The 41,312-nt window shown below is 41.0% G+C and carries 46 protein-coding genes, 1 tRNA gene, 2 pseudogenes and 1 other annotated feature; of the genes and pseudogenes, 13 read left to right on the forward strand and 36 right to left on the reverse strand.

The features are described 5' to 3' along the window. The first annotated feature begins 294 nt into the window (after window positions 1-294). A complete protein-coding gene (locus FJU10_RS17020) occupies window positions 295-1,347 on the forward strand; it encodes a helix-turn-helix domain-containing protein (RefSeq protein ID WP_140966486.1) in 1,053 nt (350 codons plus the stop codon). Between the two features lie 38 nt (window positions 1,348-1,385). Here the strand turns inward: FJU10_RS17020 and FJU10_RS17025 are convergent, their stop codons facing one another. The 6 genes from FJU10_RS17025 to FJU10_RS17050 all read right to left on the reverse strand — a co-directional run bounded on the left by FJU10_RS17025 (window position 1,386) and on the right by FJU10_RS17050 (window position 6,288). Next, entirely contained in the window at window positions 1,386-2,240 is an 855-nt protein-coding gene (locus FJU10_RS17025; protein ID WP_077452288.1) for a MetQ/NlpA family ABC transporter substrate-binding protein, read from the reverse strand. 44 nt (window positions 2,241-2,284) lie between these two features. Next, complete coding sequence (locus tag FJU10_RS17030; RefSeq protein ID WP_140966487.1) at window positions 2,285-2,971, reverse strand: methionine ABC transporter permease; 687 nt, start codon at window positions 2,969-2,971, stop codon at window positions 2,285-2,287. After that, window positions 2,964-3,998, reverse strand: a complete 1,035-nt coding sequence (locus FJU10_RS17035; RefSeq protein ID WP_077452289.1) for a methionine ABC transporter ATP-binding protein — start codon at window positions 3,996-3,998, stop codon at window positions 2,964-2,966. Before FJU10_RS17035 ends, FJU10_RS17030 begins: the two co-directional genes overlap by 8 nt. Before the next feature lie 71 nt (window positions 3,999-4,069). Further along, window positions 4,070-4,319: a binding site (T-box leader), on the reverse strand. A 77-nt stretch (window positions 4,320-4,396) separates the two neighbouring features. Beyond that, window positions 4,397-4,735 (reverse strand): glycine cleavage system protein H, encoded by a 339-nt coding sequence (locus tag FJU10_RS17040; RefSeq protein WP_140966488.1) that lies wholly within the window; start codon window positions 4,733-4,735, stop codon window positions 4,397-4,399. Then, a complete protein-coding gene (locus FJU10_RS17045) occupies window positions 4,717-5,094 on the reverse strand; it encodes an arsenate reductase family protein (RefSeq protein WP_005233612.1) in 378 nt (125 codons plus the stop codon). Before FJU10_RS17045 ends, FJU10_RS17040 begins: the two co-directional genes overlap by 19 nt. A 9-nt stretch (window positions 5,095-5,103) precedes the next feature. After that, window positions 5,104-6,288, reverse strand: coding sequence for an FtsW/RodA/SpoVE family cell cycle protein (locus tag FJU10_RS17050; protein ID WP_140966489.1), 1,185 nt, complete (start codon window positions 6,286-6,288; stop codon window positions 5,104-5,106). Between the two features lie 555 nt (window positions 6,289-6,843). Here FJU10_RS17050 and FJU10_RS17060 point away from each other — a divergent pair. From FJU10_RS17060 to FJU10_RS17100, 9 genes are all read left to right on the forward strand, one after another. Then, window positions 6,844-8,787 carry a BglG family transcription antiterminator gene (locus FJU10_RS17060; protein ID WP_061053342.1) on the forward strand — a complete coding sequence of 648 codons (1,944 nt, stop codon included), beginning with the start codon at window positions 6,844-6,846 and terminating at the stop codon, window positions 8,785-8,787. Window positions 8,788-8,789: 2 nt separating this feature from the next. Then, window positions 8,790-9,245: a PTS sugar transporter subunit IIA gene (locus tag FJU10_RS17065; RefSeq protein ID WP_005233600.1), complete on the forward strand. Its 456-nt coding sequence runs from the start codon at window positions 8,790-8,792 to the stop codon at window positions 9,243-9,245. 15 nt (window positions 9,246-9,260) lie between these two features. Beyond that, window positions 9,261-10,601: a PTS galactitol transporter subunit IIC gene (locus FJU10_RS17070; protein ID WP_140966491.1), complete on the forward strand. Its 1,341-nt coding sequence runs from the start codon at window positions 9,261-9,263 to the stop codon at window positions 10,599-10,601. A gap of 12 nt (window positions 10,602-10,613) precedes the next feature. Further along, window positions 10,614-10,898, forward strand: a complete 285-nt coding sequence (locus FJU10_RS17075; protein WP_010749080.1) for a PTS sugar transporter subunit IIB — start codon at window positions 10,614-10,616, stop codon at window positions 10,896-10,898. Window positions 10,899-10,910: 12 nt separating this feature from the next. Continuing rightward, a complete protein-coding gene (locus FJU10_RS17080) occupies window positions 10,911-11,759 on the forward strand; it encodes a class II fructose-bisphosphate aldolase (protein ID WP_016612943.1) in 849 nt (282 codons plus the stop codon). After that, entirely contained in the window at window positions 11,759-12,451 is a 693-nt protein-coding gene (locus tag FJU10_RS17085) for a triose-phosphate isomerase (RefSeq protein ID WP_008379366.1), read from the forward strand. The genes FJU10_RS17080 and FJU10_RS17085 overlap by 1 nt, the downstream gene beginning before the upstream one ends. Before the next feature lie 4 nt (window positions 12,452-12,455). Then, on the forward strand, window positions 12,456-12,971 hold the full coding sequence (locus FJU10_RS17090; RefSeq protein ID WP_016612944.1) for a YjbQ family protein: 516 nt from the start codon (window positions 12,456-12,458) through the stop codon (window positions 12,969-12,971). 344 nt (window positions 12,972-13,315) lie between these two features. Beyond that, window positions 13,316-13,696, forward strand: coding sequence for a VOC family protein (locus tag FJU10_RS19895; RefSeq protein ID WP_411268848.1), 381 nt, complete (start codon window positions 13,316-13,318; stop codon window positions 13,694-13,696). A 75-nt stretch (window positions 13,697-13,771) separates the two neighbouring features. Then, the gene (locus tag FJU10_RS17100; protein WP_140966493.1) at window positions 13,772-14,089 is read left to right on the forward strand and encodes a MazG nucleotide pyrophosphohydrolase domain-containing protein; all 318 of its coding nucleotides are present in this window, start codon (window positions 13,772-13,774) and stop codon (window positions 14,087-14,089) included. A 77-nt stretch (window positions 14,090-14,166) separates the two neighbouring features. On the opposite strand, the gene FJU10_RS17105 is transcribed toward FJU10_RS17100, so the two are convergent. Beyond that, window positions 14,167-14,240, reverse strand: a tRNA-Ile gene (locus FJU10_RS17105). Between the two features lie 482 nt (window positions 14,241-14,722). Between FJU10_RS17105 and FJU10_RS19520 the strand changes: the two are divergent. Beyond that, a pseudogene (locus FJU10_RS19520) lies at window positions 14,723-14,917 on the forward strand (hypothetical protein); the annotation flags it as partial. Then, the gene (locus tag FJU10_RS17110; protein WP_140966494.1) at window positions 14,895-15,296 is read left to right on the forward strand and encodes an HIT domain-containing protein; all 402 of its coding nucleotides are present in this window, start codon (window positions 14,895-14,897) and stop codon (window positions 15,294-15,296) included. The pseudogene FJU10_RS19520 and the gene FJU10_RS17110, both read left to right, overlap by 23 nt. 9 nt (window positions 15,297-15,305) lie before the next feature. Here FJU10_RS17110 and FJU10_RS17115 read toward each other — a convergent pair whose 3' ends face one another. The 29 genes and pseudogenes from FJU10_RS17115 to FJU10_RS17250 all read right to left on the reverse strand — a co-directional run bounded on the left by FJU10_RS17115 (window position 15,306) and on the right by FJU10_RS17250 (window position 40,365). After that, window positions 15,306-15,704 carry a hypothetical protein gene (locus FJU10_RS17115; RefSeq protein ID WP_140966495.1) on the reverse strand — a complete coding sequence of 133 codons (399 nt, stop codon included), beginning with the start codon at window positions 15,702-15,704 and terminating at the stop codon, window positions 15,306-15,308. Continuing rightward, a complete protein-coding gene (locus FJU10_RS17120) occupies window positions 15,665-16,345 on the reverse strand; it encodes a helix-turn-helix domain-containing protein (protein WP_185953367.1) in 681 nt (226 codons plus the stop codon). Before FJU10_RS17120 ends, FJU10_RS17115 begins: the two co-directional genes overlap by 40 nt. After that, window positions 16,342-16,701: a hypothetical protein gene (locus tag FJU10_RS19135; RefSeq protein WP_189372384.1), complete on the reverse strand. Its 360-nt coding sequence runs from the start codon at window positions 16,699-16,701 to the stop codon at window positions 16,342-16,344. The genes FJU10_RS17120 and FJU10_RS19135 overlap by 4 nt, the downstream gene beginning before the upstream one ends. Before the next feature lie 197 nt (window positions 16,702-16,898). Beyond that, complete coding sequence (locus FJU10_RS17125) at window positions 16,899-17,861, reverse strand: SH3 domain-containing protein (RefSeq protein ID WP_140966497.1); 963 nt, start codon at window positions 17,859-17,861, stop codon at window positions 16,899-16,901. Window positions 17,862-18,043: 182 nt separating this feature from the next. Next, entirely contained in the window at window positions 18,044-18,493 is a 450-nt protein-coding gene (locus FJU10_RS17130) for a phage holin family protein (protein WP_140966498.1), read from the reverse strand. An 11-nt stretch (window positions 18,494-18,504) separates the two neighbouring features. Further along, entirely contained in the window at window positions 18,505-19,851 is a 1,347-nt protein-coding gene (locus tag FJU10_RS17135) for a BppU family phage baseplate upper protein (protein WP_140966499.1), read from the reverse strand. After that, on the reverse strand, window positions 19,848-22,064 hold the full coding sequence (locus FJU10_RS17140; RefSeq protein WP_140966500.1) for a phage tail spike protein: 2,217 nt from the start codon (window positions 22,062-22,064) through the stop codon (window positions 19,848-19,850). The genes FJU10_RS17135 and FJU10_RS17140 overlap by 4 nt, the downstream gene beginning before the upstream one ends. Beyond that, window positions 22,061-22,816 carry a distal tail protein Dit gene (locus FJU10_RS17145; RefSeq protein WP_140966501.1) on the reverse strand — a complete coding sequence of 252 codons (756 nt, stop codon included), beginning with the start codon at window positions 22,814-22,816 and terminating at the stop codon, window positions 22,061-22,063. Before FJU10_RS17145 ends, FJU10_RS17140 begins: the two co-directional genes overlap by 4 nt. Continuing rightward, on the reverse strand, window positions 22,813-27,531 hold the full coding sequence (locus FJU10_RS17150) for a tape measure protein (protein WP_140966502.1): 4,719 nt from the start codon (window positions 27,529-27,531) through the stop codon (window positions 22,813-22,815). The genes FJU10_RS17145 and FJU10_RS17150 overlap by 4 nt, the downstream gene beginning before the upstream one ends. Then, on the reverse strand, window positions 27,518-28,096 hold the full coding sequence (locus tag FJU10_RS17155; protein WP_140966503.1) for a Gp15 family bacteriophage protein: 579 nt from the start codon (window positions 28,094-28,096) through the stop codon (window positions 27,518-27,520). The genes FJU10_RS17150 and FJU10_RS17155 overlap by 14 nt, the downstream gene beginning before the upstream one ends. 4 nt (window positions 28,097-28,100) lie before the next feature. Next, window positions 28,101-28,493: a hypothetical protein gene (locus tag FJU10_RS17160; RefSeq protein WP_189372386.1), complete on the reverse strand. Its 393-nt coding sequence runs from the start codon at window positions 28,491-28,493 to the stop codon at window positions 28,101-28,103. A 163-nt stretch (window positions 28,494-28,656) separates the two neighbouring features. After that, window positions 28,657-28,860, reverse strand: a complete 204-nt coding sequence (locus FJU10_RS17165) for a hypothetical protein (protein ID WP_140966504.1) — start codon at window positions 28,858-28,860, stop codon at window positions 28,657-28,659. A gap of 51 nt (window positions 28,861-28,911) precedes the next feature. Beyond that, on the reverse strand, window positions 28,912-29,394 hold the full coding sequence (locus tag FJU10_RS17170; RefSeq protein ID WP_140966505.1) for a phage tail tube protein: 483 nt from the start codon (window positions 29,392-29,394) through the stop codon (window positions 28,912-28,914). A gap of 14 nt (window positions 29,395-29,408) precedes the next feature. Then, a complete protein-coding gene (locus FJU10_RS17175; RefSeq protein WP_140966506.1) occupies window positions 29,409-29,789 on the reverse strand; it encodes a minor capsid protein in 381 nt (126 codons plus the stop codon). Beyond that, complete coding sequence (locus tag FJU10_RS17180; protein WP_140966507.1) at window positions 29,789-30,157, reverse strand: minor capsid protein; 369 nt, start codon at window positions 30,155-30,157, stop codon at window positions 29,789-29,791. The genes FJU10_RS17175 and FJU10_RS17180 overlap by 1 nt, the downstream gene beginning before the upstream one ends. Continuing rightward, window positions 30,157-30,498, reverse strand: coding sequence for a putative minor capsid protein (locus FJU10_RS17185; protein WP_140966508.1), 342 nt, complete (start codon window positions 30,496-30,498; stop codon window positions 30,157-30,159). The genes FJU10_RS17180 and FJU10_RS17185 overlap by 1 nt, the downstream gene beginning before the upstream one ends. Next, window positions 30,495-30,902 carry a hypothetical protein gene (locus FJU10_RS17190; RefSeq protein ID WP_223273123.1) on the reverse strand — a complete coding sequence of 136 codons (408 nt, stop codon included), beginning with the start codon at window positions 30,900-30,902 and terminating at the stop codon, window positions 30,495-30,497. Before FJU10_RS17190 ends, FJU10_RS17185 begins: the two co-directional genes overlap by 4 nt. A 31-nt stretch (window positions 30,903-30,933) precedes the next feature. After that, complete coding sequence (locus FJU10_RS17195; RefSeq protein ID WP_140966509.1) at window positions 30,934-31,038, reverse strand: HeH/LEM domain-containing protein; 105 nt, start codon at window positions 31,036-31,038, stop codon at window positions 30,934-30,936. Between the two features lie 56 nt (window positions 31,039-31,094). Continuing rightward, the gene (locus tag FJU10_RS17200; RefSeq protein ID WP_140966510.1) at window positions 31,095-31,982 is read right to left on the reverse strand and encodes a capsid protein; all 888 of its coding nucleotides are present in this window, start codon (window positions 31,980-31,982) and stop codon (window positions 31,095-31,097) included. A gap of 13 nt (window positions 31,983-31,995) precedes the next feature. Continuing rightward, window positions 31,996-32,586, reverse strand: coding sequence for a phage scaffolding protein (locus FJU10_RS17205; protein ID WP_140966511.1), 591 nt, complete (start codon window positions 32,584-32,586; stop codon window positions 31,996-31,998). Window positions 32,587-32,939: 353 nt separating this feature from the next. After that, a complete protein-coding gene (locus tag FJU10_RS17210) occupies window positions 32,940-33,206 on the reverse strand; it encodes a type II toxin-antitoxin system RelE family toxin (protein ID WP_140966512.1) in 267 nt (88 codons plus the stop codon). Between the two features lie 3 nt (window positions 33,207-33,209). Beyond that, window positions 33,210-33,431 carry a type II toxin-antitoxin system RelB family antitoxin gene (gene relB / locus FJU10_RS17215; RefSeq protein ID WP_140966513.1) on the reverse strand — a complete coding sequence of 74 codons (222 nt, stop codon included), beginning with the start codon at window positions 33,429-33,431 and terminating at the stop codon, window positions 33,210-33,212. Between the two features lie 109 nt (window positions 33,432-33,540). Then, window positions 33,541-34,689 (reverse strand): phage minor capsid protein, encoded by a 1,149-nt coding sequence (locus FJU10_RS17220; RefSeq protein WP_140966514.1) that lies wholly within the window; start codon window positions 34,687-34,689, stop codon window positions 33,541-33,543. 4 nt (window positions 34,690-34,693) lie between these two features. Further along, window positions 34,694-36,232 (reverse strand): phage portal protein, encoded by a 1,539-nt coding sequence (locus tag FJU10_RS17225; protein ID WP_140966515.1) that lies wholly within the window; start codon window positions 36,230-36,232, stop codon window positions 34,694-34,696. Window positions 36,233-36,247: 15 nt separating this feature from the next. Beyond that, window positions 36,248-37,542, reverse strand: a pseudogene (locus FJU10_RS17230) (PBSX family phage terminase large subunit). Continuing rightward, on the reverse strand, window positions 37,517-38,425 hold the full coding sequence (terS, locus tag FJU10_RS17235) for a phage terminase small subunit (RefSeq protein WP_140966516.1): 909 nt from the start codon (window positions 38,423-38,425) through the stop codon (window positions 37,517-37,519). The pseudogene FJU10_RS17230 and the gene terS overlap by 26 nt, the downstream one beginning before the upstream one ends. Window positions 38,426-38,471: 46 nt before the next feature. Beyond that, a complete protein-coding gene (locus tag FJU10_RS17240; protein ID WP_140966517.1) occupies window positions 38,472-38,678 on the reverse strand; it encodes a hypothetical protein in 207 nt (68 codons plus the stop codon). 193 nt (window positions 38,679-38,871) lie between these two features. Further along, window positions 38,872-40,143, reverse strand: a complete 1,272-nt coding sequence (locus tag FJU10_RS17245) for a site-specific DNA-methyltransferase (RefSeq protein WP_140966518.1) — start codon at window positions 40,141-40,143, stop codon at window positions 38,872-38,874. A gap of 42 nt (window positions 40,144-40,185) precedes the next feature. Beyond that, a complete protein-coding gene (locus FJU10_RS17250) occupies window positions 40,186-40,365 on the reverse strand; it encodes a hypothetical protein (RefSeq protein WP_140966519.1) in 180 nt (59 codons plus the stop codon). Window positions 40,366-41,037: 672 nt separating this feature from the next. Here FJU10_RS17250 and FJU10_RS17255 point away from each other — a divergent pair. Further along, on the forward strand, window positions 41,038-41,312 hold a 275-nt coding region (locus tag FJU10_RS17255), incomplete at its 3' end, for a hypothetical protein (protein WP_140966520.1).

A 41,312-nucleotide genomic window follows, 5' to 3' on the forward strand; every position in this document is an offset into this window, starting at 1 on the left:
TATATGACGATGGGCAACAGCAAACGATTTTATTGCCTAGTGAGACCCGTTAACGTCCATTCATATTGATTTTTTATAACGATACCTATATAAAAAACACCCTTTTTGTTTTAGAAGGTGGTTTTTTTTTGCATCCCTCCTCTCATTTAATTTTATCTAGCAGCAATTTCAAATAAATGCTCGACAAAAACCTCGTTTTTTATTAAGTTTTATTGACTATTTTTTGTGCATTAAAATAACGAGTGAATTTCCCTTATAATAAGGACAGTTGTAAAATTCAGCTGAAAGAGGTGCATGATGTTGAAAAATATTCTTGAAAAAGATATTATGCAAATGCTGCGACTGTCCACAACACTCTTAACCGAAAATCCCCTTCCCTTGAGTAAAGCTGCTGCCGCCCAAAATCTCTCTGTCAAAACGATCCGTCGACTGTTATCAAGCTATTTAAACGAGGATCTTTCCTTCCACTATGATGTAGAGCAAGGACATATTCGCGCAAACCATCGTTTGCAGCAGCCATCAACCAGCCACTCCCTGTCCCATACAGAAATGATTGCTGCACTGTTCAACAAAAGCGTGAATTATCAGCTGCTCTTGCTCTTGTTAAAAATGCCGACTATTTCCTTTGCAGATCTCTACAAACGCTATTATCTTAGCCCATCCAGTTTGCATCGGCGCTTTTCAGCCTTTTCCAGCTTTTTAGCACCTTATCAACTAGCTATCGATCGCCGCAGCTATCCTTTGATTACTGGCAATGAACGACAACTGCGCTATTTGCTTTTTCGCCTTACCCTCTTAGCAAACCCAACGCTTTCCCCCAAACAAGCGTTTCAAGAACTGAAGAAGATCCATCAGTTACGAGCAAAGGCTTTTTATCCTAGCACCCCCGCCCCGTTTACTCAGCAAATTTATCCAACATGTTTTGTGCCACGTTTTTATTTAGTTGGTGAACGCAGCTACTTATTTTTATGGAAACAGCTGCTAACACTGGAACCTTTCTATGTGCCAACAGAAGAAGCCTTCCTTTTGCGACGAATCATCACGCCGATTTTGTTGGAGCATCCGCTCCAACAGCCGTTAGAGGTTCTTTTGCCGAAAATTTTTCAAACCCATCTGCTGGGGGCATTGTTGGAAGGCAATTTATTTGTCTATCCGCCACTAAACCCTCGCTTATCTGAACGTTCCCGATGTTTGGTCCAGGCTTTATTGACACAGCTTCCCCATTACGAAAAACTTTTAAAGAAGCACCCTGAGCTTCCCTTGCTTTATGAATGCATTTGGCAAGAGCTCTCTTTTTTCCAACCGATCATTGCCTTTCCCCAACAAAAAGAGCGCCCGCTTGAATAGCGGTACGCTCTTTTTAAAATCATTTTACTATCAGTAAATTATTGTGCGTCAGCATCAACGATTTTCACGGAACCTTGCCATTGTTTTTCAACAAAGTCTTTGATTTCGTCTGAATGCAACACTTCGATCAATTTCTTGATTTTGTCGCTATCTTCATCACCACTGCGGACAGCGATCACGTTGACATAAGGAGAATTATCCGCTTCTAACAAAACAGAATCATCCGCTGGATTCAAATCGATTCCGAATGCGAAGTTCGCATTGATGGCAATTAGGTCTGCTTCGTCGTTTTGATAAGCAGTCGCCAAAAGAGATGGATCGACGTCATGTTTAAATTCTAAGTTTTTCGGATTTTCAGCAATATCATCAAAGGTTGCCGTTTCTGTATCAACGCCGTCTTTTAAGGTGATCAAGTCAGCATCTTGTAAAATCGTTAGGATACGACCCCAGTCAGATTCAGAAGTGGAGGTAAGAACCGTTGCACCATCTTCTAGTTCCGAAATATCAGAGATTCGTTTTGAGTAAAGACCCATTGGCTCGATATGGATCGCACCGGCATTGACAAAGTCATAGCCATTGTCTGCGATTTGTTTGTTTAGATAAGGAATGTGTTGGAAGTAATTGGCATCGATATCACCATTTTCCAATGCTTTGTTTGGCAACACATAATCATCGAAGGTTTTGATTTCAAGGTCAATGCCTTCTTCTGCTAGTAAAGGTTTGGCTTGTTCTAAAATTTCCGCATGAGGGGTAACTGATGCACCGATCACTAATTTTGTTGATTCTCCCTCAGCCGCAGATGAGTCAGAGCTTCCTGAATTTGAGCCCGTTCCGCAAGCAGCTAAAGCGGCAGTTAATAATAACGTTGTTGCAATACCAAAAATCTTTTTCATATCCATTTCCTCCCATATTTTCCACTTTTTGTTCTTCGTTTCATTTACCGTTTGTCGGTGGTCTTCGCAAGGAAATCGCCGACCCCTTGGATAATGAAAACGATAATTAAAATAATCACTGTTGCGACAAGGGTAACAGTGTAATTTCCACGTTGAAATCCTTCTTGCCAAGCCAAAGCGCCTAGCCCACCGGCACCAATCGCGCCTGCCATGGCGGTATAACCAATCATTGAGATCGTTGTGACTGTCAGTCCTGAAATCAATGCCGGAACACTTTCTGGGATCACGATCTTATAAATGATCTCCCAGTAACTAGCGCCCATCGCTTCTGCAGCTTCAATCACACCAGGATTGACTTCACGAAAAGCAATTTCCACCATCCGAGCATAAAACGGCGCAGCTGATAAAACTAATGCTGGGATCGCTGCTTTTGCCCCTAGGAACGAACCGACTAATAACGTTGTAAAGGGAATGATCAAGACCATTAAAATCATGAATGGTGTTGAGCGAAAGGCGTTGCTGATGATGGAAACCACATTATAGAAAATGTTGGCTCCCGCCGTTTGTTTACGCCCTAGTGAATAAAGCGCCAATCCTAGAAGCAAACCGATCACCACCACTAAAACCATGGAGAAGAAAGTCATAAACAAGGTATCTAGGGTTGCTTGCTGCATGTTGGCCCAATCGACTTTTTCAAAATTAAAATAGGTTTCTACAAATGACTTATCCACGTTCAATCACCTCCACGCCTACTTGCTGCTCTTTGAAAAAGGTGATCGCTTTTTCGATCTCATTTGCTTCACCTGTCAATAAGACCGTCAAGCCGCCAAAGGATCCTTCATTGGTTTGTTGGATCTTTCCATAAACGACATTGACATCGATCTGAAAGCGGCGAATCGCTTGTGAAATGACTGGTTCATTGGCGTTGTCTTGTGTGAATGTCAAGGTCACTAAATGCCCTTGCGGATTTTCTCGTAAGAAGGCTTGTCGTAGTTCTTCGACGTCTTCTTCTGGTTCCAAATCTTGCTGAACAAAACGTTTGGTCACTTCCTGCTGCGGGTTACGGAAAACCGATTGTACTGATCCTTCTTCCACGATCTGCCCGTGCTCCATCACCGCGACCTTGTTGCAGATTTTGCGAATGACGTTCATTTCATGGGTAATCAGCACGATCGTCAAATGTAATTTTTTATTGATGGAAAGCAAGAGATCCAACACTTCTTCTGTTGTTTGTGGATCTAACGCACTCGTTGCTTCATCACACAGCAAAATTTCTGGTTCATTCGCTAATGCACGAGCAATCCCGACTCTTTGCTTTTGTCCGCCAGACAATTGTGCCGGATAGGCAGTTTCCCGTCCTTCCAACCCAACTAACTTGATCAGCTCTTGCGCTCGTTGCCGTCGTTTTGCTTTTTCAACGCCTGCCAACTCCAATGGCAATTCGATGTTCTCCGCCACCGTTCGAGACCATAATAGATTAAAGTGCTGAAAAATCATGCCGATTTTTTTGCGGAAGTTTCTCAATTCTTTGTTTTTCAATGCCAAAATATTTTGACCGTTAATGACTACATCTCCTGCTGTCGGCAATTCTAAGCCGTTCAACAAACGAACTAATGTACTTTTCCCAGCACCAGAGTAGCCAACGATTCCATAGATATCGCCTTTTTCCACTTGCAGTGAAACATCATTGACGGCGTGGACAGCCGTTTGCTTTTTGCCGAATGACTTTTTTACATGCGACAATTCGATTAATGCCATGTTATTCCCATCTTTCCTCTTTGGTTGGTTAAACACAAAAAAAGCTTTCATCCTCTGTACATTATACTGTTACAAAGGACGAAAGCACAACTTCCGCGTTACCACCTTGATTTACTGTCGATTCACATCAACAGCCTCGCTCAGTACTTGAATTGCTTCGCATACTGCTGCACTGTAACGGGTGCCTCCCGTGATAGGCTTGTTTCCACTCACCTCTCATGCTCAAAGACCATCTTCCATCCTCTCTCCGTCGCCCATTTGCACCAAACAGGGCTCTCTGTGTACGTTAAGAACATGTACTCTTCTTTTCAAAGCATTCATTTATTGAGCAAATTATAGCAACGTCTTATCCGACTGTCAATTCTTTTTGAAAAAATAGTCGTTTTTACAGATTTGACTTACAAAGCTTCAAATTGACTTGGGTCAACCTCTTTGAAGCTGACCAGCCAAGCATTCATTTCGTCTTCATCATTTAAGGTATCAATGGATTGATCGATTTTTTCATTTACGGAAGAAATCACGCCCGTCAATGGACTTGGAAATTCACTGACTGCTTTTTCCGCTTCTAGCTCAACAAGGATCTCTCCTTGTTTTAAAGCAGTTCCTGCTTTTTGAATCGAAGCAAACGTGACCGCACCAAGTTCTTCTTGCGCTTCTTTTGTTAAACCGACACAATATTCTTTCCCGTTAAACAAAACCCACAAATTATCTTTTTTTCTTAAGCATTTCTTTTCCATGATTCTAGTAAGACTCCTTCATATTCATTTTCTTTAAATCCATTAATCAAAAAGCGGTCGCCGCTAACTAGTAGTGGGCGCTTGATCAACATACCATCGGTTGCCAGCACATCGGCTGCGTCTTGGGCAGTCATGGTCGGCACTTTTTCTTTTAATTGCAATTCACGGTATTTCATGCCGCTTGTGTTAAAGAAACGGGTTAACGGTGCTTCGCTTGATTGGATCCAAGCCAGCAATTGTTCCGGTTGAGGCGGTGTGGTCACCATATCGATCGCTTCAAAGGGAATCTCGTGCTCTTCTAACCAACGCTTCGCATTTCGGCATGTACTGCATTTTGGGTACCAATAAAATGTAATCATGTGAACTCCTTAAAGTGTTTTTGGTGCGGTCTCAGCTTGATAGCGCATCGATAAAATCAAACCGATCCCAATCATATTGCTTAATAGGGCAGATCCTCCTTGGCTAATAAACGGCAGTGGAATTCCCGTCAACGGTAAGAGACCGATGTTTGCGCCAATGTTTTCAAACACATGGAAGAGAATCATCATAATGATCCCAGTTGCCAAGTAAGCATAAAATTCATTGTTGGTATCGAAACATACGCGGATCATCCGATAGATCAAAATAAAATACAATAAAATGACAAACGCGCTGCCAATAAACCCAAAATTCTCACCGATCACCGAAAAAATCATATCGGATTCTCGGACTGGTACATACACATCGCTGACATTAAATCCTTTCCCGAACATCCCGCCAGAGGCGATCGCCATCAGAGCGTACGCCAATTGGAAGGATTGCCCTTGGGTATCATGAAAAGGATCTAGCCACGAATCGATACGGGCGAACTGGTACTCTTTAAAGATCCCTGTATTGTACAGCAACTCACGACCAACATCGGTAGTCACTAAGAAAATCGTTCCGCCGCCGAGAATCACGAATGCCGCAATCACTGGCACAACGATTCGCCAAGAGATCCCCGACATCAAGAAGACCCCACCGAAAATCGCCAGAAAGACCAACATCGTACCAAAGTCGTTTTGCAAGGTGATCAGGATCAGTACTGGAATCGTGACGGCCAACATTTTCGCAATCAGCAACCCATCTGTTTTCAGATCTCGTTCCCGATGCTTGACATTGTGCTGTGTGACGACTAAGGCCAACATCATAATATAGGCGATCTTCATCAACTCTGACGGCTGGAGAGTAAAGGCCCCAAAACGGAACCAGTTTTTTGACCCTGTCGAGGCAGCCATTGTCCGGTCGTAAAATTTCAAAAGCGCCAACATGACGGCTAATCCGGCTCCATAAATATAGGGAGTCAATTTCCAAAGCCATTTTGATTTGATCTGCATGATAATAATCACCGCAATAATACCTAGCACATACCATAAAGCTTGAAATCCTAACGTTCGCAAAATATTCGGGTTATTTGGATCGTGGGTCAACGCCACATACAAGGACGCCACACCAATCAGACATAATAAAAATACGGGTAGAATCACACCGTAGTCAATTCGATTATCGTTCGTTTTTATTCGTGAATTTTCCATGTCCACACTCTCTTCTGTAGAATCTTTATCCATTATAGTGATATTTGAGGAGAAAAGAAAGGATTGTCCACGAGCATTCACAAAAAATTTAGAAACTTTAATGATTTTCGGGAAAAGAGGGTTAAAAACAATCCGAAATTGTTTAGAATTACAATGAAAGAAGGGCTATATTCTGATTCATATCTGATTAATCAGAGTAAAATGATCGTATATGTACTAGATAGGAAGTTCACCGACATACTTTTCAATGAAAACTCGCTGAATTCGTCTATTCTCCTTACTTAATAAAATATCTTATTATAAGTATTCTTCTTTATTTTAATTATTCTTTACTCAATGTAACCGAACAAAGCAACTTTAAATCAGTCAAAAATTGCCACCTTATTTTCGTTTCAAAGAAATAGCAACCTGTGACTACTTCCCTTAAGTTGCTCAGAATATAAATTGATGCACGACGAGCCTATTTACCACATTAATGTGGTAATGAAATGTTATTTACGCCACCACATAATTTCACTAGAATACAATTAAGGAAGCGCTTCCGGAGGTGAACCAATGATTTTAAATAATCGAGAACAACTACTGTTGCAACTACTATTAGAACAAACGGAGTTTCGCCCTGCCTCTTTTTTTCAAAAGCAGTTAAATGTATCCCAAAAAACGGTTTATAACAATTTAACGACTTTAGAAAAGAAACTAAAAGATTCGGGACTAGCTATCAAAAAAGTACCAAGAAAAGGAATCTTTTTATCTGGTTCTGAATCAGCAAAACAGAATGGTTATCGATTGTTAGCAAAAAAAGAGACTAAACTCGAACTATTTTCACCTAATTATCGTAAAATCTTTATTTTCGCTAACTATCTGTTTTCAGTAAAACCAATGCATTATCAGGAATTCTCTGAATATTTTTATATTAGCAACCAGTCAATAAAGAAAGATGTTGATGAAATCGTTGCTTTCTGTCGATTCCATCAAGTATCAACAAAAATGACTACTAGCGGACTCAAGCTAACCTCAGTTGAATCTGCTGCTCAAAACGTATTCAAATCTTTTTTAGAGAAGTATACCGACGCCAAAGCCAGTGAAAATCTTTTGGTCAACAATCTCTTTGACTCTAAGGTTCTCGATTTAACGAAGAAATTTGTCTCAGACATGACTCAAACAATCGGCCATCCAGTCAATAATTATTCTATTGAATCCTTGAAGCTTTCATTGCGAATTTTTCTTTCAAGACTTCTTATAGATAAACACATTGAAAAACAAGAGCATCTAGTATTTGACGAACTTAGACGAATGAAATTCTATATGATCGCGGTTGATTTTTCTGAAATGACCCAACAGCAACTACCTGTTCAATTTAGTGATACAGATATTCAATATGTATGTTCCTTGTTATTAGCACACGGCATCGAACCTTTTGGTCAAATGGATGAGCCTCACGAATCTACTATCACAAATTGTACGAAACAAATCATTCAAAAAATGTCACATATGTTAAACGCAGATCTGACACAAGATAAATTATTGCTGCAAACATTGTTGGCTCATATCGTTCCCATGATCCATCGATCAAAGACAGGGATTTTATTGAAAAACCCACTGATAAAAAGTATCAAAAAACAATACTCAACAATGTATACATTGACCAAATATGCAATTGGAGATTTAGAGGAGCGATTTCAAATCTTATTAACAGAAGACGAAGTTTCTTTTCTGACGATCCATTTTCAGTTAGCCTTTGAAAAGATAAAAATTACTAACCATATACTAATTGTTTGCCAATCAGGTTTTGCTACATCGGAGTTGATTTTTAACCGTATCAAACAGACGATCGCTGCTGATACCGTATTGGAGATCATTCCTTTGAGTAAACTGGCCAGTACATCTCTTGAAGCTGTTGATCTGATCATATCAACTATTCCATTGGACATTACAGCACCGCCAGTTATTTATATTTCGCCGCTTCCTACTACCGAAGAAATAGGAAGAATCTCAGCAAAGATATCTAATCTTAATGAGAATGAGAAAAATTTTTACTCAAAAAAATACCAGAAAACGACTTTATTACAAAAATATTTAGATCCTACTTTCCTTTTTGTCAAAAAAAAGTTTCGAACAAAAAAAGATGTACTGGATTTTTTAGCAGATGATTATCTGAAAAAAAAGCTTGTTACAACAAAATTTAAGCATTCTCTATTTGAACGAGAGGAACTAGGAAGCACTGGCTTAAAGACGGGAGTAGCCATTCCACATGCTGATCCACATACAGTGAAAGAAACAAAACTTGCTTTTCTCACCCTCGATGCGCCAATTACTTGGGGAGACACAAAAATCCAACTAATTGTTTTGCTTGCGATTGCTGAAGAAAACATGATCGAGGCAAAAGAGTTGATCGCTTCGATCTACGGATTGTTTAACTCAGCCGAAGAAATTCAATGGATCGTTAATAGTCAAACGCAAGAAGAACTGTATCAAAGATTGTTAAGAGGAGGAAATTGATCATGTTTTTTGATCACCAAATCGTGTTACTTGAAAAAGATTCTAAAACAAAAGAGGAAGCTTTTCGACTATTAGCAGACGAACTCATCAAAACTCATTGTGTAAATGATCAGTTCTATCAAAATATCGTACAGCGAGAAGAAACCTTTCCTACAGGTTTAAAAATTAACGGCATTGGGGTAGCGATCCCACATACGGACAGCAAATTTGTTTTACGATCCCAAGTCGCTTTTATGTCACTTGCCTCTCCCCTTTCATTTATTGAAATGGGTTCGCAAGAAAAGAAAATCGATGTATCTCTGTTGTTCATGCTTGCATTGAAGGAACCACATGAGCAATTGGGTATGCTACAAAATCTTATCTCTATGTTTCAAACACCAGGGGTTTTGGAAGCCCTATCCTCAGTAACGACTAAAGAAGCGTATCTTTCGATTATTGAAAAAAATGGACTGCAATAAAAAGGAGGAACAATTATGTTAAATGCATTACAGTGGTTCGTTGATCTAGGTTCAATCGTTGTTTTGCCTATTTTAATTTTTATTTTTGGAATAATTTTGGGAACCAAGCCTGGCAAAGCCTTTACTTCAGCCTTAACTGTTGGTGTCGGGTTTGTTGGATTGAATTTGGTGATTGACCTTCTAAGCAGCAGCTTGGGTCCTGCCGCCCAGCATATGGTTGAACGTCTAGGATTAAATTTGACAACGATTGATGTCGGATGGCCTGCCGCAGCGGCAATTTCTTACGGGACGATTTTAGGAAGCCTTGCGATTCCGATTGGTGTGGTCCTAAATGTTTTACTCATCATTTTAGGGCTGACTAAAGTATTGAATGTAGATATTTGGAATATTTGGCACGCAGCCTTCATCTCTTCTCTGATTTATGCCCTCACTGGAGACTTTGCAATGGGGATCGCGGCCACCGTCATCTATTTGATGATGATTCTTTTAATGGGAGATATTTTAGGTCCGATCATTAATAAGTTCTACGGATTTCCTAATATCACTTTTCCTCATGGTACCGCCGCACCAGGATTCATCTTTGCACTTCCGATGAATTGGCTCTTTGATCGTATTCCGGGACTAAAAGATTGGAAAGCAGATCCAGAAACCATTCAGAAAAAATTTGGTGTCTTTGGTGACTCTACTGTTATGGGCTTTTTGATTGGTCTCATCATGGGAATACTTGCCGGATATGACACAGCAGGTGTCGGCCAATTAGCCGTCCAAACAGGCGCTGTGATGGTTTTGATGCCTAAAATGGTTGCTTTACTGATGGAAGGTCTAACGCCTATTTCTGAATCTGCAAATGAATTCGTCAAAAAACGGTTTCCTGGAAGAGAGCTTTACATCGGTATGGATGCAGCATTATCGGTTGGTCATCCAGCTGTCCTTTCTTCCTCATTGCTGCTAGTTCCGATCACTATTTTGTTAGCCGTAGTTCTACCTGGCAATACGACCTTGCCTTTTGGTGATTTAGCAACCATTCCCTTTCTGATTTGCTTGATGGCTGCTGTTTTTGGAGGAAACATCATTCGAACAGTAATTGCTGGAACGATTTATATGGTAAGCATTCTCTATATTACTTCGTGGGCAGCACCGCTTGTCACTACTGCTGCTCGATCCGCAAACTTTGATCTACAAGGAAACTCTATGATCACTGCTATGGCTGAAGGTGGTTTATGGACCACATTCCTTTATGTCGGCTTAACCAAAATATTAAGCTGGGGCGGTTTAGCCACAATTGGCGTCTCTGTTTTGTTTGGATTGATTTATGTAAATAAAATTCGTCCCAAGAAACAAACATCGAAATTATAGGAGGAAATGATAATGAAAAAACTATTGATTATGTGCGGTACAGGTGTTGCAACTTCAACAATTGTAACAAATAAGGTAAAAGAATGGCTGAAAGAAAAAGGGATGACTGATCAAGTGAAACTGTATCAATCCAAAGTGGCAGATGAGATGAATAAAATTGATAACTATGACATCGTGGTGAGTACAACGGTTGTTCCAGACTCAATCAAAGATCGCGTAATTATGGGGCTGCCACTCTTAACAGGGATTGGTACAGAAGAAATGTACGCGGAAATCGAAAAGAAAATCAAAGAATAAGGAGAATGCCCTATGTTGGTCACAACAAAAGAACTATTCGCACATGCAGAAAAACACAATTATGCATTACCTGCAGCAAATTTTTTCGACTTAACTAGTGCAAGGTCATACGCGGAGACTGCTGAACGTTTAAACAAGCCTTTGATATTGGCCTTCGCTCAGTCCCATATGAACATGTTGACTTTAGAAGAGGCTGCCATGATTGGAAAATTTTTGGCAAAGAAAAGCACTGTACCTATCGCTTTGCACTTAGATCATGGTACCGATGAAGAGGTCATCAAAAGAGCCATTCATTTAGGTTTTACTTCCGTAATGATCGATGCTTCTGAGGAGCCATTTGAAGAAAATGTCCGTCGGTCAAAGGAGATCGCCGATTACGCTCATAAAAATGGTGTCGTTGTTGAAGCCGAAATCGGGCACGTTGGGTCGGAAAACAGTCTGGAATCAGCCGTAAATAGTCAATCTATTTACACAGAACCTTCTGAGGCTGTTACATTTGCCAAATTAACCGGGGTTGATTCGTTGGCAGTTTCTATTGGCACCTCTCACGGACATTATCAAGGGATACCCAAAATAAATTTTGACGTTTTAAAGGAAATACACCATGCCGTCAATGTTCCTCTTGTTCTGCATGGCGGATCCTCTTCTGGCGATGAAAACCTTGAAAAATGTGCCTTAGAAGGTATCCGGAAAATAAATATTTTTACTGACTTTGTCACTGCTGCTATGAATGAAATTCACAAAAATCAACCAAATGACTATTTCGATTTACTTCATTCAGCAAGCAATGGAATGTCCAAGACACTCGAGCACTATTTTACAGTCTTTCATACCAAATCTTATCGTGAAGGAGAAAGCTAATGAAAAAAAGAACTTTAAGAACGCCATTCTTTGTCATCAATCCCAAAGCCTATCTTTATGGAAAACAAGCATTGGCATTGGCAAAAGCTGCTGATGAGTTGTCATCTTTGTATGACATCGACATTCTATTTACTGTTCAGCATGCAGACGTTTCTTTAATTAAACAGGCAACAACACATTTATTCGTCACTGTCCAACATTTAGACGGAATCGAAATTGGTCGTGGAATGGGCTATGTTTTACCCGAAGCAGTGGCAGAAGCCGGAGCTGAAGCTACCTTTTTAAACCATGCTGAACACCCCATGACATTGCAAGAACTGACTAAAGCGATTCAGCGCTCAAATGAATTGGGTCTCTTAACAATTGTCTGTGCGAATTCATTGAGTGAAGCGAGAGCCGCGGCTTCCCTAAAACCCGATGTGATGGTTTGCGAGCCAACCGAACTAATTGGGACAGGACAAACCAGTGATCTTCAATACATGACGGAAACAAATCGTGTTGTTCGGGAAATTGATCCAGAAATCCTGATTTTGCAGGCTGCTGGTATATCTAGCGCTGCCGATGTTGAAAAAGCTTTGTCGTCAGGTGCTGATGGGACTGGCGGGACAAGCGGCATTGTGCAAGCAGATGATCCAGTTCAAACCCTTACAGAAATGATCAAACAAGCGGTGAAGCATAAAAAGGAGGATTAACACTGTGAAATTTTTAAAAGAGCAACTGACGTTAACTTCTAACGGGAATCGAGTGTCTTACCACAACATCACAGAAGAAGTGAAAGCAATGGTTGAAAAAAGCGGAATTTCAAATGGAATCTGTCTCGTACAGTCTCCCCATACGACTTGTTCTGTTATCTTTGAAGAATACATGCATGATACAGACTTTAACGGAGATGAATTTCTTCAAGTTGATTTAAACCGAATTCTCGATAAAATTATTCCTCGTGAACTATCAGAAAATACCGATTATCGTTATCCTGGACCAAAGCATTTAGAATTTTTGATGAGTCTGGACGATCCAAACTACCCAACAGATCCAGCAACGATTTTAAACGGCGATGCACATATTCGCTCGAGTTTTTTCGGTGCAAGCGAAAGTTTTATTTTAAGTAACGGCAAGCTAGAGATCGGCTCTGTAGGCTATATCTATTTTGTTGATTTCGATCAAAATCGTGTGCGAAATAGGTCATGCCATGTAATGCTAATGGGCGAATAAGAACAGTTATCGGGTAAATCAGGAAAAATTGAGATTACTTATCGCCTGCAAAAGAAAAACCATGAATCCTCTAAAAGAAGATTCATGGTTTTTCATTTCTTATGCCAGCTGCAGGCAAATAAGTACTTTTTTACGTTTTAATACGTAAATAAACATTCAAAACACACAGGTTAAATAATAACCCATCAGCACTGGTTGCACTATGTTAGAAATTTTTTTGGCACATATTTTGGCACTTGTACCTTAGTATTAAAATCGAAGTTTTTTCAGAGTATCAATGTTGCCGCATAAATTTTTTGGTACAATAATATATAAAAAAAGGAGGAGATTGTATCTTAAACCACATAGAAATTAATGTTAGTAGCTTATCTAAATCTAAAAAATTTTATGACTTTCTTTTACCTAGATTAGGATACACTATTTATCAGGTTTGGGATGAAGGATTCAGTTATGCGTATAATGATTATTATATTGTGTTTGTTCAAACTCGAAAAAAACACCTGAACAATGCGTATAATAGAACGCATGTTGGATTGAACCACTTGGCCTTCTCGCTGCCCACTGTTAATCAAGTTAATTCCCTACGAGAAGAACTAAAGATGAACGGTATAGTCGAGTTATACCATGAGCTTTATCCTTATGCCGGAGGAAAAAATCACTATGCTTTATTCTTTGAAGATCCAGATCGTATGAAATTAGAAATTGTTGCTAAATCTGATGAATAAGTCAGCAGAAAATAACTTTAGGAAAATCAATTTCTGTAAATTAATAAAAACATTAGGTTATCAAGGAGGGTTTTTATGGCAAATTTACCAATAGAAGCTATTCAAGAGTATCTGTTCAATAAATATAAGGATAAAGCATCACCTGAAAGTTTATTCATGAAGCTGGTCGAGGAGATTGGCGAAGTAGCTGAAGCTCTTAATCAGTCAAATGGAAGAAAGAGTGGAGCTGATACATCTCTTGAGAAAGAGCTAGCTGATGTCATTCACTACACTATTGCTATTGCAAGTGTTAGCAACATTGAACTATCACCCGTAATCCTAGAAAAAGACAAAGAAGCAGCTATAAAATATGGCAACACAATCAACCTTGAAAATTTTATTTCAAACAAATAAAACAACCACTCCGAGAAGGAGTCGCACAATTAAATGATGCGATTTTTGTAAGGGACCTTAATGATACTAAAAAGCAATGTACCTTGTAGGACTCGAACCTACGACCGGACGGTTATGAGCCATCTTCTCTAGCCAACTGAGCTAAAGGTACAAAACAGCCCACCCTTGAAAAGAGTGGGCTTGAAACAGGGTTAAAAATGTTTGGATGTTAGCCCCGGTTAAGGCTACTCCCATTCTACAATTTACTTTATTCAATTTCAAGAAAAAAGCCACCCTACTTTCATAGGGTGGAACATAAAAAGAAGAGTAAACAAATGAAAAACTGGATTAGTTGGTATGAAACTACACTACACCTTTTATTAATTAAATTCAAGAAATTTATGACAGTTTTTTAATCAATAATATCTATTAAATAGTAATCATGATAAAATATAAAAACGAAGAGTATTAGGCCCACTTCCCCAAGTCTCCACCGCCTAACTACTCTTCATAAAGTATTGCACGCACTTACCAATGTATAGCATAAACTAAATTACTGCAAGTAAAACGAATATGATCTGTGCATAAACCCGCAGAAGCGGGCTATTTTTATACTACTGCTGAATACCTACGATTACCAGAAGCGCCGATCCAGATGTGGAGGAGGGAATGCAAATTGTGGTTGTTGGAGAGTTTAATGAACGGAAGCAGTTTGTTGTGAGGAAGTATTCGGTGATTGGTAAGACGAAGAGTATGATTGAATTTGAAAATATCAAAAAGTTGCGATACCATATCTATAATTGCAAAAATGAATGGAGATACTACAATGGAAAATTGCACTTTTTGTAACATTATCGATAAGAAGAGTGATTCTCATATAATTTATGAAGATGATAAAACGCTTGTAATATTGGATAAAGCAAAAGACGTTGACTATCATATGTTAGCTATTCCAAAAAAGCATGTTAAAAACATTTTGGACTGTGATGATGAAACATTAGCCAATCTATTACTTACAGTAAAAAAATTTTCAAACTATTGTGTTGATTCTTTAGGATTTGAAGGGGTAAATATATTAAGCGCCGCCAACGAGGCTGCTGGTCAATCTGTTTCTCATTTCCATATTCATATTATTCCTAGAAAAAATAAAGATGGATTAAATGCCTGGCCATCATTTCCGGGATCTCAAATTGATTTATTAGAAGCATCTGAATTTCTCAAGCAATGAAAAAAGACCTTAGTTTGAGCTAGGGTCTTTTCTACTTTCTAAAATTTCTTCTATTGGAAGAATAATAGGCAATCTTGACGCTTTTTGACTTAGGATAGATATAAAAAGACTTATCTCTGACAAAAGCGGTCTTATAAAATAATTTTGATCTTCTGAGTCAAAATCAGAAAATTTCATATCCTCAGTATCGATACTTTTATTTAATTTGAAAACTGCTTGCATAGTTATTGATCCCTTTACTTTACCATCAATAATAAACTCAGCTTTACCTTTAATAGAAATATCTTTTTTCTCATTTACCTTAGGAGAGACTCCAAATCTTACATCAATATTATTTTTCAATAAACTTTTTTTAAAATCAACTTTTACTAGAGTTGTGCCATAATACGTGTAATCGGTACTTTCCATTTGATTTCTCCATTCCTTGTATCTGAATTCATTTCTTCACTGAAATGACTAACATCATATTCTAATAAATTTACTCTGGCAAGCATATCATTCGTTTGATCTCTCAATTCAGAAAGCTCGTTTCGAATTTCTTCTCTCAGCTCAGACAAACTCTCTTCTTCTCTAACACACAAGATATCTATCTGCTTTAGAAACCCATCGAAATTTTCACTTAAAAAGGCAGCTCTTTCTTTGAATACATTCCTAGCAGCAAAAGGATCTTTAAAAGATAAAAACACATTATTCAATAATTTACTTTGAATACTACCGTTCTCAATCTCACTTAATGTGCTATAGCTTATTCCAATTAAGTCAGCCATTTGTCTCAAAGATAAAGAGTAGAACAACCGTATCTTTTTGATTTCTTTTGAAGACAACAGTCCGTTTAGTTTTTTGTACTTTTCAAAGTCAAGTTTTGCGTTGTAATCAGGATCATCAAAAGGTTCAAATAATTCTTTACATTGATTACACTGATAGTATATATGTTCATTTTCAATCATAGAATTTTTAACTTTAACTTTTTCTATAAGTCTAACTTCTTCAAATCTTGCTAAATGCTCACACTCGGAGCAATACTTATTTTCTATCGTCTTTTTAGTCATTCCGTGCACCCCCTTAAAGGATAATTCATCGGTCTTTCTGAAGGATGTAGGGACATGCATCCACAGTAATTTCCATCAATTGAAATTTTCACGTATAGTTCAACATTGTTTAACTGCATCCCAAAAACAGTGACCGTTGTGCCTTCCTTGAAATGATGCTCACTTGGTCCCTCACAATAATCAGATATACGGAGTTTTTCCCTTACATATCTAGCAGCATGTGTATTTGTCCATCCCATTTCTCTAAAGTACAAAGATGATTTTCGATTAAATTCATATTTAATTGCGTTTTGGTCAAACAATTCCCTAAAGCTAAGTAAAAACAACCTAACTCTAGTTTCTGTATCTATCTCCACATGATTATCATCCGAAATAATATATATTTTTATTATTTCGTTAAAATCATCTTCTTGTCAACATTTATTTTGTTACCTCTTAGTAACATTATACACACAATCAAAAATGAAATGCAATAACCTGACCTCCTCTTTTTAAGTAATTAATATTATTTTTAATATCTTTTTATGTACAAGCCCGCAAAAGCGGGCTATTTTTATACTACTGCTGAATACCTACGATTACCAGAAGCGCCGATCCAGCTGAGCCATACCCGACCATCACGAATCACTTTTGAATCATAATTGACCGTTTGACCCGCAGTCCACATGCCGACTTTTGCAGAATTAGTTGATGCCGCTGCGCGAATGTTGGTATTTACAGGGAATCGATAACTTCCTCGATCAGGTAAATTAGATCCTGGCATGGTTGGTTGCGGTGTTGCTGCAGTCGTATTTGACACCTCAGTAACTAAAGCACCTGATACCCAACCAGCACCATCGACTTCAAACCAAGTAGTGAACCCATTGACACGTTCACCATTCCTTGTGATGCGAGTAGCGTTGAACGTTTGTCCACGTCGTAAAGTTTTAATGATAGCAGAGTTCGTATTTTGAGCAGCACGAACATTTAGCACGTCGGTGCTGACGACCTGACGTCTATTCCAAGCTTCTACGTTGTAAGTAGGATTTGGCGCTGGTGTTGGTGTTGAGCTACCAGATGCTCCTAGTCGACTGCGAACTGCCGCCATATTAGTTCCAGGACAACTATTTGATGCATGACCTGAAAACTCATTATGTCCCAGCACATCAGTTGGTTTCAGATTAAAACGCTGCATAGCTGCACGTGCACGTTCGTCAAATACTTTTTCTTGATCAGCGGTAAATGAACCACTACCAACTAGGCAAATATGATACGTATTCGCATTGTGCCCACCTACGCCGTTCGTGGTGACGTTATCACGATAGATCAATTGAACTGATCCATCACGCAAGATAACTTCATGGTAACCACCAGTGCCCCATCCTTGATTGCGCCAGTGATTTTGGAACGCCCACACATCCCCGGTCGCTGTTGCACTATGGTGACGAGCAATTTTAGTGATGCCTGCCACAGACCTGTTGGGATTTGTTGGTCCCATGATTCTTGTATCGCCTCGTAAATCTACAATTTTTGTCATAATGTTTTCCTCCAATTATTCTCTCTATTTTCTGCTGCTTTCCGTGTTAAATATTTAAGTTCATCGTCTGATAGGTCTTCTGCCAAAAACCATCTGATAAAATTAAAGATTTGGATTGGTATAATAACCGGCAAAAATAAAATCAGTAGCCACATACACATCAACCTTTCAGTAAAAAAAGATCAGCCCTTAGACTGATCTTGATCTTTATAAATTGTATTTTCTGTTTCTGACTGACCATCGCCATAGTTAGATCGACTAACAACGCGTTCTCGCTCTTTCAATTTTTCAAGATGATCTCGAATATATTTTGGCATTGGCCAACCTAATTGTCCCCAATTTTCGGCAATGGAAATTACATACGTCACAATAAATGAAGTGACAAAAGCCACCGCAACCATTTCGTAGCCTAGGATTGTCATGTACGGATAGGCAATCAATACTAGACAAACAACCAATATATGTTTAACAACACCAAGCAGCCCTTTCGTGCTGTTACTCGTCTTTCCATACCAGCTTTTAGTAATTCCCGTTAAAATATCAAACAATACGACCCACGCAAAGATGTGGATATAAGCATTGCTTAACAACTTTCTAAACTCCTCAATCAAAACCATGTTATCAATTAACATTTTCTTCCTCCTTATGCATTAAGCCGTTGATACAAATCTGGTAAAGAAACCGCAAGTTCGACCTGCAAGCTCGTTTTCCCAACCCCGATTTGATGGTTGTTTACTGTAGTATCTCCTAGTAAAGCAAATGCCGCTGTTCCATCTATGCGGATTCCTGTCTCTGGAGAAGGAGATGTGGTTAAAGAGCCCTCTTTGGTTAATGTAAGTACTTGTTCGTTTGACGCAATAAATGGGTCTGCTACCCACTGTGCCCCCGACCAATGGGCAAGTCTTAGCCGAGGCGTTCCGTAACACTCTATTTCTAAGGTAACTTTTTGAAACATCCCACGTAAAATAGCAACGTCTTCTCTCTCAATTCCTGTAAACCAATAAGGATAGCGACGCCGTATCTCCTCTAAAATATTCCATTGAAAGGAAACAAACGCCTCATTTGATCTATGACCAACAACTGTAACGAATTCGTCATCAGATCCATTCAACTTCCTGTAGTCAGTTTGACTAAATTCCTCTGATCGAGCATTTTGTCCTGGATTCGGAAGCACGCTTAAAGAGCTATTCCCAAACACGACACGATGTGGATTCTCAACCACACTCGCTGGTACTTTTCCTACAAAGGTCATCTCTTGATTATGAACAATTGGTTTTCCTAAAATTAAAGAACCTAATTCTTGGTTCACCTCTGTAAGTGTCACTGGGTCAATGTCATTGATTTTTTCTTCAATGTCTCGTAATCGTCGATCAACCATCTGATCAATTTCTTTCATCTTGTCGGTCACGATTTGATCAAAATCAAGGGCTTCGACCTGGCGTTCGATATCTTCCAATTGTGTCTGGATCTCTCTCAATCGATCCCACGCAGGTTCCTGCACAAGGTCATTGACTTGTCTGGTTAAGTCTTGCGTCGCACGATCAAACTCTTCTTGAAGTTTTCGTACCAGCTCGTTGTATTCCGTTAAAATGGATTCCGCTTCTGGCGCGGTCATGTCAACCGTTCCCAGTACTTGAAGAGAGAAATCGTTGGTACTTCTTCTTACAGTTCCTCGAACGATTGAAAAGTGTGCTAATCGAAAAGGCCCCGTCGAAGAAAAGCTTCGTTCAGAAAACGAATAACGAAACGTACCTTCACGCAATTGTGCGGCAGTTGCGCTAATTCCTCCAGAATCAATTATCCGAGCACCGCTTGCAGTCATCCCCTCAAATTGCAAAGTATGCCCCGTCAAATCAATCACCGTGCCGTTTTGCGTCAGGTGAATCTCCACCTCGGGTGACTGTTTGTCTCCTATCCGTCCGTATAGTATCGGATTCGGGGGCAGTAATTCGGCATCTTGTTTGGATAAATCAAATTTTAATGTGATCATGTGACATCCTCCATTCCTAGTTTTTCCTCTAATCGTCGTAGCCGTAGTTCTTGTGCTTCGATAATAGAAATAAGCTCTTGATTTGTTTTAGTATTCAAGTTCACTTGCTTGTTCATATCAATTTTTAAATAGTGATCCCCAGGCGCTTGTTTTGCAAGAAACGATGAATATTGGGCCACTAAGCCAAATTGTTCCCCTTCAGGTAATAAGTGGTCCTCATTCTTCAAGTAATCACGTTTGTATTCAAAATCGACAAAGTTGAGTTGCTTTGTTTCTTCGATTCCCTTTACTTCTGTTTGGCGAATATGTTCTTTCAACCGAATATCAGACACATTCAAAATACTGAATCCATTCATGTTTAAAGGAGAGTAGAAATTTAGTCCCACATTGTTATTCACTTGAAAATTATCGCTATTTGGCACAATGGCTCGTGAGAGCTGCGCCCGTCGAATCGTCCCATAACTCGTACTATTTAACCCCGTCCCCATTTCCAGATTTGAGACGTGAACTGCATCGCTTCCTGGGGCAACCATCAAACGCCTCGTATAATTCCCTTGACCATCGCCGACAGAAAGACCTAGCATCGTACCAGGTTCCGCACTAAGCGTGATCCCTTGTCGATTCGTCTGTGTATCTTGTGTACGGTGAAATTGCCCGAGAACAGTTTGACCATTCGTGTGGAAGAACCGCAACCTCGACCCATCCAGATCCATAAACCGCAGATTGTTCATAAACGAAGACAACATTCCCGCCTGTAATAAGACCCGGGAATTCGACCCAGTAGTCTCAAAACTACTTCCGGTAATGGCCACCCCAATAATCTGAATGGCACGCAGTGTACCAGTGGTAATTCGATCTGCCACAATGGCGCCATTATTGGTCATTGCCAACTCATAGGTGCCATTGAATCCTGTTCGACTAAACCCAAGACCACCAATGTTCCACCGCCACACATTTCGGGCGGTATTGATGTCAGTGGTATCTAAGATCAAGAGTTCTTGTGGATCCTTAATGGACGGATAAATCACCACATGCCCTTTTCCTGGATTGGTTAAAATATCCGTGGCTTCTCGCTGGGCCTGTCTGACCCAATCGATTTCTTGCTGGATTTGGTCGCGATCTTTTTGTTGGTCACGAATTGGCGTGCTTAAATTGCTTCTGGCATCTCCAAGCTCAATCGTTCGGTATTCTTCTTTGCGGACGTCCCATACCGTTTTGATCACTTTGGCGGTGGCTTGGATGTCCAATTGATTAAACGCTACTGTGACTGTGTCACACAGCTCTACTTCTTCTAAGCGTTGGATTTGCGTATCATCCACACTTTTTGCCAGGTCCGCATAAGAAACTTTTAGATTCACCCGCGGTACACCCACTTGATTATTGATCACAAATTGTTCTGCTAGTGTGCGCAATTCATCCACGCTTTGTGGTTCTCGGTCACTAAAATCAACCATCTGCGCCAACACACTGGGGTACTGATCAACATGCTTGCTGTGGACGTAGAGCTCAGGCAATGTCAATACTCGTTCTTCCTCATCGATTGTGACCTTGGCATAAGGGTAAACTGAGGTATAGGTGGTCTCAATGCTTTTTTCTTGTGTAAGATTTGTCAGGTTCTTCCCATAAGCAATCACGACCCCAGACTCTCTTCCAGCATTGGTCATCAATCGGATGTTCCAGTTATCAAAAACATATTCCCCACCAAAGTTCTGGAGAATTGAGCCTTGTTTGCCTCCCAAGGCTTCTAAGGCCTGTTCAAAGTGCCCAATCTCTGAGAAATCAATCGAGGCTTGCGTCCCGACATCACTAAACACTGTAAAGGGACGTCTTGGCGCCAAAAGGTTCATCCATTGATTCAAGGCTAGCTGTGCGGTAATCCCTGTAAAACGTGCCCCGGGCTGAAGGATCGTTTTTCGGGCAATACCCACAATGTGCTCCGCAAAGATCTGCACCTTGCCGTCTTTCGGCTTCGTGATCGCGGTGATTTCAAAGCGTTGGCTTTTCGATCGTAAGTTAGGGCCGACAGCACACACAACGAGACAGCCTGTTTTTATTGCTGAAAAGAGCGGGCCATTGACGGGGTACGTAAAGGTCAATTCTGGCGTCTCATTACGCCCCCGACTAGCCAATACGTATTTTGCGTCCAGTAATGGGCCAATGCCCAGTGTGGTGAAATCAGTCGCACTTGGCGGGTATAAAATAGCTTCACTCATAAGGCGATCGCCCTCCATCTTGGGGTAATTTGTACATTGGTCAGTTGGGTAGTAAATCGAATCGTGTTGTCTCCTGGCTCCAAGACCGGCGGTCGATAGCCATCTGTTTGAACAAAGACTTGATTGGAAATATTGACCTGCCCCTCTCGATAGGCAATCCCTTTCTCACTGTCTAAGGTGATCAGACCCGCACCAATTGTTCGGGCAAAGCGATACTGTCGACCGTTAACAGTCAAAGTACCATCTGCGGTCCCACTAAATCGAAAGGTAATGATCGGTAGCGCAGGCTCACTCTCAGGATTTGTCAAAACCTGCCCATCGGTAACAGCTCTTGACAAATCCCCATCTAAGCGATACATAACCGGCTTACATCGAAACGGCAACGACGTATCAACCCAAGAGGCTGTTTCATTGGTCGTTTGAAACCCACCATGACAAATGGCTTCGTAATAATAATTTGGGTTTGTTGATAGAATCAATTTCGTGTACCCTCTTGGGGTTCGTAGCCAACGAATGATTTGGCGTAATTGTTGTGGCAAGGTTTGGTCCGCTTGCTTTTCAATTTCAATCGGTATCTGTTTATGAATGTCTCGCATCCGCTCTTCACTGTAAGGGATTGCCCCTTGTCTACCAGCGATCTCTTCAAACTGCAGGACCTCTTCGGGTACTGTATAATCCAAGCCCTCTAAAAGTCGTATGTGGTAGCGCAAAGAGCTGACGCCATTCCAGATAAACTGTGGTTCTTGAGTCAATTGAGGTCCCTCCTTAAGGCACGTTGTGTTTCTAGCGCAAGTTGTTCCCCTAGCTCTTCAAGCTCTTCTCGGTCTCCTGAAACACTCACATCATGCATATGAATGGTTACTTGTGGCGAGTGGTGCACCGTTTGATTGTTTTCAATCACCTGTGACGAAGATCCTGCAAGGGTCATCCCCCCACTTCCTGAAAATGCGAGTTGTTCGGCATTGATTCTTGGTAAAACCAATTGGTTGCCTAAGGATTCGATCGAATCGAGCGCCAAGTGTTTGAATCGTTCGATTCCTTCACCAATCCCAGCAGGTATCCAGCGCCCGACATCCAGTTCCATCACCTTTGAAGGCGAGTTGATTCTGAGTGCCCGCTGCATGGTACGTGCAACATTATTGGCGATTGTGTTTGCGGTAGCCATCACACGATTCGAGCCAGCCACCAAACCGTTGTTTAATCCGATCATGGCATTTTGCCCTATCATCTGAAAACTGTTTGGCAAAGACTGCATCGATTGGACAATTTGTTGTGCGCCTCTGTTCATGACTTGTGCAGATTGTCGAGAACCTGCTTCAAACTCTCGGGTCAAAATCGCCATCGCGGCTTGTGCCATACGTGGCAATGGCTGTAACGCTCGATCCACTTGTCTAGTCGTATCCGTAAAGGAACGAACAAAATTGTGCCCGCCAGTGTCTGCTTCTCGAACCATTTGATTGGTCATCTGAGAAACGGAAGCGATAACTTGCGGACGTCCCGTGTCAATCCCACTAGAAATCCCAGCAGTCATCTCACGACCGATCGTTGTAGCCATTTTTTGGCTAGACAGCTCTCGCTCCATCACTCGCTGCATCTCTCTAACTAAGGTCGTCAATGCACGAACAGGCGCATCTTTTGAGCGGGTAATCCCTTGGGCTAAACCTTCGGTAATATTGCCGCCGTATTTCCGATACAATCCTGAAGGAGAATTGATTTGATTGACCGACCGAAAAGATTTGTTTACCTGTTCCGCCATGTTTTTCGTAGCTTTTTCGACACCTGGGGTTGATTTGTCAATGCCGATTTCTAGCCCTTGGCCAAGACTGGTGCCAAAGGGCTCAAACCGATTAGGATCCATTTCTTTTTCAAAAACTTCTTGAGGGACACCAGACAATTCGGCTGCACTTGCCTCAACGGCAGCTTTGCTTCGGTCAATCCCCTCGACATAGCCCTTTCCAGGTGTTTCCCCGTGTGTCGCAAAAACATCCTGGTCGATCACTTCGCCAAACAGCCTCTCAGGTGTTTCAGCTAGTTCTCGTGACGCATCACCAACAGATTCAATCCCCGCCAAGATGCCATCTGACGTTCCTTTGGCAAGCGGATCCATGACCTTCGAATAGTCCGTTTCAGCAATTGTTTCTTCAATCACTTGCCCAGGGACTTGCGCAACATTTTCTGCCGCTTCAGCGACTTGTTCTTCGCCTTCTTCTAGCCCTTTGGCAACTTCATCAACCGGATATTTTCCCCACTGGGCGAAATCACGTCCTTCAAATTCCGTTCGTAAGGAGATCTCTGCCTTTTCAGGAATCAAAGCAAGCTTTTCAGCAACAACATCTGTTTCCTCATCAGCGATCTGCGCTGTACTTCTCAGGGCTTGTTCTGTTGTTGATGCCATCGCATCGTTTAATTTTTTGAGTTCTTCATCTGTCGCATTGACGAGTAAAGCAGCTTGTTTTGCACCTGCAGGTCCCATTTTCTCAAGCTGCATAATAAGTCCGTCATCAACGCCGCGCTCTGCCAATTTTGCAACATTTGTTGACCAGTCATCCATCGCTTGCGCATTTTTCTTGAGGTTATCGACCATCTTGTCAAGGCTGATCGCCTCATTTTGTTCAATAGTCTCAAAGGCATTCGTCGATTGCTCAACCAGCTTTTTGTACATCTCATTCATCGAGTTGAGGGATTCTTTTTGAGAATCAGATAAATGATTGTACGAATCAATCATCAGTCGGTTTGCTTCAGTTGTAGTTGCGGCAACTTGTTCCCTTAAAGCCATCTCATCGGCGTAAAGGCCTTCTTTTTCTGCCTGATTGTTTTTTAATAGTTCTTGTAGTTCTTCTTCTTTGGCAGATAACGCTTCAGAAGCTTCTTTCACAGCTTTCTTGCCATCTACCCCAGAAACCGCCGCATCATACTCGATCATGGCGCGTTCTTTAGCCACTTCTTTTAATTTTGCTTCGATTTCTGCCGATTCTTGGCTCAGTTGATTTTGGCGCTCCGACAAGCGACTAACCTCATCCATGCCCTTCGAGGCTTCGATCCGCTTATTGATCTCTTCGGTCGTTGCACTTAGAAGCCCGGTTTCCTCATCGTAAGTGAGGTTCAGCCCAGCAACAGAGCTGTTCAACTCCTCGACAGTGTCCATCATCATTTGCTTGTCTGCCGCAGATTGGTTTTCTGCTTCAGAAAGTCGCTGTAATTCAGCTGCTAGATCTTTGTTTCTTTCTGTGTTTGACTCAATGACTTTGGCTTGTGCTTCAAATTCTTTGGTGCTTGACTCAGTGGATTTTCCGACACTTTCCAAATCATCGGTCAAGTTGTCTAACTCACTAGCTAACTCTTTGGCTGATTTTCGGCTATCATTCCATTTTTTCGCTAACCATACAGCACCTGCAGCCAGCCCTGTTAATATCCCGCCAATTGGATTAATTACTATCTTCAGTGCGGTTTTCGCGGCGGTCAGTCCAGCTACTGCCAAGGTATAGGCCTTTGTCCCTGCGGCTGATCCTGCTAGGACTGCCTTTGAGGCGGCAACCTTACTCATATGAGCCGTTTCTGCAGCTGACGCGGTTTTCGTCACTGCAGTAGCGGCGGTTTTCGCACCTGTTAGGGTTTTGATTGAGGTGATAAACCCTCGTGTATAGAGTTCTGCTTTTTTAACGAGCATATACCCAGTGATTCCAGCTGTTAACGCAATAATCGCCCCATTGGCAATTGGAGAAACTTGTGTTAGACCAACAATTCCGCCCACCAATGTATCGACAGCCGAAACAACCGGAGGAATCACACCAGCGACTCCATTCAGTGCACCTTCGAAAGTTTTCCCAAATCCTTGAACATTTTCCTTCATTGATCCAAAACGTGTCTCGGCAAATGCGTCATCCATTGCAGTAATGATATTCGCAGTTCCACGGCTTGTGGCAGTCGCCATATTGGCAAACGACCCTGCCCAGGTATCTCCGGCTTGTTGCGCCATGCCTGAAACTGAGGTAAATTCATTCCCACCTTCTCGTAAGGCATGTTCAACCGTATCAAAGAATTCATTGGCACTGATTTCACCATCGCGTAAGGCATTGCGAATCGTTTGCATGCTCATACTCGTTGCATCTTCATAGATCTTCCAAGGATCAACCCCACGTCGGACCATTCGATCCATTTGTGCCATGTTCACGGTACCGGTAGCTCGCATTTGAATCATGGCATCCATCACGTTGTCCATTGTTTCTGCAGAACCATTCCCATACATGGCGACTGCATCTCCCCAGATTTGATAACTCTTAGTCGATTGTTCCAGTGAGCCGTTTTGCAAAACTAGCCGTTGAACAGTTTGAGCGGCACTATCCAGCATGTAGTTCGTCCCAACTACGACATCTCGGACACCTTCCATCCCTGTAGCGGCTTCCTCGGAACTTCCGGTTAAACGGGTCATCGTGTTTTCAAAGTTATTTAAGGTATCAATACGGCTGAAAGCTCCGTCCAATGATCCTTTAGCCATGGATAGAGCCGTTGTGGCACCTTTGGTGATCAACATAGCGGCACTTAATTTACCAACCGTGCCCGTCAGGAGATTTGCCTTGGGTTCAGGCTGTTGGAAGGAGGCCGTGAGCTTACTACTGGTTTGTTCTGCCGCATCCCCCAGACTACCTAAATCCTTCTTCATGATCGCTACTGCATCGGCAATTGCTCGGGCGCCGTCTTTACCCGCTACTTCTAAATGCCGAGATAAGCCGTTACCTGCAGTCGTTGCCGCAAGCTCCACCTCAGGCACCATTTTTGCGGCTGATTTCTTGATCACGTCCATGGATGTTGTGGCTTGTTTTGCGCCTATAACAAATGGCTCACTAATTGAGCCACCTAATCCAGGCAAAGCGAGCTCGACAGCGCCGGTCATATTGGAAACGGATTTCACAATACTTTCAGAAGCGGAGCTTGCATCTTTGGCACCAGCTAGAAAAGAATCACCAATGCTTCTCCCCATAGCTGGTGTTGAAGACTCAACAGATGAAACGAGACTTGCGACAGATTTGACCACGCTGTCGTTTGACTGGCTGGCACTCTTGGCGCCTGACTCAAAGGATTCCCCCATGATCCGCCCTGATTTGACTAACTCGGTGCTTGTGGTAGCGGTCAGGGCAACGATGCCTTTAGTGATACTATCCGTTGCTTGATTGGCTCCTTTGGCACCAGCATCGAAGTTATCACTAATCGACTTTCCCGCTTTTGCGGTGGCAGATTCGGTGGTTTTGCCTAGATCTGCCACCGTCTTATCCACAGAATCCACCGCTTTATTCGCATCTTTGGCACCCGCTTCTGAATTTCGCCCCATGTCTTTTCCGACTTTTTTCATGACCTCATCGGCGTTTCGACCCAAATGGGCAAATCCTTTTTCAACCGCATCAATTTCTCTGGTCACGTGTTGACCATTGACGATAATATCAATCGTTACTCGTCCATCAGTTCTGCTCATCTTTTTCACCTTCTCCCGGCAGTGCGTAATATTCTTTGGCTTTTTCTAATTCTTTCTTGGCTTCTTTGGCATGTTTACCTTTAGGTAAGGGCCGTTTACGAATATCAATGATGCCTTTGAACAAGGTATCTTCTGGTAACCCATTAAACAAAGCAATGAATTTTTCCCAGCGTAATTTCCCGTGTTCTTCCATCAAATCAATACCGTACGCTTGATAAAAACCGGCATAGATGTAATCCGCATCGTGTAAAAAAGAAAAATGCTCGAGGCCTTTTTGAAGCTTCGGCTTTAATTCATTTCCCTCCATGTCGTACCTTGGTTTAGGCTCTTTCCACAGCTCAAAAGTCTTTAGTAGCGTAGAAAAAATCTCATACTGGGTATCAAAGTCCAATAAGAACGACACACCCAATAGGAGATTCAATCCTAAGATGACTTTTTCAGGCTCCGATAGCTCCAGGTCTTTCAATACATCGAAGAGGCGCAAAACAACATCAAAAGACAAGTGAAGCGGATACGTTTGCCCATCGATCTCCACGGTTTCTTCTAAACGATAGTGGAGTTTCATTGGCTTACCCTTTTAAATAGGCATCAAAACGATTTTGTAAATTCTCTAAACTCTGATAACCCCGATTATTGAATTCTTCGGAAATAGCCCCGCAAATTTCTACATAGTATTCACTGATCAAGTTGTGGTCTGGGGTAAGCGCGAATAGCTTTTTAAATGCCTCTGCACCTAACAACTCATCCAAAACCTCTTCTAATGCTTTTTGGCATTGTTTATCGGAGGTTTCTGCCTTGATCGTGCCTTTTTGAAATTTCTCGATACTTTTTGTTGTTTTGGCCGCGTAGCCCTCAATGATTTTGAAAAACCGATCTTTTCCTTCTTCTGTCACGTCCACATGAAAGGTGTGCTCCCCAATCTCAATGGGTAGCTTGGTTGACTTTACTGCGATTTTTACCATCCTAGTTTCCTCCAATACGATTTTGTTTGCTATAATTCCCAGTGAAGGGAGGTGAATCTAATGGATCTAGAAAAGCTAATAAAAGATAAGGCAAATGAAATTATCGCCACTCAAGGAGCCGCGATAACTTGTCCTTCTTGCGAATCATCTATCAATATTCGTTCTACCGACGAGTACTGCCCGATTTGCAAGCAACGTTTTGATACAACTGAGTTTCGCCTAAAATGATTTCTGGTCGAAAAGAAGCCAATTCTTGCGCCAAGGTGTTGGCTTCTTTCAATAATTCGACATAGCGCTCCGCTTTCTTGATTGCTTCGTCCATTCCTTCCAATTCAATACCTATCGCTAATGCTGTTCGTTTTTCCAACTTAATTTCCTCCAATTCATTTGTATGTAAAAAGAGGCGCCGAAGCACCTCTTACTTAGTGGTATTCTTTGTCTCTGCAGCTTTTGCCAGAGTCGCTCCTGGGGTACTCTCTTCTGGGATATGGTCATAGCGCACCTTAAATTCAAGGGATTCTAAATCATCTGCTTCTCCATCTGCGACCTTAATCTCAGAGACGGTCGCATGGCCTTCCCATTGCTTCTTCATGTCTGAACGAATCACCCGGTACCAGACTTTCCGACCACCCGTCGTTTTCAATCGAATCGAATCAATGTATTCGTGTACTGGAATATCCGGGTTGAAATCTCCTGCAAACGAATAAGCCCATGAAATGGCGGTAATGGCATTCGTACGCTCACCATCTAAATAATTCCGTTCCTGACTCGTTTCTTCAGTTCCATCAGTAATACTGGTCAAACCCGCTGCAACTTTCATCCAATCACTTTCTTTTGGTTTGGTGTTCGCATCCACGAACGGGGCAATAAAATGTTGACTGTCAACGTTTGTGCGCATCATATTCTGTCACTCTCCTAATTTTTTTTGATATATAATTTCGCCTGGATCACCAGACGGTAATACAAATAGTTCTGCTTGTCTTTTCCTGCAAAGAACGGTTCATTGACGATCGTCAGACCCATGAACTGATAAGAATTATTTTTCGAGGGTAAATCCTCGACTTCTTCCAACATCTCTGCCAACTCACTCATGGTTCGATCACCAAAGTCGTCTTCTGTTTTAAAGACAAATTCAAACGGTAATTCTTTGATCGCATCCCCATTGCGATATTTTCGAATCGTTCGCCCACCGGCTTGTGAGGACAAGCGAATGGATTCGGTTTGATCAAGAGTGTAAATAATAATCGGTACGTCCATGGCATCTGCCACTTCTTTTAGACGATCAATAAAATCCATTACAATCTCGCTCCCTTCTTAAATGCCTGTAGCCAATCGTTGATGAAAATAGGTTTAGAGGCTTCATCCCAATAAGGACCAGTGCCCGGTGTGGTGTAATTGACAAAGGGAATCCAAGCGCCAGTGACGTGGTTTGTACGTCCACCGTAGTACTGAGGTCCCGCATAAGGACCATCCCACACCAATTGATCACCAAGGCCTGACACATACCCACTATCTCGCAAATGCGTGGTATCTTCTGGCACGTGATTCTCATTCATTGTCTGAAGCATTCGGTTGGCCATATTGAACCGTCCACGATTGAAATTCTCTTCACTGCATTTTTCATACACGCCAGATAGGTCGATCTCAATCTTGATCCCTGCCATCAAACCACCTCCAACTGATACCCAAAAGGATGGTCTGTGTCGGATTCCAATGGGATCACCTTTGAAATGGTGGACATCTTTTCTTTGAAAAGTACTTTGTGGCCAACTTCAAAGGCTGGCATGTCGGGGTTGTATTTTCTCAAAACGGTAATCAAGGCATTCGGGATCTCAACTTTTCCATCCAGATCACTGGGAGAAAAACTCACTGCGAAATCGACACGCACATGTGGCAAGGTCTGCGGTTCCCCAAATAGTGGATTCCCTCGCTCATTGCGTCCAATGACGCTCTCATAATCGATCGAATGTGGAAAATACTTTTTCTTTGGCACCCGTAGCTTCATCTGCGCACCCCACGATACAAGAGCCCTGTGCCAGATAAAGCAACCATGGAATCATGGCATAGGATACTGGCTTCTTTCGTTTGACCTGAGGCGCTTCTAGCGCTTGTGGTGACACTCATTCGACCAATGGACCAACTGTCTGGCTCTTGCATGCCGTAAGTGGTGGTGGCTTCAGCTTCTTCCATGTATTCGATCTGATAAGCAATAGCCAGTTTGAACGCATCCCGCCGCATCGGAAGGTCAGATGTTAGCTCATTGCGCTGATAAAACCTTCTGGTATGGACATCAAACAGCGAACTCGCTTTTCGCAACAGCTTTTTGAATTCTTTTTCTGTCAGTTGTGTGTCTTCATCCACCAGCTGCTTGTATTCATCTAGCGTCAAATACGGTTGTTTCTCTTGCATCATCCTCACCTCCATGAAAAAAAGAGAGTGGTTATTCACTCTCTTTTAACAACTCAATTAATTCTGGTTTCTTGGCAGCTGATGGGTACTCAATGCCAAGCTGATCCAACTCAGCTTTAAGCTCATCAACCTTCATGTCATCGATGTCGATAGTCTTACCATTTACGTCAGGATTCCCCGGTTCTTCCGGGGTTAGGCTTTTGGGTCATCATAAGAGATATAGATTGCTGGACGTGCTTTCTTAAGTACCAAGCAATCGTAATAATCCAACCCTTTGATGGTGTCACGATAACCGCCACGATCCTGGTCAGCAGGGACCAAATCAATCGTATTGTACTTCTCGATTGGCTTAGCAACGGTAATAGGTGTCATAATGAAGTTAACATGCTTGTCTTCATCGACCTGCAGCCGATTCTTAGCAACCTTTTGGATGATGATATTCGTGCCGTCGAGCATTTCAACACGTCGATCGATACCGTTGAATTGAACAGTATTGGTAGTAAAAGTCTTAGAGACACCATCTGCATTCTTCAATGCTTTGTATGCATCACTAGACATAAACGCCACAAATTGACCAATGACTTCTGTATCAGTCATGTACGCCTCAGCATCATCAAAACTATCTAAAATGTTAGATTTAGTGATTGTTTCTTTGACCGTTTTTCCTTTGTAAACATTGTCAGAATTATCAAATCCGGCTTCAAGTAAACGAGCAACAGCGGTTTGATCTTTCTCAGGAATCGTAACCAATCGGGTGTGTTCTTCAATGACAGCACCTACTTGATACGCCGCATTTTCCGATTGATCCAAACGATCCATATCGTAGCCCATCCAGCGTTCCTTTTCCAATTTTAAAGTTGATTTCTCAACTGAGATATTGTTCCGTTCGTTCTCTTTATTCCGCTTATAATCAGCAGCAGTAAATCCTTGCATTTCATTTACACGTACTTCATGAGTTCCCACAAAATCCTCTTCTGTGATATCTTTTGCCCCTTGCGTCAATACTTCCCATACTTGCGACTCGGCAGCAAATTCCTTGTCGATTTTCGCTAAATCTTTACTGTCTAAAATTACTGGCATTTAAACCACTCTCCTATTTATTTTTTGTTTTTGCGATATTCTCGGCTAGATTATCTTTCCAGCTTTTTTCTTTAGGTGGTTCGCCACCACCTGTATTCCCAGCAGCAACAAATTGCTTTTTCTTTGGCTGCGGTGTAGGATCATTCGTTTGAAACAAATATCCTTCATCTTTTTTCAATGCAGCTACTTTATCATTTAGTCCCTTGACACCTTCGTCAGTCATTTCCAACTCATCCGCCTTCAATAAAGCTTTCACAGCTGTAATATTCTTAGCCCCAGCTTGCGTTAAAGCTAATTCGATCGCAGCGTTCTTACGATCTGCTAGTCGTTCAGCTGTCACGGTTTCTAACTGATTTTTATAGTCATCAATTTGCTTTTGCAAATCTTCATTGCCACTGTTCGATGCTTTTAACTGCTCAACAAGCGCATTTGCGGCAGTCAAATCCTCGTTTACTGTTTTCAGTTTTTGAGACTTGTCGTTAAAATCAGCTTTCGGCACAGCATTCTTTGGAAACTCTGACCTGATTTCCTTCGTTGCCCCGTCTATATCAAACTTCCCATCCTCTCCGACGTGTTTTGTTAAAATTTCTTTGATCCATTCCATGACTCATTCTCCGTTCCTTTTTATTCTGGTTGGTGCCAGTTAGAGTGTGAGATATACCGCTCACTCGGTAGAAGGAACAGTTTTACGTCTTATTCAGGACAAAATAAAAAGCCTAGCATGCTAGACTATTAAACAAACCCAATTCCTCAAAACCCCAATACTCTTCTAATTCATCTTCATCCATTTGCAAACTCCTTCACCTATCCGGCGGCTTCTTTTCGTACTTCATAGCAAGTCCCATTTGATAAAACGCGAGCAAGATTTCAGATAGCTTCAATGTAGTTTTATCCTTCATTGTGTCACCCCTTCTATTTTTGTGCGAAATAAAAAGCCGTTAGCATAAGCTAGCGACTTCATTTGTATATTTCTTTTCTGTGACCTATTTTCAAAACTAAGATGGTTATTTCTTCTTTTGAAACATCTGCCAATATTCGATAGTTTCCAACTCTGTACCGCCAAAGGCCACTTTTATCTGCAGTTAATCCTTTCCCATGTTGATAGGGATCTTCACAACCAACAAGATTTTTTTCAATCCAATTAAGAATAATTTTGGCTTGGAATTTGTCCATTTTCTTCAGGGCCTTTTGAGCTTCCTTTTCGTATCTAACATTAAATCTCATAGACTACAGACCCAGTTCCTTCATCATTTGTTCATGTGAGATACTTTCGTCTTTCTTTTTGTGCTCTTCCATCAATTCCCGATATGTTTGGTAATCAACGAGATCCTCTGCAGCCTTGATGGCTTGTTGGCGAACAAAATCCGATAATGAAACATTCTCAAACTCAGAAATCTTTTCTAAAAATTCTTTTTCTTCCTCGGAAACTCTAAATGTGATTGTAGACATGTTCTCCCTCCCCTTGTAATAACTATGTCTTACACATATAGTAACACGTTTGTATTACAAAAACAAGGCTGCCTTACATCAAATATTTCAACCCCCAAAGTGATTTCTGCTATGAATAAACTTGTTCTCTTGAATAATCACGACGTAACAAGCGGTCATACTCATTGATAAATACTCGCAGTGCTCCTTGACGGCGTCTGATCAGCTGCTTGAAGTGCTGGATATCGTCTTTGTTGTTGATTGTCGTTGCAGCATTCAATTGCCTCTTGGCACGACGAATAGCGACTTCCATACGGCGTTGCTTGGCAACTAAGTCCGCATTGTCAATCGCTTCTTTGGGATCGTACTGCTTCATATGAACATCTAAATCGGGATCATAAATTTGAATGTACAATCGATGTCGACAATTAATACCTTGGGTCCCATCAGGTTCGCCGTATCCATGATCATAGATCGATGCAATATGCCGTAATTCTTCCGGTGCATCCTCTGTTCGAACAAGTAGCACCCATCCCCCTTGAATATGCGCGCAGTTTGGTCTCGCAGCCATATGGCTACTCATTAAAGCAGTGACGATGCCATGCTCTAACCCTAGCTTAAGACGTAAATCCTGATAGACTCGGTGTGTGGTGGATTTCAAAACCATTCTGACGTAACGCTCAATGCTCCATTCACGACCTGCCTTGTCAATAAAGGTCGTCATCACCCCTTTTTCCACCATCGCATAGATCGATTCTCTAAGTGCCTGCTTTGGCGTTTTGGCACCGCCTATGATTTTAGCCACTGTATCGTTGAGAACTTGCTGATACATCTTAGCTAGTGGATTGTCAGGGTAATTGGTGTCGATCAGCGTTTGATTGACATGGTTGTCGAGATCACGCCACTGTTGGTTGAAATATGACTCCATCACATTATCGATTTCAGTCCTTGGAGGCGGTTCTTTTCCTGTTTGCTTAGACAAATTTTTGTCCAGATCAGAAACGACTTCAAAACCCATGTCCACGACGATCTTACGTAGTTGATCATAAGAATACTGACTTGTTTCGTTTACCAGCTGCTGCAGCGATTGCTGATTTAACAAATTTAATTGCTGTATCTTCTCAATCTTCCACCGGAATGCGTTGTCTTCTGTGAGCGGCGTTCTTGTCGACATGTTTAACTGGCGGATAAGCATCTTCATGATTTCATCTTCCATCGCCATATAAGCATCTTGGACGTAAGAAGCCTCAATCTCTAATTGCTTTGGCGTAATTGTCATTCAATCACTCCTCTAAGTCTTCGTATCCAGAATCACGTATTTTCCCAGTAGTTTCATCGACCACATCCAACTGAGCTTGAATATAGATTTTTCTTGCAACGTTTTCTGGCACTTTCATTATCTTCGAAATAGCTAACCATCCAGGGATCAATCCATCATTTTTCAATTCACGATAGTAATCTGATTCGGATTTCTTATCCAAAAAGATTCCGTCGTCAAAGTTAACGCCAATTTCCTCGCGATTAGGAGATTCACCACTAAACAAAGGTTTGTCATCAATTTCAGTTGCTCGACCAAGCTCACAAAGGGCAAGTACAACATCACGAATAAACTCTTCAAGTTCAGTTGTTTGCTGGTTCCTCGATTGATACGTTTGCGAGTTTTCACTTATTACCTCAGTTGCGGTCTTGTTGGTTGATCGGATGCCTTGACCATCAAAGACGAAAGTGCCAGTTGATAGACCGACCTCCATTTCTAAAAGCCGTAAGCGATGATTGATCGCCCCGATATATTGTTCCGTTCGAATATCTTGAGTTAGATCAGTGATTTTAAATTCATCAGGATTAGTGCCGGGGACAATTACATAGAAATCATCATCTTTATCAAAAGTTAATCTAATTTCGCCAGTACCTTTATCTGGAACGCCGTTCAGCATAGATTCAGGAAAGGCCGCTCTTCTCTTCCCAACGTCAATTTCATGATCAAATGCATTCAAAGCTGTGTTTAGTCGATCAAGTGTCTGTTTGCAGTTATCGTAAACACCAACACCCAGTGGCGAATAAGGGTGGATATTGTTAAAGCCTGCGGTTTTAAAATAAGAGAAAATAGGTCGTTCAATCTCTTCCCCTCGCCTCGATGGATCCAACTCGGCATATTGATCCAAAGTGTCCAAAGACACTTGCCTTCCTAGAACATGATGCTTCTCACTTTCATAAAGTTCATTGAGCACCCAATACTCTCCGTCAATCCACTCATGAAACTCGAGAAGTGTGTAAAAAAATGTTTTAGATCCTTCAGTTTTAATAGTTTTGAATGCGATCGCACACTGACTGATTTTATTAGTACTACTCTCTAATGGAAAGAATGCATCGGGAAGCGCCCAAGAGAACTCTATTTTTCCTGATTGGTCATTAAAATAAGGTCGTACTACTAAACCGCCAAGTGCCATCGCTGGCTCAAGGTACTTGCTAAGATTTCGTTTGAAGTCATTCTGTTGAAATACAGATTGTATCCACGTACTGGCTTCATCATATTTGTTAGATTTTTCATCTTTTCCAATCGTAATCTCTGCCTGTTCATTGAACATTACCTTCGCATACTCAGAAGCAACTTTACGGGCCATGTTGATATTCGCTTTTGCACGTTTATCTGAATCACAATGTGCGTATCCTTGGTAATAGAGCAAGCTATTTTGAATACGATCATACTCTTCACGACTCATTTGAATCTTGGGATGATCTAAAATACTCTGTAGCTCTTTTTTTGCGCCTATCGTAACCGCCCCCTTTCCAAAAACTCTTTTTAATTTCTGCCAAAACGACACTCGATCACCTCCAAGCTATAAAACATAGCGTTTCGTAAAGTAATTAATTGCATACCGACATTCATCAAGGGCGTGGTTATTTTTGTCAACTGGGTAGCCGTTATCATTACGAACGTACATTCCTAGTTCTTTGATGAAATAATAATGCCCATAGTTGCCTTCATGATCGAAAAGAAAAAAGCGTCCTTTTGACAAGGCGCTTTGCATTCGCTCAATACCTATTTCAATTTTAGTGCCGTTGCTGGCTACTTTATCTTTTGAGTTGTTATCTGCTTTTGTTGTGATAATTCCCAAAACACGCAACTCCTCACTTAATGACTTACATGCTGGATCGACAAAGAACTTAGAGTACTTTGGCAACCATGACCACTCTTTATAACACCATTCCATAAATTGCTTTATTTCTTTAGCATATTCACTCATCGCTTTCGTAACGCCACTATCAGCGCCGCTATGATAAAAGTTGGACATACGGTAGAGATAATACTTTCCATCTTTCCATGTAACGAGATTTAACGAACAGGTTGTCGCATCGCTTTGACCGCCATCGGCACTGAAGAACGCTTCTACCGGTTTGCCAAGAATTTCTTTTGTCATATGGGCATCTTCGTTAAACATTGAATAGATCACGCCTCGGGCATCACACGATCACCCAGCCAGTCACGTTTGTATAGATACTCCGAGACTTTACACTCCGCTTCCCATTCTTTTAAAGCTTTTTTAGTTAGGATGGGATTGTCATGCGGCCTCCAGTGTCGGAATTTAAATGATCCTGTTTCAATAAACGGTTTCAGCGTTTCAAGATTTGGATGATTTGGAGCCGGTGGGTTTTGTTCTGCAAGGTGGTACCGAAAGCTAGAAGCCTTGGTCCGACGAAAAGCTTCTTCGATAACCGCCTTATTTAAAAGATTAAACTCTAAAAAAGTGACCGTACCAAAAGACATTCCAGTGATAGCACCGACAGCATTCACTTTCCCGCCACCTTTGTAATAGATCCGCTTTTCTCCTGTCGGAAGATTGATCCATAAGTGGTCACCATGCTCATCGTGTCGAATCTCAGCACAGCTGGCAAAAATATGTTCAAGTCCAAATCCTTCACAATCCATAAACATTCGGTAAGCTTGTTCTTGGTTATAAGCGAGTACAAGATGATTGGTATCGGGGTGTCCTGCGTAAATTAATGCCATTTTTTGTGCATCTGACATGGTCTTACCAGAACGAATCGTACCCTCGTTCAGTTCCATCCGAATCCCTTTGAGTGATTGGAAAATATTCTCTTGTTGCTTAGTCGATAATTTCAACTGATTCATTGGTGTCATTCTCCTCATCTACTTCTATTGGACCAATAAGCGCCTGGCCAATATCAATAAGGCCTTGTACTTTACTTTGCTCACCTTGTTTAAGTACCAGTTTAGCAGCTTTGTTTTCAAGGATATCTGCTTCAAAGATCATCTTCCGTTTTTGTTCTTCCAATAATGCAGCTTTTCCACCTGATAATGACAAATCGTTCAGTTGCTTGATGGATTTTGTCAGCTGGTTACTGATACGTGTCAATGCCTCCTCAATAGCTAAGATATTATCTATTTTGCGAAACTGCTTCCTTGATACTTGCACATCCTTTAGAATCTCTCGCTTAATAGTAACGACTTTACCGTCAACAACTGTCGGCTCTTTGACCTTTCGTAACTGCTGCAATCTTTCAATTTCTTCCTGATTAAGACCATCCTCAGCATCTTTAATTCGTTGCATCATTCGACGTTGTCTAATTTTCAACAACTTGATTTCTTCAGACAAAACAAAAAAAGGATCATCACTCAAGCTTGAGTAAATTTCCTTTTCTTCATCGGATAGAAAATCCTCAAAAATGGTTTCAAACTCTCCAGTTTTCAACGCATTTTTGTTTCGTTCAGGCGGTGATGCATTCTTGTTACCTTTATTACCAACAGCGTTTTGATTGCCTAGTGGAGCCCCATGGTTGTTCGGAGTACTCCCTTTATTGTTTGGAGTACTCCGTTCATTTAATTGGAGTACTCCATTAAGTTTTCGGCTCCATTTGTCTTTTGATTTCCACGAACCAACTGTTTTTTCAGACACATTCAATTGCTGCGCTATCTCTCTGTTCTTTATGTCCCCGTTGGCTTTCCTGAATATTTCAAATGCTTCATCGCGCCTAGGGTCTCTTTTTCTAGGCATTCAATGCTCACCACCTCGCAGTCACTCTTAATTGAGTTTCGTTTTTCTATTTTTCAATTTGCTTTAGCATTAAGTCCGTTTCTATGAGTACTTTCAGATCGCTGATTGAATTTAGCTTTATTTCACCAGATTGTAAGTTATTGAGCCACTTTCCTAAAGCAACCCGAATTATTTTTTTATACTCATCGATTGATTCTTGTTCTTCTAAAGCCTTTTGCATCAGATATTCCATTTCACGATCTTGTGTTCCCATTGTTTTGGCACCCCGCATTTGTTAGAATGCTAAAAGATACAGAGGGTATCGAAAGACCACGCGTGGGCATTCTCTGTATCTTCGGGGAGCGATCCTCGTGGAAAGGGTCGGTGTTAGCGCACCGGCCTCTTTTTTATTAGTAAGCTCCTTTCAAATGACTTCGTTGCAAGTTCCCAAAAGTGAGCTTTATAACCTAGTTTATTAAAACTGCAGTTTTTCCGGTAGCTTTCTCCCATCGGTCTATGATCACATCACAAAAAATCGGATCAAGCTCCATTGTGTAGCACGTTCGCTGCAATTGATCGCAAGTCATTAACGTACTTCCGGATCCTCCAAAGAGATCCACAACTATATCTTGACGTTTCGAGCTATTTCTCACCGGAATTGCAATGAGAGATAGCGGCTTCTGTGTTGGATGATAATACTTCATGGCGTCGTCCTTAGCGATCTGCCAAACACTCACATCAGGAATATCTTGAATCAAGTCATCTTTCCAGACCGTAGTTTGTTTTCGATCCCCATACCATTCAGGTGCCTGTTTCCGCTTGTAAGCATAAAACACTGGTTCGTGCTGCCAACGATACTGACTCCAGCCAAAGGTAGCGTTGTTTTTAACCCAAATGCATTGTGCTCGTACATCGATCTCTGCAGCATTCATCGCATTTTCAAACTCACGCTGATACGAAGACCCATGAAAGACATAAATTGCCGCTTGATCATGCATCAGTTTCGCGTAATTCAGAAAGATTTGCTCTAAAAACCCTACAAAATCATCGTGAACCATATCATCATTGAGAATTTCACCTCGACCAGAATTCATTAGTTCTTCATTGCTAGACTTTACAGCAACATTATATGGCGGATCCGTTACAACTAAATCCGCCTTATTTCCTTGCATTAGGCGATCAACATCAGTTTGATCTGTCGAGTCACCGCAAAGCAAAAAATGATTGCCTAATTGCCACAGTTGGCCACGCTTTGTTTTAGGTTCCGGATGATCTTCAATGTATTGGTTTACGTCAAAGTCATCTTCAACAATTGGTTGATCAATGTCTTCTTGGTAATTAAAAGCAGTAATTAAATCTTCGACTTCTTCATAATCGAAACCGGTTAAAGCGATCTCTTCTTTTCCGAGTTCTTTTAAGATAAGGGCTAACTTCTCTTCATCCCAACTGCCAGAAATCTTATTGAGAGCCAAATTGAGGGCTTTTTCCTTCTCAAGATGTAAATCTACGATCGATACCTCTATCTCCTCAAATAGACCCAAATCTCGAGCCACAGCGACGCGCTGGTGACCTCCTACGAGGTTGCCAGTCTGTATGTTAAAGATCGGTGGATCCACAAATCCAAATTCTAAGATGGACTGCTTCAATTTCTCGTACTCTTCCATACCCGGTTTTAATTCAATTCTAGGATTATAATCAGCAGCTTTCAGATCAACTAGTTTCATTTTTGATATATTCATAGTTTCCTCCCAAAATAAAAAAGCCTCTGATTTAAGAGACTTTTATAGAAATCCTTTCACATAAATGCCAATGGAATCGTTCAAATTAATGCCAAACTTTTTTTCGAAGTTTTGATAAGCTTTCATTTTAATGTCGTGACTTTTAGCATTTGCAATACAGTCGTAAGCTTTTCTCCACTCTGGATTATTTTTGATTTTAGTAGCCAATTGTAATGCGTTCATTTGATCAAATCCCTTCGTTTATGTTGGTAACATGTTAACTCTGATAAGCAGATCATGTGTTAAAAGGATTGATTAGTATCTTATGAATTTGATGTGAGATAAAAAAAATTGAAAATTATGTTATACTAAAATCAGCAGAAGAACCTTTCATGATGAATGCACTAAATACAAATCAACCTGCCTAACCACCGAGTTCCTAGCTCTCGGTGGTTATTTTTTCACCATATACTTCATAGGTTTGATGAAAGATTTTCGATTTGCATGGATAAAGTTCATCCGCAACACCTTTAATAATATAATTCCCCGAGGTATTCTTCATATATCCCTCTAGAGTTCTAATATAATATGTATCGATTGATGTGTCGTAGATATGCCCTTCATCACAAGTAAATTCTTTTATTTATTTCATGTTTGTATTTGGAGATACCATTGCTTTAACAACTACTTGCTGCTTTCGAAATTTCATTGATTAGCAATCTGACTGATTTTAAACTGCTCCATTTTTATTTCAACCTAAACTAAACCCCAAATCAAACTAACTTTTATCGTCGCCACAGACTATCTATTCATTCTTTATGAGTATGAGTGACTGATATCCTGTATAAATTTATTGATTTTCTTTTTAATAACTTTCATTTTTGGTATAATTCTTTATTATATGGGGGTGTTATTTTGGCAAATCTGATTGATAAAAAAGAACGAAATTTATTAATGTATAGTAACTACATTAAAAATTCAAATAATTTGAATAGTTTAATAACTATTCTTATCAAAAACGAAACCATTGATTACCGTTCCTTAAAAAACAATAATGAATTACTTCAATTAATTATTAACAATAAAAATCTTTGGTTAGATATGTCCCGAGCTGAATGGAAACTTCGTAAAATCCAACCTAAAATTACAAATAAATCGGATGATAAAAAACATGGAAAAATGTTCTTTAT

It is taken from the genome of Enterococcus sp. OL5 (assembly GCF_006491895.1).
Taxonomy (GTDB): domain Bacteria; phylum Bacillota; class Bacilli; order Lactobacillales; family Enterococcaceae; genus Enterococcus_D; species Enterococcus_D innesii.

Coding starts and splice junctions, on each gene's coding strand:
- relB (WP_140966513.1), bottom strand. CDS start 33,431: ATGTCTACAATCACATTTAGAGTTTCCGAGGAAGAAAAAGAATTTTTA.
- FJU10_RS17170 (WP_140966505.1), bottom strand. CDS start 29,394: ATGATGCGCACAAACGTTGACAGTCAACATTTTATTGCCCCGTTCGTG.
- FJU10_RS17035 (WP_077452289.1), bottom strand. CDS start 3,998: ATGGCATTAATCGAATTGTCGCATGTAAAAAAGTCATTCGGCAAAAAG.
- FJU10_RS17060 (WP_061053342.1), top strand. CDS start 6,844: ATGATTTTAAATAATCGAGAACAACTACTGTTGCAACTACTATTAGAA.
- FJU10_RS17175 (WP_140966506.1), bottom strand. CDS start 29,789: ATGGATTTTATTGATCGTCTAAAAGAAGTGGCAGATGCCATGGACGTA.
- FJU10_RS17180 (WP_140966507.1), bottom strand. CDS start 30,157: ATGGCAGGGATCAAGATTGAGATCGACCTATCTGGCGTGTATGAAAAA.
- FJU10_RS17195 (WP_140966509.1), bottom strand. CDS start 31,038: ATGAAGGTTGATGAGCTTAAAGCTGAGTTGGATCAGCTTGGCATTGAG.
- FJU10_RS17110 (WP_140966494.1), top strand. CDS start 14,895: ATGGAAAATTGCACTTTTTGTAACATTATCGATAAGAAGAGTGATTCT.
- FJU10_RS17115 (WP_140966495.1), bottom strand. CDS start 15,704: ATGGAAAGTACCGATTACACGTATTATGGCACAACTCTAGTAAAAGTT.
- FJU10_RS17155 (WP_140966503.1), bottom strand. CDS start 28,096: ATGAAACTCCACTATCGTTTAGAAGAAACCGTGGAGATCGATGGGCAA.
- FJU10_RS17025 (WP_077452288.1), bottom strand. CDS start 2,240: ATGAAAAAGATTTTTGGTATTGCAACAACGTTATTATTAACTGCCGCT.
- FJU10_RS17080 (WP_016612943.1), top strand. CDS start 10,911: ATGTTGGTCACAACAAAAGAACTATTCGCACATGCAGAAAAACACAAT.
- FJU10_RS17150 (WP_140966502.1), bottom strand. CDS start 27,531: ATGAGCAGAACTGATGGACGAGTAACGATTGATATTATCGTCAATGGT.
- FJU10_RS17135 (WP_140966499.1), bottom strand. CDS start 19,851: ATGATCACATTAAAATTTGATTTATCCAAACAAGATGCCGAATTACTG.
- FJU10_RS17205 (WP_140966511.1), bottom strand. CDS start 32,586: ATGGAATGGATCAAAGAAATTTTAACAAAACACGTCGGAGAGGATGGG.
- FJU10_RS17070 (WP_140966491.1), top strand. CDS start 9,261: ATGTTAAATGCATTACAGTGGTTCGTTGATCTAGGTTCAATCGTTGTT.
- FJU10_RS17245 (WP_140966518.1), bottom strand. CDS start 40,143: ATGAATATATCAAAAATGAAACTAGTTGATCTGAAAGCTGCTGATTAT.
- FJU10_RS17050 (WP_140966489.1), bottom strand. CDS start 6,288: ATGGAAAATTCACGAATAAAAACGAACGATAATCGAATTGACTACGGT.
- terS (WP_140966516.1), bottom strand. CDS start 38,425: ATGCCTAGAAAAAGAGACCCTAGGCGCGATGAAGCATTTGAAATATTC.
- FJU10_RS17020 (WP_140966486.1), top strand. CDS start 295: ATGATGTTGAAAAATATTCTTGAAAAAGATATTATGCAAATGCTGCGA.
- FJU10_RS17240 (WP_140966517.1), bottom strand. CDS start 38,678: ATGGGAACACAAGATCGTGAAATGGAATATCTGATGCAAAAGGCTTTA.
- FJU10_RS17075 (WP_010749080.1), top strand. CDS start 10,614: ATGAAAAAACTATTGATTATGTGCGGTACAGGTGTTGCAACTTCAACA.
- FJU10_RS17200 (WP_140966510.1), bottom strand. CDS start 31,982: ATGCCAGTAATTTTAGACAGTAAAGATTTAGCGAAAATCGACAAGGAA.
- FJU10_RS17120 (WP_185953367.1), bottom strand. CDS start 16,345: ATGACTAAAAAGACGATAGAAAATAAGTATTGCTCCGAGTGTGAGCAT.
- FJU10_RS17220 (WP_140966514.1), bottom strand. CDS start 34,689: ATGACAATTACGCCAAAGCAATTAGAGATTGAGGCTTCTTACGTCCAA.
- FJU10_RS17065 (WP_005233600.1), top strand. CDS start 8,790: ATGTTTTTTGATCACCAAATCGTGTTACTTGAAAAAGATTCTAAAACA.
- FJU10_RS17100 (WP_140966493.1), top strand. CDS start 13,772: ATGGCAAATTTACCAATAGAAGCTATTCAAGAGTATCTGTTCAATAAA.
- FJU10_RS17125 (WP_140966497.1), bottom strand. CDS start 17,861: ATGACAAAAATTGTAGATTTACGAGGCGATACAAGAATCATGGGACCA.
- FJU10_RS17160 (WP_189372386.1), bottom strand. CDS start 28,493: ATGGTAAAAATCGCAGTAAAGTCAACCAAGCTACCCATTGAGATTGGG.
- FJU10_RS17190 (WP_223273123.1), bottom strand. CDS start 30,902: ATGCAAGAGAAACAACCGTATTTGACGCTAGATGAATACAAGCAGCTG.
- FJU10_RS17085 (WP_008379366.1), top strand. CDS start 11,759: ATGAAAAAAAGAACTTTAAGAACGCCATTCTTTGTCATCAATCCCAAA.
- FJU10_RS17250 (WP_140966519.1), bottom strand. CDS start 40,365: ATGAACGCATTACAATTGGCTACTAAAATCAAAAATAATCCAGAGTGG.
- FJU10_RS17045 (WP_005233612.1), bottom strand. CDS start 5,094: ATGATTACATTTTATTGGTACCCAAAATGCAGTACATGCCGAAATGCG.
- FJU10_RS17130 (WP_140966498.1), bottom strand. CDS start 18,493: ATGTTAATTGATAACATGGTTTTGATTGAGGAGTTTAGAAAGTTGTTA.
- FJU10_RS17040 (WP_140966488.1), bottom strand. CDS start 4,735: ATGGAAAAGAAATGCTTAAGAAAAAAAGATAATTTGTGGGTTTTGTTT.
- FJU10_RS17210 (WP_140966512.1), bottom strand. CDS start 33,206: ATGAGATTTAATGTTAGATACGAAAAGGAAGCTCAAAAGGCCCTGAAG.
- FJU10_RS17185 (WP_140966508.1), bottom strand. CDS start 30,498: ATGAAGCTACGGGTGCCAAAGAAAAAGTATTTTCCACATTCGATCGAT.
- FJU10_RS17140 (WP_140966500.1), bottom strand. CDS start 22,064: ATGAGTGAAGCTATTTTATACCCGCCAAGTGCGACTGATTTCACCACA.